39 protein-coding genes and 1 pseudogene (2 of these 40 running past the window's edge) are annotated in these 57671 nt (G+C 59.2%); 30 read left to right on the forward strand and 10 right to left on the reverse strand.

What is annotated here, in order from left to right; all coding sequences use genetic code 11:
* Positions 1–796 carry the beginning of a methyl-accepting chemotaxis protein gene (locus tag ACA060_RS02115; protein ID WP_497307309.1) on the reverse strand. Its footprint begins 830 nt before the window's first position, so the window shows 796 of its 1626 coding nt (coding positions 1–796); its start codon is at positions 794–796; the stop codon falls past the left edge of the window.
* A 274-nt stretch (positions 797–1070) separates the two neighbouring features.
* Between ACA060_RS02115 and ACA060_RS02120 the strand changes: the two genes are divergently transcribed.
* The 4 genes and pseudogenes from ACA060_RS02120 (at position 1071) to ACA060_RS02135 (ending at position 3638) form a co-directional block, all read left to right on the forward strand.
* Positions 1071–1301 carry a hypothetical protein gene (locus tag ACA060_RS02120; RefSeq protein ID WP_090176480.1) on the forward strand — a complete coding sequence of 77 codons (231 nt, stop codon included), beginning with the start codon at positions 1071–1073 and terminating at the stop codon, positions 1299–1301.
* Complete coding sequence (locus ACA060_RS02125; protein ID WP_008149648.1) at positions 1298–1600, forward strand: cell division protein ZapA; 303 nt, start codon at positions 1298–1300, stop codon at positions 1598–1600. Before ACA060_RS02120 ends, ACA060_RS02125 begins: the two co-directional genes overlap by 4 nt.
* 145 nt (positions 1601–1745) lie before the next feature.
* A pseudogene (locus tag ACA060_RS02130) lies at positions 1746–2774 on the forward strand (HAMP domain-containing protein); the annotation flags it as partial.
* A 132-nt stretch (positions 2775–2906) separates the two neighbouring features.
* A complete protein-coding gene (locus ACA060_RS02135) occupies positions 2907–3638 on the forward strand; it encodes a methyl-accepting chemotaxis protein (protein ID WP_371922071.1) in 732 nt (243 codons plus the stop codon).
* A gap of 144 nt (positions 3639–3782) precedes the next feature.
* Here the strand turns inward: ACA060_RS02135 and ACA060_RS02140 are convergent, their stop codons facing one another.
* Together ACA060_RS02140 and putA are read right to left on the reverse strand one after the other, a co-directional pair.
* The gene (locus ACA060_RS02140) at positions 3783–5585 is read right to left on the reverse strand and encodes an acyl-CoA dehydrogenase (RefSeq protein ID WP_497315111.1); all 1803 of its coding nucleotides are present in this window, start codon (positions 5583–5585) and stop codon (positions 3783–3785) included.
* Positions 5586–5831: 246 nt separating this feature from the next.
* The gene (putA, locus tag ACA060_RS02145) at positions 5832–9782 is read right to left on the reverse strand and encodes a trifunctional transcriptional regulator/proline dehydrogenase/L-glutamate gamma-semialdehyde dehydrogenase (RefSeq protein WP_497315113.1); all 3951 of its coding nucleotides are present in this window, start codon (positions 9780–9782) and stop codon (positions 5832–5834) included.
* A gap of 462 nt (positions 9783–10244) precedes the next feature.
* Between putA and putP the strand changes: the two genes are divergently transcribed.
* From putP to ACA060_RS02190, 9 genes are all read left to right on the forward strand, one after another.
* Positions 10245–11729, forward strand: coding sequence for a sodium/proline symporter PutP (putP, locus tag ACA060_RS02150; RefSeq protein ID WP_497315115.1), 1485 nt, complete (start codon positions 10245–10247; stop codon positions 11727–11729).
* Between the two features lie 364 nt (positions 11730–12093).
* Complete coding sequence (locus tag ACA060_RS02155; RefSeq protein ID WP_497315117.1) at positions 12094–14112, forward strand: type VI secretion system Vgr family protein; 2019 nt, start codon at positions 12094–12096, stop codon at positions 14110–14112.
* Positions 14102–14839, forward strand: a complete 738-nt coding sequence (locus tag ACA060_RS02160; RefSeq protein WP_497315119.1) for a DUF4123 domain-containing protein — start codon at positions 14102–14104, stop codon at positions 14837–14839. Before ACA060_RS02155 ends, ACA060_RS02160 begins: the two co-directional genes overlap by 11 nt.
* Positions 14839–19500: an RHS repeat-associated core domain-containing protein gene (locus tag ACA060_RS02165; RefSeq protein ID WP_497315121.1), complete on the forward strand. Its 4662-nt coding sequence runs from the start codon at positions 14839–14841 to the stop codon at positions 19498–19500. Before ACA060_RS02160 ends, ACA060_RS02165 begins: the two co-directional genes overlap by 1 nt.
* Positions 19493–19870 carry a UCP019853 family protein gene (locus ACA060_RS02170; protein ID WP_497315123.1) on the forward strand — a complete coding sequence of 126 codons (378 nt, stop codon included), beginning with the start codon at positions 19493–19495 and terminating at the stop codon, positions 19868–19870. Before ACA060_RS02165 ends, ACA060_RS02170 begins: the two co-directional genes overlap by 8 nt.
* Positions 19871–20189: 319 nt before the next feature.
* Complete coding sequence (locus ACA060_RS02175; protein WP_090176451.1) at positions 20190–20387, forward strand: hypothetical protein; 198 nt, start codon at positions 20190–20192, stop codon at positions 20385–20387.
* Positions 20387–20803, forward strand: a complete 417-nt coding sequence (locus ACA060_RS02180) for a hypothetical protein (RefSeq protein ID WP_497315125.1) — start codon at positions 20387–20389, stop codon at positions 20801–20803. Before ACA060_RS02175 ends, ACA060_RS02180 begins: the two co-directional genes overlap by 1 nt.
* Before the next feature lie 916 nt (positions 20804–21719).
* Positions 21720–22043: a hypothetical protein gene (locus tag ACA060_RS02185; protein WP_497315127.1), complete on the forward strand. Its 324-nt coding sequence runs from the start codon at positions 21720–21722 to the stop codon at positions 22041–22043.
* A 326-nt stretch (positions 22044–22369) separates the two neighbouring features.
* Positions 22370–23209 carry a 23S rRNA (adenine(2030)-N(6))-methyltransferase RlmJ gene (locus ACA060_RS02190; RefSeq protein WP_095127455.1) on the forward strand — a complete coding sequence of 280 codons (840 nt, stop codon included), beginning with the start codon at positions 22370–22372 and terminating at the stop codon, positions 23207–23209.
* Positions 23210–23357: 148 nt separating this feature from the next.
* On the opposite strand, the gene msrA is transcribed toward ACA060_RS02190, so the two are convergent.
* From msrA to aceE, 5 genes are all read right to left on the reverse strand, one after another.
* Positions 23358–24005, reverse strand: coding sequence for a peptide-methionine (S)-S-oxide reductase MsrA (gene msrA, locus ACA060_RS02195; RefSeq protein WP_109635931.1), 648 nt, complete (start codon positions 24003–24005; stop codon positions 23358–23360).
* Positions 24006–24248: 243 nt separating this feature from the next.
* Entirely contained in the window at positions 24249–26942 is a 2694-nt protein-coding gene (locus tag ACA060_RS02200) for a putative bifunctional diguanylate cyclase/phosphodiesterase (RefSeq protein ID WP_497315129.1), read from the reverse strand.
* A gap of 191 nt (positions 26943–27133) precedes the next feature.
* Positions 27134–28528 carry an alkaline phosphatase D family protein gene (locus ACA060_RS02205; RefSeq protein ID WP_497315131.1) on the reverse strand — a complete coding sequence of 465 codons (1395 nt, stop codon included), beginning with the start codon at positions 28526–28528 and terminating at the stop codon, positions 27134–27136.
* 269 nt (positions 28529–28797) lie between these two features.
* Positions 28798–30753 (reverse strand): dihydrolipoyllysine-residue acetyltransferase, encoded by a 1956-nt coding sequence (aceF, locus tag ACA060_RS02210; protein WP_497315133.1) that lies wholly within the window; start codon positions 30751–30753, stop codon positions 28798–28800.
* Positions 30754–30764: 11 nt separating this feature from the next.
* Positions 30765–33410: a pyruvate dehydrogenase (acetyl-transferring), homodimeric type gene (aceE, locus tag ACA060_RS02215; protein WP_109627652.1), complete on the reverse strand. Its 2646-nt coding sequence runs from the start codon at positions 33408–33410 to the stop codon at positions 30765–30767.
* Between the two features lie 384 nt (positions 33411–33794).
* Here aceE and glnE point away from each other — a divergent pair, with 384 nt between their 5' ends.
* The 16 genes from glnE to ACA060_RS02295 all read left to right on the forward strand — a co-directional run bounded on the left by glnE (position 33795) and on the right by ACA060_RS02295 (position 53069).
* On the forward strand, positions 33795–36734 hold the full coding sequence (glnE, locus tag ACA060_RS02220; RefSeq protein ID WP_497315135.1) for a bifunctional [glutamate--ammonia ligase]-adenylyl-L-tyrosine phosphorylase/[glutamate--ammonia-ligase] adenylyltransferase: 2940 nt from the start codon (positions 33795–33797) through the stop codon (positions 36732–36734).
* A gap of 307 nt (positions 36735–37041) precedes the next feature.
* The gene (waaF, locus tag ACA060_RS02225) at positions 37042–38076 is read left to right on the forward strand and encodes a lipopolysaccharide heptosyltransferase II (RefSeq protein ID WP_497315137.1); all 1035 of its coding nucleotides are present in this window, start codon (positions 37042–37044) and stop codon (positions 38074–38076) included.
* A 1-nt stretch (position 38077) separates the two neighbouring features.
* Positions 38078–39139, forward strand: coding sequence for a lipopolysaccharide heptosyltransferase I (waaC, locus tag ACA060_RS02230; protein WP_109627655.1), 1062 nt, complete (start codon positions 38078–38080; stop codon positions 39137–39139).
* Complete coding sequence (locus ACA060_RS02235; protein ID WP_497315139.1) at positions 39139–40260, forward strand: glycosyltransferase family 4 protein; 1122 nt, start codon at positions 39139–39141, stop codon at positions 40258–40260. Before waaC ends, ACA060_RS02235 begins: the two co-directional genes overlap by 1 nt.
* A complete protein-coding gene (rfaP, locus tag ACA060_RS02240; protein WP_497315141.1) occupies positions 40260–41066 on the forward strand; it encodes a lipopolysaccharide core heptose(I) kinase RfaP in 807 nt (268 codons plus the stop codon). Before ACA060_RS02235 ends, rfaP begins: the two co-directional genes overlap by 1 nt.
* Complete coding sequence (locus tag ACA060_RS02245; RefSeq protein WP_497315143.1) at positions 41066–41800, forward strand: lipopolysaccharide kinase InaA family protein; 735 nt, start codon at positions 41066–41068, stop codon at positions 41798–41800. Before rfaP ends, ACA060_RS02245 begins: the two co-directional genes overlap by 1 nt.
* Positions 41797–42549: a lipopolysaccharide kinase InaA family protein gene (locus ACA060_RS02250; RefSeq protein ID WP_109627659.1), complete on the forward strand. Its 753-nt coding sequence runs from the start codon at positions 41797–41799 to the stop codon at positions 42547–42549. Before ACA060_RS02245 ends, ACA060_RS02250 begins: the two co-directional genes overlap by 4 nt.
* On the forward strand, positions 42549–44000 hold the full coding sequence (locus ACA060_RS02255) for a lipopolysaccharide kinase InaA family protein (RefSeq protein WP_497315145.1): 1452 nt from the start codon (positions 42549–42551) through the stop codon (positions 43998–44000). Before ACA060_RS02250 ends, ACA060_RS02255 begins: the two co-directional genes overlap by 1 nt.
* Positions 44001–44240: 240 nt before the next feature.
* A complete protein-coding gene (locus ACA060_RS02260; protein ID WP_497315147.1) occupies positions 44241–44576 on the forward strand; it encodes a YceK/YidQ family lipoprotein in 336 nt (111 codons plus the stop codon).
* A gap of 313 nt (positions 44577–44889) precedes the next feature.
* Positions 44890–46647: a carbamoyltransferase family protein gene (locus tag ACA060_RS02265; protein WP_131058761.1), complete on the forward strand. Its 1758-nt coding sequence runs from the start codon at positions 44890–44892 to the stop codon at positions 46645–46647.
* The gene (locus ACA060_RS02270; RefSeq protein WP_077747654.1) at positions 46631–47761 is read left to right on the forward strand and encodes a glycosyltransferase; all 1131 of its coding nucleotides are present in this window, start codon (positions 46631–46633) and stop codon (positions 47759–47761) included. Before ACA060_RS02265 ends, ACA060_RS02270 begins: the two co-directional genes overlap by 17 nt.
* Positions 47761–48657: an antimicrobial resistance protein Mig-14 gene (locus tag ACA060_RS02275; protein WP_497315150.1), complete on the forward strand. Its 897-nt coding sequence runs from the start codon at positions 47761–47763 to the stop codon at positions 48655–48657. The genes ACA060_RS02270 and ACA060_RS02275 overlap by 1 nt, the downstream gene beginning before the upstream one ends.
* Before the next feature lie 8 nt (positions 48658–48665).
* Entirely contained in the window at positions 48666–50099 is a 1434-nt protein-coding gene (locus ACA060_RS02280) for a PIG-L deacetylase family protein (RefSeq protein ID WP_497315152.1), read from the forward strand.
* A gap of 53 nt (positions 50100–50152) precedes the next feature.
* Positions 50153–51037, forward strand: coding sequence for a DUF6625 family protein (locus ACA060_RS02285; RefSeq protein WP_497315154.1), 885 nt, complete (start codon positions 50153–50155; stop codon positions 51035–51037).
* Complete coding sequence (locus ACA060_RS02290; protein ID WP_497315156.1) at positions 51034–52188, forward strand: glycosyltransferase family 4 protein; 1155 nt, start codon at positions 51034–51036, stop codon at positions 52186–52188. The genes ACA060_RS02285 and ACA060_RS02290 overlap by 4 nt, the downstream gene beginning before the upstream one ends.
* On the forward strand, positions 52185–53069 hold the full coding sequence (locus ACA060_RS02295; RefSeq protein WP_497315158.1) for a glycosyltransferase: 885 nt from the start codon (positions 52185–52187) through the stop codon (positions 53067–53069). Before ACA060_RS02290 ends, ACA060_RS02295 begins: the two co-directional genes overlap by 4 nt.
* A gap of 170 nt (positions 53070–53239) precedes the next feature.
* Here ACA060_RS02295 and ACA060_RS02300 read toward each other — a convergent pair whose 3' ends face one another.
* Complete coding sequence (locus ACA060_RS02300; RefSeq protein WP_497315160.1) at positions 53240–54457, reverse strand: acyltransferase family protein; 1218 nt, start codon at positions 54455–54457, stop codon at positions 53240–53242.
* A complete protein-coding gene (locus ACA060_RS02305) occupies positions 54457–56319 on the reverse strand; it encodes an O-antigen ligase family protein (RefSeq protein WP_497315162.1) in 1863 nt (620 codons plus the stop codon). Before ACA060_RS02305 ends, ACA060_RS02300 begins: the two co-directional genes overlap by 1 nt.
* A gap of 156 nt (positions 56320–56475) precedes the next feature.
* On the opposite strand from ACA060_RS02305, the gene msbA reads away from it, so the two are divergent.
* Positions 56476–57671: the 5' portion of a lipid A export permease/ATP-binding protein MsbA gene (msbA, locus tag ACA060_RS02310; protein WP_109627670.1), read on the forward strand. Its footprint extends 607 nt past the window's final position; 1196 of the gene's 1803 nt are visible here — the first part of the coding sequence; it begins with the start codon at positions 56476–56478; its stop codon lies beyond the right edge, outside the window.

A 57671-nucleotide genomic window follows, 5' to 3' on the forward strand; every position in this document is an offset into this window, starting at 1 on the left:
TCCGCTGCAGGGTGTCACGCAGCTTTTCCTGCATCTTCGACATGGCCAGCAGCAAGCGGCCGGCTTCATCTTCGCCATCGACATGAATCGGGCGGGTCAGGTTGCCCTCGGCGATTTCTTCGGCCGCGCTCAAGGCGTTGGCTATCGGCTTGGTAATGCTGTTGGTCAGGAGCCAGGCGAACAGCAGTGTCAGGCCGGTGGCGATCACCAGCAGGGTGACGACCAGGGTGAACGCCGAGGAATACTGATCCGTTGCTTGCTGATTAAGGTCGACCGCCTGTTGGTTGTTGATCAGCATCAGGCGGTTGAGCACGGCGTTGACGGCTTCAGAGTTGTTCAACAGATCGGTGTTGAGCAAGGTGCGCAGTTCTTCCACCTGGTTGTTGCGCGACAGACTCTTCATCCGGTCTTCAAGCTGACGGTACTGGCCAAGCAACTGCACGTATTGGTCGTAAGCCGCACGCTCGTCAGGGCTGCTGATGAATTTTTCATACTCTGTCTGTGCGGCGCGGATCTGCTGGTTGCGCTGGTCGAACAGCTCGATGGTTTTTTGCTGCACGTCGGGTTCGCGGTTGGTCAACAAGCGATAGGACAGAACCCGAAGGCGCAGGGTCAGTTGGGTGAACTCATCCAGCGCTTTGATGCTCGGCACGCTGCTCTCGACGATGTTCTCGCCGGCGCCTCGAATCTTGCTCATCTGGTTCAAGGCAAACACCCCCAAAACCAGCATCAAACCGCCAATCAGGGCGAAACCGAGGAACGCCCGCGGTGCGATATTCATATTACGAAGGGACATGCTGTTTACCAAAGTGAGCGCACCCGTGCGGCGCTGAAGCTGACGTGTGAGTGACTTATCGGTCATACGACTAAAGTCTTGAGGGCCTGCGCGTTTTTGTCGCAGACAGGCCCCGGCGACGAAGTGCAGGAACCAGATCCGCCAATCACAGTCTTTAAAGCTCGCGAGGAAGGTCGCCCGCCAGGAAAATCAAGGCCTTGCGCCCGAATAACCCTGGCATCCGTGGTGACTTTTCTTTATCGTACGCGCCCCTTGAAATGCTTGGAAAATCAAAATGTTGGAAGCATCCCTAAGCCAATTGGAACAGCTGGTCAGCGACCTGGTGCAACAGAACCAGAGCCTGCTCGCCACCAATCAGACCCTGAGTGCAGAACTGGCCCAGGCCAAGGATGAAAACGAAAGCCTGCAACTGAACCTGATGGAACAGGAAGAGAAACAAGGCGCCACCGCGGCCCGCATCCAGGCCCTGGTTGAGCGCGTCAGCGCCGGCCCGGTCAGCGCATGAATCACGGCGCCGCAGGGGTAAAAGTCGTCTCGATCCTGGGGGAGGACTATTCGATCAAGGCGCCGGCCGGGGAAGAGCAAACCCTGCTGGACGCCGCGCTGATGTTGAAAGCTGCCTTGGCCGATACCAAAAGAAAGTACCCGACGCTGATCGGTGACCGCCTGCTGGTGTTGGCCGCGATGAATCTGTGCTCCCAGCAGATTGAAATGCAGAAGCAGCACAAGCAGGAACTCGACCGTTACCAAGAGCAAGTCAGCGCCACGGTTGAAGTGATCTCCAAGACGATCAATCAGGCCTGATCGGCTTTGCGCACAACCAAAGAATAGATTGTCCATTGTGTTGTATACAATCGGCACGGCTGTTGCAGTGTTTCAGCCTCTTATTCTTTGGGGGTGCTCCATGCAGTTCTGGCGACGCAGTATTCAATGGCAGTTGATCCTCAGCATGGGCACCGCCCTGCTGGTCAGCATCCTGATCGTGGTTGGCATTTATACCCTCGTGGTCAACCGTCTCGCCCAGAGCTATCTGGTCGAGCAGGCACTGCCGTCGAGCATCGAGGCGATGCGCAATGACATCGAACGAATCCTCGTTCAACCTCTTACCGCCGCCAAGGACATCGCCAGCAACAGCATGGTGCGCGACTGGCTGGCCGGGGGTGAAAACAGTGCCCAGACAGACGCGTTCGTCCAGTATCTGGAAGGCATTCGCGCCGAACACAAAGCCTTTACCGCGCTGATTGTCGGCACGGCTTCAAACCATTACTTCACTGAAAAAGGCCTGGACCGGACCCTCAGCCGTTCCAATCCCAAGGACGCCTGGTTCTACGCCTTCCTCGACAGCAACCAGCCGCGCACCCTCAATATCGACAATGACACCGCGACCGGAGAATTGGCGCTGTTCATCGACCTGAAGGTCGAGCAGGGCGGCAAAGTCGTTGGCGTTGCCGGGCTCGGGTTGAGCATGAAAGAGCTGTCGGAGCTGATCCACAATTTCAACTTCGGTGAGCGCGGCAAGGTCTATCTCGTGCGTTCCGACGGTTTGATCCAGGTTCATCCCGAGGCGCAATTCAGCGGCAAGCGCACACTGGCCGAGCAAATTGGCGCAACCGCCGCACAATCGGTCATGGGTCAAAAAGTTGCCACCAACAGCAGCTTCGTTCGCGACGGCGAAGATTATCTGGCGTTAAGCCTGCCATTACGGGACCTGGGCTGGACCCTGGTGGCCGAAGTGCCGCAGTCGCAGATTTACGCCGAAGCCCGTCGCGCCATGTGGATGAGCAGCGGCATTGGTCTGGCGGTGGCGCTGGTGTGCCTGTTACTGGTGGTGTTGCTGGCCCGTGGGTTGGTGCGGCCGATCCGTCAGGTAACAGCGGCGCTGGTAGCCATCGGTAGCGGCGGGGGAGATTTGACCCACCGGTTAGATTCCAGCCGCGCCGATGAACTGGGTGACCTGGCACGCGGCTTCAATCGATTCCTCGACAGTCAGCGCGAAATGATTGGCGAAGTGCTGACCACCAGCGAGCGTTTGCGCACGGCCGTTGGGCAGGTAGCACGAGTGGTGGATAACACCGCCGAACGTTCGGGTCGTCAGCAGGAAATGACCGACATGGTCGCCACCGCCGTCCACGAAATGGGCCTGACCGTGCAGGAAATCGCCCAGAACGCGGGTAATGCCGCCGTTGCTTCGCAGAACGCTCGCGATGAAGCGATGCAGGCGCGTGAGGTTGTGGGTGGGTCGATCCGCCATATAGAAAGCATGTCCGATGAAATCGGCCTTGCGGCGGGAGCTGTTGGTGAGCTGGCTAATCAAGTGGCGTCGATCGATCAGGTGCTGGCCGTGATTCGCGGAATCTCCGAGCAGACCAATTTGCTGGCACTGAACGCGGCTATCGAAGCCGCGCGGGCCGGGGACATGGGGCGTGGGTTTGCGGTGGTGGCGGATGAAGTACGGACGTTGGCGCGGCGCACGCAGTCGTCGACCGATGAGATCCAGCAGATGATCGGCAGCCTCAAGCAGGGCGCGGAGAATGCCGTTTCATCCATGCATTCCGGGCAAGCCGCGACGGGCACCGGCGTCGAATCGAGCCAGCGCACTGGCGCGTCGTTGACGGCGATTACCGGTCAGGTCGAGCGCATCAGCGACATGAACCATCAAGTGGCGACGGCCACGGAAGAGCAATCGGCGGTGACGGAGGAGATCAACCGCAACGTGCAGGGCATTTCCGATCTGGCCCGGGCGACGGCCGGAGAGGTCAGAGCTTGCCGTGAAGACTGTCAGACGTTGCAGCGGTTGGCGGATGATTTGGCGCGGCAGATGGGTGGGTTCAGGCTGAGCTGATAAATGTATCGCCAGACTGACGCCATCGCGGGCAAGCCCGCTCCCACAGGGTTATCGTGCGAACACAAATTATGTGTCCGACATAGAACTTGTGGGAGCGAGGCTTGCCCGCGATTGGATGTCAGCTTCACTACAAGGCTCTAATCAGAACCACTCATCCTGCATCGTCAGGCAAACATCATCCCGAGCCTCAAGAATCGCCAGCTCGTGGTGACAACCCGGTACTTCCCACGTCAGGAAATACCGCGCCGCCTGCAGCTTGCCCTTATAGAAGCTCACATCCGCCGCATTCCCCTTCGCCAACCCTTCCTCAGCCCGAATCGCCTGTTCGAGCCAGCGCCAGCCAATCACCGTGTGCCCGAACACCTTCAGGTACAACGCCGAGTTTGCCAGGCTGCTGTTGACCTTGCCTTGGCCCAGGTCTGTCAGCAAACCGATGGTCACCGTTTGCAGGTGCGCCACCAGTTTCTCCAGCGGCTCACGCAACGCGGTCAACGACTCATACGCTTGCGCCCGTTCGGCCGTGCCAGCGATCAGCCGAATCAATTGCTTGAGCCCCGCACCTCCGTTCTGCGCCAGTTTGCGTCCCAGCAAGTCCAGCGACTGAATGCCGTGGGTGCCTTCGTGGATCGGATTCAAACGGTTGTCGCGGTAGTACTGCTCCACCGGATATTCGCGTGTGTAACCGTGGCCGCCGAGAATCTGGATAGCCAGTTCGTTGGCCTTCAGGCAAAACTCCGACGGCCAGGATTTGACGATCGGCGTCAGCAAATCCAATAGCTCATGAGCCTGTTTACGCTGGTCTTCAGTCTCCAGGGTCGTGGTGTCATCGAACAGACGCGCCGCGTACAACCCAAGGTCGAACGAGCCTTCGACATAGGCTTTCTGTGTCAGCAGCATGCGTTTGACGTCGGCGTGCTGAATGATCGCCACCGGCGCGGTGTTCGGGTCCTTGCTGTCCGGCACGCGGCCTTGCGGACGCTCGCGGGCGTACTCCAGGGAGTACAGATACCCGGCGTAACCAAGCATCACCGCGCCCATGCCGACACCGATGCGCGCCTCGTTCATCATCTGGAACATGTAGCTCAAACCGTGGTGCGGCTTGCCCACCAAATAGCCTACACACTCGCCGTTATCGCCGAAGTTCAGCGCGGTGGACGTGGTGCCGCGCCAGCCCATCTTATGGAACAGACCCGCCAGCAAGACGTCGTTGCGCTTGCCGAGGCTGCCGTCATCGTTGACCAGGAACTTGGGCACGATAAACAGCGAAATGCCTTTTACGCCGGCCGGTGCATCCGGCAGTTTTGCCAGGACCATGTGCACGATGTTCTCCGACAGCGGATGGTCGCCACCGGAGATGAAAATCTTGTTGCCCTTGAGTCGATAGGTGCCGTCAGGCGCTGGCTCGGCGCGTGTACGAATATCCGACAGCGACGAACCGGCGTGGGGTTCGGTCAACGCCATGGTGCCGAAGAAGCGACCGTCGATCATCGGTTGCAGGAAGCGCTGCTTCTGCTCATCGGTGCCGAAGCTTTCAATCAGGTTCGCCGCGCCCATGGTCAGGAACGGGTACGAGGTCGACGCCGCGTTGGCTGACTGGAAATGCGCGAAGCAGGCCTGGGACAACAGCGTAGGAAGTTGCATGCCACCAGCGTCGAAACTGCGCGCCGCGTTGAGGAAACCGGCTTCGAGGAACGCATCCACCGCCGGTTTCACTTCCGGAATCAGAATCGCCTGACCGTTCTCGTAGCGCGGCTCGTTCTCGTCGTTCTTGCGGTTGTGCGGGGCGAAGAACTTCTCGGCGATGCTGCGGGCCGTACCTATGGCGGCATCGAAGGTTTCGCGATTGTGCTCGGCGAAACGCTCACGCTGGGTCAGGCCCTCGGCATCGAGGACTTCGTACAGCTCGAAAGCCAGATTGCGGGAACTGAGCAACGTCTCGGACATGTCGGCCTACCTTTTTTTGGAATGGACCGAGTCTAGGCGTGGGAATAAAGGCTGAACAGGATGATTGATGAGCGTGATGGTGTGTTGCGGGCACCGCTAATCAAATGTGGGAGCGGGCTTGCTCGCGAAGGCGGTGTAACAGTCAATATTGATGTCGACTGACACTCCGCCTTCGCGAGCAAGCCCGCTCCCACAAGGGATTTTGCATACCGGGCAGCCATTGCGGTTGCCCGGTTTTGTTGCGATTTAGCCGATCGTCATCAAGCTGGCATTACCACCCGCCGCAGCGGTGTTAACACTCAATGCCCGCTCAATCACCAGACGCTCCAGCGCAATGCTGGTCTCGCCCTGCGACAGACCATGAACCCCGACAATCGCACCGGCACGCTTGGCCACTTGCTGGCACACCGCACGCAGCTGGTCGGAATGGCCATGATGCAGAACCGCATCAAACACCACTTCGTCCTTGCTCCAGTCGGAAACCAGCTTGATCTTCGCCTGAATTTCCTTCGGCAGACGTGCGAACAGTGCCTTGGTCAATTCAGCTTCCGGCCACACCGCCGAACCGCCGACGGCCAGTACCGCTGCCAGTTGCGTCAGCAGATCGCCTTCGACTTCCGCCAGGCACAGCACGTGTTCACGCGGCAGGATGGCGTAGCTGTTGCGCTCGCCAGTCGGGCCAGCGAGTACACGGGTGATGCCGCTTTGCGATTGCGCCGCGAACTGCCCACACAGGGTGCTCAAATCAGCGAACTTGTTGCTATCGGCCCAAGTCTTCAGGGCGGTCAGCGGTTTGCTCATGGCATCACGCAGACGGACATCCGGGGCAGCGAAGGCGTCACCGCGAGCGAAGGATTGTTCGATGGCATCGGTAGGGCGCGTCGACAACAGGCGGTACAGGTACAGCGGACCACCGGCTTTCGGGCCGGTGCCCGACAGGCCTTCGCCGCCGAACGGTTGCACGCCGACCACAGCACCCACGATGTTGCGGTTCACATAGACGTTACCGGCGTTGACGTTGTCGATCACCTTGGCGATGGTCTCGTCGATCCGGGTGTGCACACCCAGCGTCAGGCCGTAGCCGGAAGCGTTGATCTGACCGATCAACTGGTCGATGTCTTTGCGCTTGTAGCGAACCACGTGCAGCACCGGGCCGAAGATTTCCCGTTGCAGTTCGTCGAAGCTTTCCAGTTCGATCAGCGTTGGCATCACGAAGGTGCCGCGTTTGACTTCTTCGCTGTTGGCGATGGCCACCTGATACACATTGCGGCCTTTGTCGCGCATGGCCTGGATGTGCTTCTCGATGCCAGCCTTGGCTTCGGCGTCGATCACCGGGCCAATGTCCACGGACAGGCGCTCAGGGTTGCCGAGACGGCATTCAGCCATCGCGCCCTTAAGCATTTCGATGACACGTTCAGCGGAATCTTCCTGCAAGCACAGCACGCGCAGTGCCGAGCAGCGTTGACCGGCGCTGTCGAAGGCCGACGATACGACGTCGATCACAACCTGTTCGGTCAGTGCCGAGGAGTCGACGATCATCGCGTTCTGGCCGCCGGTTTCGGCGATCAACGGAATCGGACGACCCTGTGCATCCAGGCGACCGGCGACGTTGCGTTGCAGCAGACGAGCAACTTCGGTGGAACCGGTAAACATCACGCCTTTGACCCGATCGTCGCCGACCAGACGGGCACCGACGGTTTCGCCACGGCCCGGCAGCAGTTGCAGCACGCCTTCCGGAATACCGGCTTCGATCATCAAACGCACGGCTTGAGCAGCGACCAGCGGAGTTTGTTCCGCAGGCTTGGCCAGTACCGGGTTACCGGCGGCCAATGCAGCAGCGACTTGACCACTGAAAATCGCCAGCGGGAAGTTCCACGGGCTGATGCACACCACCGGACCCAGTGGGCGGTGGGCGTCGTTGGTGAAATCGTTGCGCGCCTGCACCGCGTAATAACGCAGGAAGTCCACGGCTTCACGCACTTCGGCGATGGCGTTGGCGAAGGTTTTGCCGGCTTCGCGAGCCAGCAGGCCCATCAGCGGCTGGATCTCTCCTTCCATCAAGTCAGCGGCACGTTCCAGAATCGCAGCGCGTTCGGCGGGCGGGGTGGCCTGCCAGATCGGTGCAGCGTTCAGGGCGCACTGGATCGCGTTGTCGACGTCTTCGACGGTCGCTTCCTGCACATGGCCGACCACGTCACGCAGATCGGACGGGTTGAGCACTGGCGCAGGGGCTTCGGAGCTGGAGGCGCAACCGAGCATCGGCGCGGCTTTCCAGTGGTTGTGAGCGCTGGCCAGCAAAGCGCAGGACAGCGAAGCCAGACGATGTTCGTTGGCCATGTCGATGCCGCTGGAGTTGGCGCGCTCGGCACCATAAAGATCACGCGGCAGAGGGATACGCGGGTGCGGCAGGCCGAAGCCACCTTCCAGCGTCGCCATCTGCTCGATGCTGGCCACTGGATCGGCCACCAGCTCCTGAATCGAAATAGACTGGTCGGCGATGCGGTTGACGAACGAAGTGTTCGCACCGTTTTCCAGCAGACGACGCACCAGGTACGCCAACAGGGTTTCGTGAGTACCGACCGGTGCGTACACGCGGCACGGACGGTTCAACTTGCCTTCGGAAACTTTGCCTACAACCTGTTCGTACAACGGTTCGCCCATGCCGTGCAGGCACTGGAACTCGTACTGGCCGGGGTAATAGTTCTGACCGGCGATGTGGTAAATGGCCGAAAGGGTGTGGGCGTTGTGCGTGGCGAACTGCGGATAAATCACTTCCGGCACCGACAGCAGTTTGCGGGCGCAAGCGATGTAGGAAACGTCGGTGTACACCTTGCGGGTGTAGACCGGATAGCCTTCCAGGCCTTCAACCTGGGCGCGCTTGATTTCGCTGTCCCAGTACGCGCCTTTTACCAGGCGGATCATCAGGCGATGACGGCTGCGGCGAGCCAGGTCGATCACGTAGTCGATCACGTACGGGCAACGCTTCTGGTAAGCCTGGATCACGAAACCGATGCCGTTCCAGCCGGTCAGTTGTGGCTCGAAGCACAGGCGCTCCAGCAGATCCAGCGACAATTCGAGGCGGTCAGCTTCTTCTGCGTCGATGTTCAAGCCGATGTCGTACTGCTTGGCCAGCAAGGTCAGCGACAGCAGACGCGGGTACAACTCGTCCATCACACGCTCGTACTGCGCGCGGCTGTAACGCGGGTGCAGTGCCGAGAGCTTGATGGAAATGCCCGGGCCTTCATAAATCCCACGACCGTGGGACGCTTTGCCGATCGAGTGAATGGCTTGCTCGTACGAGGCCAGGTACTTCTGGGCGTCATGCTCGGTGAGTGCGGCTTCACCCAGCATGTCGTAGGAATAGCGGAAGCCTTTGGCTTCGAACTTGCTGGCGTTGGCCAGGGCTTCAGCGATGGTTTCGCCGGTGACGAACTGCTCGCCCATCAGGCGCATGGCCATGTCGACGCCCTTGCGGATCATCGGCTCGCCGCTCTTGCCGATGATGCGGCTCAAGGAGGAAGTCAGGCCCGCTTCGTTATGGGTGGCGACCAGTTTGCCGGTCAGCAACAAGCCCCAGGTCGCAGCGTTGACGAACAGCGACGGGCTGTTGCCCAAGTGAGGGTGCCAGTTGCCGGTGCTGATCTTGTCGCGGATCAGCGCGTCACGGGTGCCTTTGTCCGGGATGCGCAGCAGCGCTTCGGCGAGGCACATCAGCGCTACGCCTTCCTGGGACGACAGGGAAAATTCCTGCAACAGACCCTGAACAATCCCGGCACGGCCGCCGGCGCTTTTCTGATTGCGCAGTTTCTCGGCAATCGAGGAGGCGAGCTTGTTGGTGGCTTCGGCCATCGCCGCCGGCAGGCGCGCCTGCTCGATCAGCATCGGCACCACTTCAGGTTCCGGGCGACGGTAGGCGGCGGTGATCGAGGCGCGCAGTACCGATTGCGGCAGGATGCTTTCGGCGAACTCGAGGAAGCACTGGTGGGCGTGATCCAGGGGCGCGTCGACGGCTTCGTCGGAATCCTTGGTCAAACCGCTCAGCTCGGTCAGGGTTGCACCACCCTCGAGTTTTTCCAGGTAATTGAAAATTGCCTGCTTGATCAGCCAGTGCGGCGTGCGATCAATCGAGGTCGCGGCCGCCTTGAGGCGTTCGCGGGTCGGGTCGTCAAGTTTGACCCCAAGGGTGGTGGTAGCCATATTTTTATCCTCATGTTTGCCACGACCGCGTGGCATCAGCTGGCCGCAAGATTAGCTGGGCAACCTTTGAGGTGCAACCGGGTGCAACCCTTTTTTTGTCGGAATAATAAGCAGCTCGTCAGGAAATAAATTCCGGAACGAACGTACCGCGCCGGCTTGGTGCTTTTCATTCTAGTAAACCGTCAGGACTGCCCTAAAAGGGAGCAAAAACAGGGGTTTTTCAGGTAAATCCGACTAGGTGCAACTTATTCTCGAAAAATGGGTTGCACCTTATTTGCTTTGTTGAATAGCATTCGCGGCCAAGGTGCAACCGATCATAAAAGACAGGTGTACCGGCTGATGGCTTTCCTGGGGAAACATCAGTCATAAATGCGCGGGACCTGAAATCGTCTGTCAAACGTCGTCGTTTGCGCGCGGTTCACCAGCCGCCGCTACATAAAAACAAAGCCAGGGCGAAACTTAATGAGCGTTAGCAATCCAACTCTGATCACGTTCGTGATCTACATCGCAGCAATGGTGCTGATCGGCTTCATGGCCTATCGCTCCACCAACAACCTTTCTGACTACATTCTGGGCGGTCGCAGCCTGGGCAGCGTCGTGACTGCATTGTCCGCCGGCGCCTCCGACATGAGCGGTTGGTTGTTGATGGGCCTGCCGGGCGCCATCTACATGTCCGGTCTGTCCGAAAGCTGGATCGCCATCGGCCTGATCATCGGTGCTTACCTGAACTGGCTGTTTGTCGCTGGTCGTCTGCGTGTGCAAACCGAGCACAACGGCGATGCATTGACCCTGCCGGATTACTTCTCCAGCCGTTTTGAAGACAAAAGCGGTCTGCTGCGGATCATCTCTGCCGTCGTGATCCTGGTGTTCTTCACCATTTACTGCGCTTCCGGCATCGTGGCCGGCGCCCGTCTGTTCGAAAGCACCTTCGGCATGTCCTACGAGACAGCGCTGTGGGCCGGTGCTGCGGCGACGATTGCCTACACCTTCGTCGGCGGTTTCCTGGCAGTGAGCTGGACTGACACCGTACAAGCCACGCTGATGATCTTCGCCCTGTTGCTGACGCCGATCATCGTGCTGCTAGCCACCGGCGGCGTCGACACCACGTTCCTGGCCATCGAAGCGCAAGATCCAAGCAACTTCGACATGCTGAAAAACACCACCTTCATTGGCATCATCTCGCTGATGGGCTGGGGCCTGGGCTACTTCGGCCAGCCGCACATCCTCGCGCGTTTCATGGCGGCGGATTCGGTCAAGTCGATCGCCAACGCTCGCCGCATCTCCATGGCCTGGATGATCCTGTGCCTGGGCGGCACCGTCGCTGTAGGTTTCTTTGGTATCGCGTACTTCTCGGCGCACCCTGAACTGGCTGGTCCTGTGACCGAAAACCCAGAGCGCGTGTTCATCGAGCTGGCCAAAATCCTGTTCAATCCTTGGGTTGCCGGTGTACTGCTGTCGGCCATTCTGGCTGCCGTCATGAGCACCCTGAGCTGCCAACTGTTGGTGTGCTCGAGCGCCCTGACCGAAGACTTCTACAAAACCTTCCTGCGTAAAACCGCTTCCCAGGTTGAACTGGTCTGGGTCGGCCGCGCCATGGTGCTGCTGGTTGCCCTGATCGCCATCGCGTTGGCCGCTAACCCGGAAAACCGCGTACTGGGTCTGGTCAGCTACGCCTGGGCCGGTTTCGGTGCCGCATTCGGTCCGGTAGTCCTGATCTCCGTCATCTGGAAAGACATGACCCGCAACGGCGCACTGGCCGGCATCCTGGTCGGCGCGATCACCGTGATCGTGTGGAAACACTTCGAGCTGCTGGGCTTGTACGAAATCATCCCTGGTTTCATCTTCGCCAGCCTGGCGATCTACATCGTCAGCAAGCTTGGCGCGCCGACTCAGGGCATGCTTCAGCGCTTCGCCGCTGCCGAAGCTGATTTCCGCCTGAACAAGTGATCGGGATGAGCTGATGCTCTGACCTTTCGCCAAACATGAAAACGGCCCGCTTCCATTTGGAGGCGGGCCGTTTTTTTTGCCTACGCAAATCCCGAGATGTTGAAGATCCTTGTGGGAGCGAGCTTGCTCGCGATAGCGGTTGATCATTCAAGATTGATGTCGACTGACCGGACGCTATCGCGAGCAAGCTCGCTCCCACAGTGGTTAGGGGTGGTTTTGAGGGAGATGTCTGTAGCCAAACACACTGATTCTTGAAGGACAAATCTCTAAAAACGTAGGCCAAATCTGATTTTCCTGTCCCTCCCTCAACACCCCTTGTTGCTCATGCAGAATCGCCCGCCTTCATTCTGCAGAGACACATCGGATGTTCGCTCCTGCCAATCAACCGCGTTTCACGTTGACGATCGACGGCGTCCAGAATGAGCTCAAGGTGCTTGAGTTCACGGGCACGGAAGCCATCAGCCAACCCTACCGCTTTGACCTGGAACTGGTCAGCGAACGGCCAGACATCGAGCTTGAAAGCCTGCTGCATCGTCAGGCGTTTCTGAGTTTCGATGTACAAGGCTCCGGCATACACGGTCAGATCTTTCGCGTCGGTCAAAGCGACTCCGGGAAACGTCTGACCGGCTATCAAATCAGTCTCGTACCGCGATTGGCCTACCTCGGTCAGCGCATCAACCAGCGGATCTTCCAGCACAAAAGCGTGCCGGCGATCATCGCGCAGGTCCTCAAGGACCATGGCATCCAGCGCGATGCGTTCGAATTCCAACTCGGCAGCGACTACGCGCCTCGCGAGTACTGCGTGCAGTACGCCGAAAGCGACCTCGCATTTATCCAGCGCCTGTGTGCCGAGATCGGCATTCATTACCACTTCCAGCACAGCGCCGACGGGCATCTGCTGGTGTTCGGTGATGACCAGACTGTTTTCCCGCGCCTGCCCGAGCCGACCCTTTACCTGCCAGGCAGCGGCATGGCGGCGGATGCGCCGGCCATCAAGCGTTTCAACGTACGTCTGGAGACCCGGACAACGGCGGTCACCCGTCGCGATTACGACTTCCAGAAGCCGCATCTGCAACTTGAAAATCGGGTCGAAAGCGAACAGCGCCCGGTGCTGGAGGATTACCGCTTTCCCGGCCAATTCACCGATCGCGAATACGGCAAACAACTGACGCAACGAGCCTTAGAGCGCCACAACGCGGACTTCCGTCAGGCCGAAGGGCGTGGCGACGATTCCGCCTTGGTCAGCGGACATTTCCTGCACCTTGCCGAGCACCCGCGTCAGGCGTGGAACGATCTGTGGCTGATCACCGGCATAGAACACCGTGGCCGACAACCGCAAGTGCTGGAAGAGTCCGCCACCAGCGACGACCCGGATGATTTCCAGGGTTATCGCAATACCTTTCTGGCGACACCGTGGGACGTTTCGTTTCGCCCACCGTTGGGGCCGGAAAAGCCACGGATGCTCGGCTATCAACCTGCTGTGGTCACCGGTCCCGTCGACAGCGAAATCCATTGCGACGAGTACGGTCGGGTGAAGGTTCAGCTCGCCTGGGACCGCGACGGTCAGCTCGATGAACACGCCAGTTGCTGGCTGCGCGTCGCCACCGGTTGGGCCCACGACCATTACGGCAGTGTGCTGATCCCGCGCGTCGGCATGGAAGTGCTGGTGGGTTTCATCGACGCCGATGCCGACAAACCGCTGGTAATGGGTTGCCTGCCCAACGCCGCAACACCGGTGCCACTGGATCTGCCCGCCGACAAGACCCGCAGTATTTTCCGCAGCCAAAGTAGTCCGGGCGGCGGCGGTTACAACGAATTGCGCATCGAGGATCGCAAAGGCGCCGAGGAAATCTACCTGCGTGCCCAGCGAAACTGGACTCAGCATGTGTTGAATGATCAGCAGGTGCAGGTCGATAACCAGCGCAGCATTGTCGTCACGGGTACGGCTCGTCATGAGCTGAAGGCCGACGAGCAGCGCATCACCCACGGCCAGCGTCAGGCCGAAGTGAAGCTCGACGATCACTTGGTGGTGATCGGCGACCGGCACATTCGCGTGACCAGCCAGGCGCTCAATGCCAGCCAGCAATTCCACGTCAGCGCCGGTCAGCAAGTGGTGATCGATGGCGGCGCCAGCGCGACGATTCAGGCGGGCGGACAGTGGATCAACATCGGTCCCGGCGGGATTTTCAGCAGCGTGCCGATTCAGGTTGGCGGCGCACTGATGCCGTCGATGGCCGCTGCCCCAGTTTCGCCGAATACGCCGTTAAAACTCGTCGCCGCGCCCGCAGCGCTGCTAAGCGCCGCACAGATCATGAGCCTGCAAAGCGACGCGCCGTTCTGCGAAGAATGCGAGCGCTGCAAGGACGGTGTCTGTGCAGCCTGATTGCTTGTCACCTCGTGAATGGCTGGAACGGCAGCCACTGAAACCGTCGGAACAACTGTTCGCGATCTTCAGCAATGCCAGCACGGCTGAGCCGTTCAAAGCGTGGCGGCAGTCAGTCGCCGCTCAACCGCCTAATCCGATCTGGGCCGACACCGCTTACGCCGAGTGGGAGCCGGTCATGCCCTACGTCGGAATCGTCTCGGCTGAGGGTGAGTTTCTGGAGTGGGTTGCCACGACCGAGTCTCGCGACTGGGGTTGGCTGGCGGTTTCTTCTGCCTCTCAAGATGCATTGGTCGAGCATCTGCGCAGCCTAACTCAAGTGCTATTGCCCAACGGTAATGCGGTGTTTTTCCGCTTCTGGGATGGGCGTTATGTGTTGCCGATTCTTCAGTCTGCCGACGTAAACCCTACGCAATTAATGCCGGTGCTTGACCGCTGTTTGATCAATGGGCAACCGCTCGATATCGGTGGCAGGCCGTTGAAATCCTCCAGGGTTTTTCCGTGGTGGGAAGTTTCCGAGTCGCTACTCGAAGACCTCGCCACCGAGTCCGCGACAACCCGTATCAACAACTTGATGAAGTGGTTGAGCGAGGACCGTCCTGATCTTTTTGAAGCGTTTTCTGAGCATGTGTTGCGGCACAAAGTCGCGATCTTTCTGCAGGCGCCGGACCTGCCTCAAGCCCCGAAACAAGACTTGGCGGATTACCTGATGGCGGAGCTGAACTGATGGATCAGATTGTGCGCATCGAGCAGGAGCTCGACGGTTTTCCGAACACCCTTTCCCTCTACCGTGACCAGCTAAAGCATTGGTTTAGCCTGGCGGCAGACAAGGCCAGTCACGCGGCGGATTTACCTTCGCTGATGGGGATGGAACGGATCGTTCGGTTCGGTAATACCAGCACCGTTGTGAGCAGTGGTGATGACGATTTTCTCTCTACCGTCGTGCAGTGCCCGAAGGCTGGAAAGCTGGAGATCGAGAGCAAGTTCGAATCGGTTTATGACATTCCCGTGGGGAATATTCAGGTCGATGTGATTGCGGCTGAGAGCGGAGAGATAAAGCAGGTCACGCTCGACGAAAATGGCAAAGGGACCTTCGAGGGGAAAGAGGGCAAGTTCTACCGCATTCACGTTCACGACGAAGTCACACCGCAGCAAGTTGAAGATCTGTTCTCTTCCTACGATGGTCTGACGAAGGAGCTGGAAAAGTGGCTGCGTGATGAGTGGAAGACGTTTAAACCGAAGTGGTCGGAATCGTCTGCGGTTGCTGTAGGCAATGGAATGCTTGCGGGCAGTTGGGCCGCTATCGAGGGCGTGTGGGACGGTATCAGTCTGCTTTCAGAGATCCTCAAGGACCCCGGAAAGTTTGGTGAGCGGTTGGGCGAGAGTGCCTTAGAGCTGAAAAGGCTCGCGAACACCGCACCGAAGGTCATGGAGAAAGCCCAGCTGCTGGCCAGCGACGAAGCGGCGCTGTGTTTGCTGTTGCGCTCCGCCAGTCTCTGGTTGGACATGCTGCCGCCCAGCGAGATCGCCGGTAAAACCGCCGAAGCCGTTTCGACGGTGGTGGTGCAGCTATTGATCGACATCCTGATCGGTATCGTTCTGACCTTTGCCGGGGCGGGGGCTGGCATTGCCTATTTGACGATGCGTCTGGCTGATCGGGCCGCGCAGTTGCTCAGCGCTGTTCTGCGCCTCGTCAAAGCAATTTTCACGATCATCAATAACTTCATCAACTACGTCGACCGCTACAAAAAAGTGGCCGCGCGCGGCGTTGCGGCAGGCCTCAAAAAAGGTCGCATGCAACTGCGCTGGGATGCCAAGCGCAACACCACCCTCAAGCAAAACGAACCCCACGACAACGCCCCGGATCAAGCGAAAAACCCCAACGGCGACAGCGCCGATTCCGTCGATAAAACCGCCACCAACAAATGCCCGGTCTCGATGGTCACCGGCGAAGAACTGCTGACCCTCACCGACGGTTCGCTGGACGGCATCCTGCCGTTCGACTTCACCCGGCTCTACCGCACCAGCGCCGCCGAGATCGATGTCGGCCTCGGATTTGGCTGGAGCCATTCGTTATCCCATCGGCTGGAAATCGACGGCGAAACGGTCATCTGGATCGACCACGAAAACCGACGCACCACGTTCCCGCTGCCGAGCAGCGCACGCCCGGCAATCCACAACAGCCTCTCGCGCGCTGCGATTTACCTCGGCAGTGAACCCGAAGAGTTGATCCTCGCCCAGGCCGGCGACGAGGCACGTTTCTTCCATTTCCATAATGGTTTTCTGACAGCGATCAGCGACGGATACGATAACCGTCTACGCATCACCCGCGACCGCCATGACCGCATCCAGCGCCTCGACAACGGTGCCGGCCGCGCCTTGCTGCTGCGTTATGAGCGCAGCCATCTGGTCGCCGTCGACTATCAGGTTTTTGTCCCGGCCCAAACCCTCGATGAAGCCTGGAAGACCGAGCAAACACTGGTCGGTTACCGCTACGACGAACGCAATCGACTCATCGAAGCCACCAACGCCGTCGATGAAAGCGAGCGCTACGATTACGACGATCAGCACGTCATTCTCCAGCGGCAACTGGCCGGTGGGGCGAGTTTCTTCTGGGAGTGGGAAAGGTCCGGCAAGGCCGCCAGATGCATCCGCCACTGGGCGTCGTTTGCGCAGATGGATGCGCGGTATGCCTGGGATGACGAGGGCAGCGTCACCGTCCACAACATTGATGGCAGCGAAGAGGTTTACGTCCACGACGAGCGGGCGCGGCTGGTGCGCAAGGTCGAGCTGGACGGCGGCGAACACCTAAAGGCTTACGACGACCAGGGTCGTCTGGTTGCTGAGCAAGACCCGCTCGGTGCCGTCACCGAATACCGCTACGACGAAGTTGGACGGCTGGTTGCGCTGATTCCGCCGGAAGACGAACCGACGTCCTACGAGTACCGCAACGGTTTCCCGCACGCGCGCTATCGCGGCAAAGCGGTGTGGAAATACCAGCGCAATGCTCAGGGCGACATCACCGAAGCGAGCGACCCCGACGGCCACGTCACCCATTATCACTACGACGAAAAAGGTCAGCTGCTGTCGATCCGCTACCCGGACACCAGTCGGCATGTCTTCGTCTGGAATGGCTTGGGGCAACTGGTCGAAGAGACGCTGCCGGACGGTGGTGTACGGCGGTTTTCCTACGATGCGTTGGGGCGGCAGGTTACCCGTCAGGACGAACACGGCGCGGTCACGAAGTCGCAATGGGATGCCGTTGGCCGACTGATCCAGACGACGCTGCCTACCGGTGCCAGCCGCACTTTCAGCTACAACGCCTACGGAAAGATCACCGCCGAACGCGATGAACTGGGCCGGGTCACGCGCTACGAATACCTCGACGATCTGCATCTGGTCAGCCGCCGCCGCAATGCCGACGGCACCCAGCTGAGATATCGCTACGACAACGCGCAGCTGCTTCTTACCGAGATCGAAAACGAATCTGGCGAAAAATATCACCTGGACTACACACCTGGCGGATTGATCCGACAGGAAACCGGTTTCGACGGCCAACGCACCGCGTACGCCTACGACCTCAACGGCCACCTGCTGGAAAAAACCGAGTTTGGAGACGATGGCTCGCAACTCGTCACCGCTTATGAACGAGACTCGGCAGGGCGGTTGCTGGTCAAAACGCTGCCCGACGGCATCAAGGTCGAATACCGCTATGACAGCCTCGGCCGGCTGATCGGCGTCGACGACGGCCACGACCATCCGCTGGAATTCGAATACGACCAACAGGACCGGCTGATCACCGAGCATCAAGGTTGGGGCACGCTGCGGTATGGCTACGACGCCTGCGGCCAGCTCAACCGCCTGCGCCTGCCGGACGGCAGCAAACTCGATTACCACCACGCCAAGGGCGGCGCGCTGACCGCCATCGACCTCAATGGCGCGCGGCTCACCAGCCACCAATTTACCTACGGCCGCGAGCAGCAGCGCCAGCAAGGTCAACTGCTCAGCGACTTTGCCTACGACGATCAGGGGCGCCTGAAAGCCCACGCTGTCAGCCAACAGCAGCAACCGTTGTATCGCCGGGATTATGCCTACAGCGCCAACGGCAATCTCGACAGCATCGCCGACACCCGCCACGGCCAACGCAACTACCACTACGACCCGCTCAACCGCCTGACTCGTGTGCGCCACACCCGCGACGACCCACCGGAATCCTTCGCCCACGACCCCGCCGGCAACCTGCTGATGCAGGACCGCCCCGGTTTGGCGACCGTTAAAGGCAATCGCCTGCTGATGCAGGGCGACCGCCATTACGACTACGACGCCTTCGGCAATCTGATCCGCGAACGCCGCGGCACCGCGCAAAAACTCGTCACCGAATACCGCTACGACTGCCAGCACCGATTGGTCGGCGTCACAACCCCGGACGGCCGCTGCACAAGCTATCGCTACGACGCCTTCGGCCGCCGCATCGCCAAAACCGTCGACGGCAAAACCACCGAGTTCTTCTGGCAAGGCGACAACCTCATCGCCGAAAGCAGCGGCGAACACTACCGCAGCTACGTCTACGAACCCGGCACCTTCCGCCCGCTGGCCATGCTCGACGGCAAGGGCCCGCGAAAAGCCTGCCCGTTCTACTACCAACTCGACCACCTGGGTACGCCGCAGGAACTGACCGATTTTGGTGGCGAGATTGTTTGGTCAGCGAAGTACAACGCCTACGGAAAAGTCACTGGGTTGGCCTTCGGCGGGGGCGAGCAGCTTGAGCAACCGTTGCGGTTTCAGGGGCAGTACTTTGATGTTGAGAGTGGTCTGCATTACAACCGGCATCGGTACTATGATCCGGAGGTTGGCCGGTATCTGACGCCGGACCCGGTCAAGTTGGCAGGTGGGCTGAACCAGTACCAGTACACGCCGAATCCGACGGGGTGGGTTGATCCGTTGGGGTTGAGCGGGAATTGCCCGCCGCCGAATAAGCCTGGGTGTGGGGCGCCGGATGATACGGCTGGGGTTAAGGTTGATGAAGGTGAGCGGAAGGTTCCTAAACCAAAAACACGCCCTCAAAATTTTGCTGATGAAGAAAAGCTGATTAGGCACTATAAAAAGCACGGCGCAGAATTTAAGGCTATGAGCAAAGAAGAGTATTTACTGATAACCCGCGATGTTGTGAATCATGGCACGCGTGTGGAGTACGAATACAAAAATGAAATTCGCACGGGTTATTTGCAGTTGATAGGTAATAATCGGAAAGGTGAAGCAAAGTTCGCTTTTGTAGGCACAAACGATAAGCAGGAAATTACGACGATGCACACAAAAAGCGGAAAAGAATTCTGGAAAACTATAAATGGTAATGGACGCGATAAAGTAGTGAGGCCAGCGAATGACTAATAGATATGAAGTAGTAGTGCTGGCAGTAGATCCGGTGGACGAGGACGAAGTCTTGTTGCTCGTTAAAGGTTTGGAAATTAAATGCTTCACAAGCTACTGCCCATCAAAAATTGAAGTGGGAGAAACCTATGACGTTGAGTTTGATTTGGTGCTTCCCGACAACGATGTTATTGCTGCGGCAGAGGAGCCCGTCACTACACTGATAGAAATGAAAGATGCCGGATTTTCATGCGCGCTTTATGGGTATTTAGATGGGGGTGTGTTTCGATCTTTTGTTGATTTTTCGGATCAGGATATTCACTATGACTATCCTCATCTGAACGGGCGATTTGTAAAAATTCAGGTAGATCGAATAGACGTGTCTTTCTGACAGAGGTTGCGCAACTTGCGGGCATGAAATAAATCTCCCCGCTTCTCTCTTTTTGCTTTTTTGTATTTTATTGTGTTTCATCATGGTCGGTTTTTGAAAAATGACGTTATTAATACCTATTAAAAAATTGATTTCTATATTGCGAGCTACGTGTAAGAGTTTGGCGAAGAGCTCGGGTTCTGCTGTTCAGCAACAAACCACTAGCTGCGAACTTAATGGTGAAAACAAGAGGTGGAGAGGCGTTCCAAGTTCTAGGTTTATAAGCCATAGAGCGCAGTTGAATGCTTATAATGAAGCGATGACAAGGGAGACTAGAAAAATGTCTCGTTTTACTGGGGAGGATAGTAAAGGAAATTTGTTAGTAAGAGTGGAGGCTGAAAATGTAGGTGAGGGATATGAGCCTAATCCTTTAGATCCAGCCAATCCGCGTTTCATTCCTCAGATGAATGCCTTTGAAATGAAATTCGACTTTGAGACGCTGCAGCCTATAGCGCTTTATCCGATAGAGAAAATCTAATGCTGATGCATCCGTATCTGAATGTTCCGTATAATCCAAGCGTAGAGCATTTTCTCGGTGGGTTCGATATATATGATCGCGAGGAGAGTCTTGGGGTTGAGTTGTCGGCGTACGATCCTGAGTGTCCTTCAGATAGAGAATTTTTAATATCCCGGTTTATTGTCAAGCGCTTCGATGCGTTGAGTTATCGGCACAAGTTTGTTTTGTTCTTTGTGTTGGGAGAGGCTCTTGATGGTGATTCGAGTGTGTTTGCTGAAATTTTGGAACATGATTCGAGGTCTCATTCCTCGCTTCCTCTTGGGTGGAATGAAATGAAAGATCCAAAGGCGTTTTTTGAGCACGTGTACGTCAAATTGTCCGAAGCGTGGGTTGATGATCTGTATAAAGCGAGTCAGGAGGACGTTTCAACTTGGTGAGGGCTAGTGCTTAAACTAAGGCTCAGGTTGCGGAATAATGAGCACTAGATTTTCCGCGTTATTCCAACTCCTTGCTCAATAAATAAATCCGTACCATTTATGTTGATGAGTGATATTTGACGGACTGCTGCTTTGAAGATAGTGAAATCTAGTCGCTTTGATGATGTCGACCACGATATTGGATATGCGTATCGTGGTTATAACTACGTTGTGCAGAACGAAGAGGATGTGTTTCTGATTAGAATGTATGATGACGAACCCGGACAGGCAACGGTAATACGTCCGACTGCGATGTCTAAAAACGGTAACCTTAGAAAGCTTGTTGAGTTCTTACAATCCGAGTTAGGAGTTTCCAAGATCTGTCTCTACAAGGGCGATTTGGGGATCTACGCCGAGATCGATCTTGATAGCTTGGTATTCTGCTCCGCCTGAATTTAACGGTAAGAGAGTGGCAGGCTTATTACACACTCTGGGCCAAATTCTGTCGTTGCTGAGCGGCAGCTATAGGTTGTGGATTCAACAGATGGCGAAATCAAGCCAAGCTTCAGTGAAGCCTTTCGCCACGTTTGCTTTTTTGAGCGAAATTTCTGGGCAAGGTCGTCGGAAGTTTCCTTCAAACCGTATCGGTTTCCATGAACTGGTGCGAAGTGAGATCCATGGATAGTCTTTGGCTGTCGCTGCAAATGCAGTGGCAGGGTGTAGGAACCCTGGACAACTCACCGCGCATCAGCGCTGTCGTTTGATTGCGGCACTTAACTTGTGTCCGTAACATCGTTCGCGGCGGCTGTGCGCGGGGCACGCTACGGCGTGGCTGAGTTTGGTGAGTTGCTCAGTTTCCTACTCCCGCGCACGGCTGCCACCCAAGCCCGTAGGAAAGGCCGGTGGTAGCTTTAATTCAATCACCAAGGTCTAAAAAATGAAAAATCTTCACCCCGATCCACCCTACGAAAAACCAATTTCCCACCCCAAAAGCCGCTTCATGGCCCTCACCAGCAACTGCACCGACATGCCCACACTGTTCGTCGATACACACGCGCCGCTTGATGTTCTATATGACGCTGCCAGCTATCGAATTCGCGCTGTCACGCAGGTGCTTGAGAACCTGTCGATGCGCGGTTCGGTTGAGTGTGAGTCGTTCATTCTTAGTGATTTTGCGTTGCTGTGTGCCATTCCGTTGCGGGATGGATGTGATGTATTGGATGTGGTTGGACGGCGGTTGAAGGCTCGGCCTACGGACTAAGGGCTGGATGGCTTTTGTGGCGAGGGAGCTTGCTCCCGTTCGGCTGCGTAGCAGTCGCCAAACCACGCGCTGTGGTGTGTCTGACAAATCAGCGGTGCTGGGTTTGGGGCTGCTTCGCAGCCCAGCGGGAGCAAGCTCCCTCGCCACAGGGTTTGTGGGTGGCTGGGATGTTTTGGGGCTGCTTCGCAGCCCAACGGGGGCAAGCCCCCTCGCCAAAGGTTTTGTGTCCGGCGGAGATTGTGGCTGTTGCGACCGGCCGCTTAGCCGCGAACCCCTGACGTTCGCCTCGGTACAAGGTAAACTTCCCGCCCTTCGCAGGAGCAGCCATGAATTATCGTCACGCCTTCCATGCCGGCAATCACGCCGATGTGTTCAAACACCTGACTTTGACCCGCATCATCGCTTTGATGTCGCGCAAGGAGCAGCCGTTTGCCTATCTCGACACTCACGCCGGCATTGGTCTGTATGACCTGCAGGGTGATCAGGCGAGCCGTACCGGTGAGTACCTGGAAGGTATTGCGCGTTTGTGGGATCAGCCGGATCTGCCGGCGTTGACCGCTGATTACATGAAGGTGCTGCACGACATGAACCCGGATGGCCAGTTGCGCTATTACCCGGGGTCACCGGAGTTGGCGCGGCGCCTGACGCGGCCGCAGGATCGGGTGATGCTCAACGAGAAGCACCCGGAAGACGGTGTGTTGCTCAAGGACAATATGGCGGGTGACCGTCGGGTGAAGGTGCATTTGGGCGAAGGCTGGCATGTGCCGCGGGCGATGTTGCCGGTGCAGGAGAAGCGGGCGGTAATGTTGATTGATCCGCCGTTTGAACAGCTCGATGAAATGCAGCGGTGTGCGGCGTCGTTGAAAGAGGCGATTGGCCGGATGCGCCAAACCGTGGCGGCGATCTGGTACCCGGTGAAGGATCAGCGCATGTTGCGGCGGTTTTATCAGGATCTGGCCGGGACGGGCGCGCCGAAGTTGTTGCGCGTGGAGTTGCTGGTGCATCCGCTGGATACGCCGAACAGTCTGAACGGGTCTGGGTTGGCGATTGCGAATCCGCCGTGGGGGCTGGAAGAGGAATTGCGTGAGTTGCTGCCGTGGTTGTCGAAGAAGCTTGGGCAGACCCAAGGTGGGTGGCAGATGGATTGGTTGATTGCTGAGAGTTGATGGCTGATCAGATGGATTGATGGCGTCTGATCGGACGCCTTCGCGGGCAAGCCCGCTCCCACAGGGTTTCATGTCGATCACAAGAGTGTGGTGAGACATGGATCCTGTGGGAGCGGGCTTGCCCGCGATGCTTTTAGGGCCTGAAAGATCAGATCGGGCAGGTCACGCCTGTACCGCCAATCCCGCAATACCCTTCAGGGTTCTTCGCCAGGTACTGCTGGTGATACGCCTCGGCGAAGTAGACCGTCGGCGCTTCGTCGATTTCAGTGGTGATTTCGCCTTTCCCAGCCTTGGTCAACTCAGCCTGGAACACGTCCTTGCTGTGCCTGGCGGCGTCCAGCTGCGTCGGGTTGGTCGCATAGATCACCGAGCGATACTGCGTGCCGATGTCGTTGCCCTGGCGCATGCCTTGCGTCGGGTTGTGCAATTCCCAGAACATTTTCAGCAGTTCTTCGTAGCTGACTTTTGCCGGCTCGTAGACCACCAGCACCACTTCGCTGTGGCCGGTCAGGCCCGAGCAGACTTCTTCGTACGTCGGGTTCGGCGTAAAACCGCCGGCGTAACCCACTACCGTGCTGACCACGCCTTCACGTTGCCAGAACTTGCGTTCCGCACCCCAGAAGCAGCCCAGGCCGAAGATCGCGAAATCCACGTCCATCGCGAACGGGCCCAGCAGCGGGGCGTCGTGCACGAAGTGTTTTTCGGGCAGGTTCATTGGGGTTTCGCGGCCAGGCAGAGCTTGTTCTTTGGTAGGGAGCACGTTTTTGTTCACCAGTATTTCCGAGCGCAAGACCATCATCAGTCCCCTCAGTCAGGTTGAATGTGAATTGTCAGACACGCAGTTTGCCCAATGCCGGCCGGTTACGCACTACCCCTGTGGGAGCGAACCTGTGGCGAGGGGGCTTGCCCCCGTTGGGCGGCGAAGCTGCCCCAAAATCTCTGAGGTACCAAAGATTTTGTGAGTGCTGCGCACTCAAACGGGGGCAAGCCCCCTCGCCACAGGGATTGCGGGTATTTCACAGGGGATTTTGCGGTGTGCTCAGATGAGCGGGCCGCGCGGGTAGCGCTTGAGCTTTTCGATCAGCTCGGATCCCGGGATAGGGCGGTCGAACAGATAGCCCTGGCCAACGTCGCAGCGGTGACGACGCAAGAACGCAAGCTGCTCGGCCGTCTCGATGCCTTCCGCCACGACCTTGAGTTTCAGGTTGTGGGCCATGGCGATCACTGCGGAGGTGATTTCCATGTCGTCCTGGTTGTCCGGGATTTCGTGGATGAAGCTGCGATCGATCTTGATGATGTCGATCGGGAATTTTTTCAGGTAACTGAGCGACGAATAACCGGTGCCGAAGTCGTCCATGGCCAGGGTCAGGCCCAGGCGCTTGAGCTGGTCGAGCTGCAAGTGGGTGTCTTCGGTGGCTTCGAGCAACAGGCCTTCGGTCAGCTCCAGCTCCAGCAGGTTCCCCGGCAGCGCTTCTTCCTTGAGGATGTTGGCGATGGAGGCCACCAGGTCCGGGTCGGAGAACTGCTTGGGCGACAAGTTGATCGCCACCTGAAGATTGCCCAGGCCGGCGGCGGTCAGGTCTTTGCTCATGCGGCAGGCCTGGCGGGCGATCCATTTGCCGATGGGGATGATCAAGCCGGTTTCTTCGGCAACGCTGATGAACTGGTCCGGGCGGATCATGCCTTTTTCCGGATGGTTCCAGCGCAGCAGCGCTTCCATGCCCAGCAGGCGACCGCTGCGCAGGCACAGCTTGGGCTGGTAGAACACGTCCAGCTCGTTCTGGGTCAGGGCGCGGCGCAGGTTGTTCTCGACGAACAGCTTGTAACTGGCCTCGGCGTTCAGCGCTTCGGTGAACACCTGGACCTGGTGTTTGCCGTTGGCCTTGGCCTTGTGCAGCGCCAGGCCGGCGTTGCGCATCAGGGTCTGTGGATCGCGACCGTGCAGCGGCGCGCAGGCCAGGCCGACGGAGCCGGTGACGCTGATCAACTGGTTGTCGACGAACATCGGCTTGTCGAGGGTCGCCAGCAATTGGTTGGCGACGTGCTGGCCCATTGCGAGGTCGGTGTTGTCCAGCAACACGGCGAATTCGTTACTGGCGAACCGCGCCAGGCTGCCGCTCGGGCTCAGGCTGTTGCGCAGGCGCCGGGCCAGGCTGATCAGCAGTTTGTCGCCGGTCTGGTGGCCGAGGCTGTCGTTGATGCGCTTGAAGTTGTCGATGTCCACCAGCAACAGGCTGATCGGCGTATCGCTGTCTCGGGCGAAGCGCTCGTCGAGGTTGCGGATGAACGCCGGGCGGTTGCCAAGGTTGGTCAGGTTGTCGGTGTAGGCCAGGCGCTCGATGCGCTGCTGGGCGAGCTTGGTCTGGGTGATGTCTTCGTAGATGCCGATGTAATGCGTCAGCTCACGGTTGTCGCCGTAGACCTTGGAAATCGACAACTGGCCCCAGTAGGGTTCGAGGTTTTTACGGCGGCTCTTGAACTCGCCCTGCCAACTGTTGCTCTTGGCCAGCGCCGAGGGCGCGTCGAACAGCAGCTCGCTGAGGTTTTCCAGTGCCGGCAGTTCCGACAGGCGCTGGCCGTGGACTTCTTCGGTGGTGTACTGGGTGATCGCCGTGAAGCTCGGGTTGACGTATTCCACCACGCCATCGCAATTGACCAGCAAAAAGGCGTTGGCGCTTTGCTCGACCGCACGCTGGAACAAATGCAGGGCACTGGTGGCGGTGCGGCGGTTGTGATTGTTGATGACCTGAGCGAACTGATCGGCCAACTCGCCAGCGAAGGCGATTTCATCCGACTGCCAGGCGCGAGTCGCGCCGGTCTGTTCCAGGCACAGCACGCCGACCACCTGGCCGTCGACACGAATACTGGCGTCGAGCATCGCGTTCACATCGCGCGGGCGCAGGCTCTCGGCCATTTCCCGGGTGCGTGGGTCGCGCATGGCGTTGTGGGCGTCGATGGCGCGGCTGCTGTGCAAGGCGTCGAGGTAATCGGGGAAGCCGCTGACGTCGATCGGGTCCGGCAGTTGGTAATCCCCGGAGGCGCGGTGATAGGCCGAGATCGGCACCAGCAGCGAGCCTTCGAGGTTCCACAGGCTGGCGCAATCGATTTCGTAGATATCGCACGCGCTACGGGTGATCAGTTCGGCGGCTTCTTGCAGGGAATTGTTGGTGCTGTAGCGCTGGCGGGTCAGCAGCAGAATCAAGTCTTGCTGGGCGCGCACCCGGTCCAGGTGCTGCAGTTGTTCCAGCTGGGCGCGCTGATTGAGCTCCAAGGCGATTTGCAGGCGCGAGTTCTGCGTTTCCAGGTCCAGCGACGGCAGCAGCGGTTCACCCTCGAACAAGCCGTCCACGACCATCAGGTAGCCGCGCAGCAGGTGTCGATTGTGTTGGCGGTAGGCTTCGCCGAGCTCGAGCAGGCTCAGGGAGCCCTTGGCGGTGTGCAGCTTGTAGCGGATCAGGTAATGCGGGCCGTCGCTGAGTTGCTGCTGAATCGCGTCGTGCAGCTGATAGCGCGCTTCGGGCTCCATCAGGCTGGCGTAAGGTGAGTCGACCAGGGCACAAAGCTCCACGGCCGGCAGACCAAACTGTCGTTCGCAATTGGGATCGAGAAACAGCAGTGCCCAGCTAGCTTCATTCAGCCGTTCGAAACGCAGCATGCCGAGCCGCGAGGGCACAGGCAATTGCGTCACTACCTCGGCCACCATACGGCTGGCGGCATCGGGTTGGCTTTTCATTGAGGGAAACTCGCTTCGAATGTGCTGATCGCGCCGGGCTCTCGCCCTCTTTACTGTTGCCTGCGGCAAGGTTGCATCATTGCGACACTGACTGACAAGAGACATGAAGGCCAAGTGCTATAAGAATATGTCGGCAGGGGCGAAGATTTCTCCAGCAAGAGCCGAAAACTAATGCATTTGGCCTCAGTGCCTTAGCGCAACGGGATGCTGATCGATTGCAGGCGCTTTCCATTGCGGTCGTGGTAATTGACCTGAATCTGCTCCCGATCCACCACCAGATGGGCGAAGTTGTCTTCGCTGACCACCTCGCTGGTCAATTCATGTCGATAGTCTCCCGCAGCGGTTCGTGCCAGTGCCTGATCGAGAATGAAGGCTGATGCGGAGGCATACGGCAGCAGTTTGCTGTTGCACAGGGGTGACGACACGATGGTGTGTACTTCGAAGTCCGGATCCTCGCTGTGGGTCAGTCGGCTGGTCAGAGAGCCGTGGACATCGCCGGAAACGAAGATGACGTTCTTGATGCGATGCGTACGAATCGTCTCCAGCAGCCGTAGGCGTTGTTCCGGGAAGGCTTTCCAGGCGTCATCCCCGTTGAGTTTGCGGTCGGGGTAGAACATCACGCTGGTAACCACGAACTTGACCCGGGCCGGGCTGTGGATCAGCCATTTACACAGCGCCTGTTCCTGATCTTCGTCGAGGATGCGTCGATCATCGGGCGACAGATTGCGACGGGTCCGGCTGTCGGTGACAAACCATTCAATATCGCCCTCGGCGAACTGATACCAATACCGTTCAAGCTTTGGGCTTAATTGTCCATTGGCTAATAAGGTATGCGCCGGGCTGTGGCTGGCCTGATATATCTCATAGGCTGCCATGGCGTTCTTATATAAATAAGCATCGGCCTTGCTCTCGTTGGCAGGCCAGTTGTCTTCTATTTCATGGTCGTCGAGGATCATATAAGTCGAAATATTGGACATTAATCTGGTGATATTCGGCTGAGAAAAGGCCGCGCGATACTTGCTGAGTATTTCCTTGTATTCCCGGTCGGGCGCAATGACGTTCAAGTCATCCACGTAGATTTGATCGCCCGTCATCAGCATCGCGCTGATGGGTGGTTCCGCCCGCTGCGCGAGTTCGGTGATCGCGGCAAAAATCCGGTCGCCGGCCTGGGGGGCGATGGCCACACCCGCTGTCAGGCGCAGATAGCGGCATGAACCGACAATGTACGCTCGCGCAATGCCGGCTTTGCTGGACCGGGTGCGAAAGCGATAAGTCTCTCGTGGCCATTGCAGCGGCAGTTCCTGGACGGTTTCCACGGTATGCACCGGGCTCATGGGACTGAACCATCCGGCCTGGTATTCGTACACGGTGTCGGTGGCGAGGTTTTTCAGTGCAATCACATCGGACATGTCACGCAAGATAGACAGTTTGGTAAAGACGCCTTGCGACCAACGCTCTTCTCCAATGTGCCGATAACGAACGCCGGCAAATACCAATGAATTTTCTTGAAGTTCGCCGCGCAGGAAAATACGTACGTGGTTAGTTGTAGTGTGGCCAATAATAGGGCCGACAGTCGGTTTAAACATGTTCGAATCCGTTCGAAATAACGCTAACTAAGCAATGAGGTTTTCAGTGTGTATAAGAAAACTCCGTCGAACTAAGCCTAGTTATTAAATAGCAAAAAATATCGAGCGAAAGTCGCCGTGAGTTGTGGGTGATGTAAGCCACGACTGTAGGAAATTACTTTATTCAAGGCAAAAAAAGCCCCGCCAAATTGGCGGGGTTGAGGTACGAGCGTGGCGCTCGGAAAACGAGGAACGCGACAGGCCCTCCGGTGAAGGAGGGCCGGCCGGTGTTACAGCAAGATGGTGCGGATGTCCGCCAGCAGGCTGCTCAGACGCTGGGTGAAGCGTGCAGCAGCGGCGCCGTTGATCACGCGGTGATCGTAGGACAGCGACAGCGGCAGCATCAGTTTCGGCTGGAAGGCTTTGCCATCCCAGACTGGCTGGATGGTTGCCTTGGAAACACCGAGGATCGCCACTTCCGGCGCGTTGACGATCGGCGTGAAGCCGGTGCCGCCAATGTGGCCGAGGCTGGAAATGGTGAAGCAGGCGCCTTGCATGTCGTCAGCGGTGAGCTTCTTGTCGCGGGCCTTGGCGGCCAGCGCAGCGGCTTCGGCTGCCAGTTGCAACAGGCTCTTCTGGTCGACGTTCTTGATGACCGGTACCAGCAGGCCTTCAGGGGTGTCGACGGCGAAGCCGATGTTCACGTACTTCTTGCGAATGATCGCCTTGCCGCTGGGTGCCAGCGAACTGTTGAAGTCCGGCAGTTCCTTGAGCAGGTGCGCGCAGGACTTGAGCAGCAGCGGCAGGATGGTCAGCTTGACGCCGGCCTTCTCTGCAACGGCTTTCTGAGCAACACGGAACGCTTCCAGGTCGGTGATATCAGCCGAATCGAACTGAGTCACGTGCGGAATGTTCAGCCAACTGCGATGCAGGCTCGACGCGCCGATCTGCATCAGGCGAGTCATCGGCACTTCTTCGGTTTCACCGAAGCGGCTGAAGTCCACGACCGGAATCGGCGGAATGCCGGCGCCGCCGGTTACGCCAGCTGCGGCGGCCGGTGCTTCCTTGGCCTTCTGCATCATGGCTTTGACGTAAACCTGCACGTCTTCTTTCAGGATGCGACCGTGCGGGCCACTGGCGCCGACGGCGTTCAGCTCGACGCCGAACTCGCGAGCCAGTTGGCGTACAGCCGGGCCAGCGTGAACCTTGGCGCCCGGCTTGGCCGGTGCAGCGGCAGGTGCGGCAGGTGCCGGAGCAGCAGGCGCCGCGGCGGCCGGAGCAGGAGCGCTCGGTGCAGCAGCAGCGGCTGGAGCTGGAGCAGCGGCCGGAGCAGCCCCTTTGACTTTCAGCTTCAGGATCAGGTCGCCGGTACCGACTTCGTCATCCAGCTTGATGGAAACGCTTTCCACCACGCCAGCGGCAGGCGATGGAATTTCCATGCTCGCCTTGTCGGATTCCAGGGTGATCAGCGACTGGTCGGCAGTGACGGTGTCGCCTGCCTTGACCAGCACTTCGATGATCTTGGCCTTGCCCGACGAACCGATGTCCGGGACATGAATGTCTTGAACACTGTCGGCAACCGGTGCAGCCGGGGCTGCAGCGGCAGGTGCCGGAGCAGCAACAGGCGCAGCGGCTTGAGCTGGCGCGGCCGCAGCAGGGGCCGCAGCACCCGCCACTTCCAGGTCCAGGATCAGGTCGCCGGTGCCGACTTCGTCGTTGAGCTTGACGCTGATGGCCTTGACCACGCCAGCGGCAGGCGATGGGATTTCCATGCTCGCCTTGTCGGATTCCAGGGTGATCAGCGACTGATCAGCCTCGACGGTGTCGCCGACCTTGACCTGGATCTCGATGATCTGGGCCTTGCCCGCCGAACCGATATCCGGCACGTGCACTTGCTGAACCGAAGCGGCAGCAGGTGCGGCGGCTGGCGCTGGAGCAGCGGCGGCAGGAGCGGCAGCCGGTTTCTCTTCAGCTTTGGCAGCCGGTGCAGCCGCAGGGGCCGCATCAGCGGCTCCTTCGACTTCCAGCTCCAGCAGTTCGTCGCCTTCTTTCAGGCGATCGCCCAGCTTCACTTTCAGGCTTTTGACGATGCCGGCCTTGGGAGCAGGGACTTCCATGCTCGCCTTGTCCGATTCCAGCGTCAGGATGCTCTGTTCGGCTTCGATACGGTCGCCGACCTTCACAAACAGTTCAATTACTTCACCTTCACCGCTGCCGATGTCAGGTACGCGAATGAGTTCGCTCACAGAGTGTCTCCTCAGCAGTCCAGTGGGTTGCGTTTTTCCGGGTTGATCCCGAACTTGGCGATGGCTTCAGACACCACCTTAGGTTCGATATCACCACGGTCAGCCAAGGCTTCCAGGGCTGCCAACACCACGAAATGACGGTCGACTTCGAAGAAGTGACGCAGCTTCTTGCGGCTGTCACTGCGGCCGAAACCGTCGGTGCCCAGGACTTTGAATTCCTTGGACGGGACCCACTGACGAATTTGCTCAGCGAACAGCTTCATGTAGTCGGTAGACGCGATGACCGGACCTTTACGGCCGTTCAGGCACTCTTCGACATAGCTCAGTTTAGGCTTCTGGCCCGGGTGCAGACGGTTGGTGCGCTCGACGGCCAGGCCATCGCGACGCAGTTCGTTGAAGCTGGTAACGCTCCAGACGTCGGCGGCAACGTTGAACTCTTCACGCAGAATCTTCGCCGCTTCACGGACTTCACGCAGGATGGTGCCGGAGCCCATCAGCTGTACGTGGTGCGCCGCTTCGCGGGTGTCTTCCTCGAGCAGGTACATGCCCTTGACGATGCCTTCCTCGACACCGGCCGGCATGGCTGGCTGCTGATAGGACTCGTTCATCACGGTGATGTAATAGAAGATGTCCTGCTGTTCTTCGGTCATCTTCTTCATGCCGTCCTGAATGATCACCGCCAGCTCGTAGCCGTAGGTTGGATCAAAGGTGCGGCAGTTCGGGATGGTACCAGCCAGGATGTGGCTGTGACCGTCTTCGTGTTGCAGGCCTTCGCCGTTCAGCGTGGTCCGGCCTGCGGTGCCGCCGATCAGGAAGCCACGGGTACGGCTGTCGCCGGCAGCCCAGGCCAGGTCGCCGATACGCTGGAAGCCGAACATCGAGTAGAAAATGTAGAACGGCAGCATTGGCTGGTTGTGGCTGGAGTACGAAGTACCGGCAGCGATGAAGGAGCTCATGGCGCCCGCTTCGTTGATGCCTTCTTCGAGGATCTGGCCCTTCTTGTCTTCCTTGTAGAACATCACCTGGTCTTTATCGACTGGCTCGTAGAGCTGGCCGACGGACGAGTAGATGCCCAACTGGCGGAACATGCCTTCCATACCGAAAGTACGGGCTTCGTCCGGGATGATCGGAACGATGCGCGGGCCGATTTCCTTGTCCTTGACCAGCTGCGCGAGGATCCGCACGAAGGCCATGGTGGTGGAGATTTCACGGTCGCCCGAACCATCAAGAATGGCCTTGAGGGTATCGAGGGACGGAGTCGGCACGCTGAAACTTTGCGCGCGGCGCTGTGGCACGAAACCGCCCAGTGCAGTGCGGCGCTCGCTCAGGTAGCGGGCTTCGGCGCTGTTTGGTTCTGGCTTGAAGAACGGCAGGTTTTCCAGCTCTTCGTCGCGCACAGGAATATCGAAACGGTCGCGGAACAGCTTCAGGCTTTCAACATCAACCTTCTTGGTGTTGTGCGCGGTGTTCTTCGCTTCGCCGGCACCGGTGCCATAACCCTTGATGGTCTTGGCCAGGATGACGGTTGGTTGTTCTTTGTGGTTGACCGCTTCGTGGTACGCCGCGTAGACCTTGTACGGGTCGTGGCCGCCACGGTTGAGTTTCCAGATCTCGTCGTCGGACAGATCAGCAACCATCGCCTTGAGTTCTGGCGAGTTGAAGAAGTGTTCACGCACGAACGCGCCGTCTTTGGCTTTGTAGTTCTGGTACTCGCCGTCGATGACTTCGTCCATGCGACGTTGCAGGATACCGTCGACGTCTTTGGCCAGCAGTGGGTCCCAGAAACGGCCCCAGATGACTTTGGTCACGTTCCACTGAGCACCGCGGAACACGCCTTCGAGTTCCTGGATGATCTTGCCATTGCCGCGAACCGGGCCGTCGAGGCGCTGCAGGTTGCAGTTGATGACGAAGATCAGGTTGTCGAGCTTCTCGCGGCCAGCCAGCGAGATCGCGCCCAGGGATTCCGGCTCGTCGCACTCGCCGTCGCCCAGGAAGCACCAGACTTTCTGCTTGCCTTCAGGGATGAAGCCACGGGCTTCCAGGTACTTCATGAAGCGTGCCTGGTAGATCGCCTGGATCGGGCCCAGACCCATGGATACGGTCGGGAACTGCCAGAAATCAGGCATCAGCCAAGGGTGCGGATAGGACGAGAGGCCCTGACCGTCGACTTCCTGGCGGAAGTTGTTCATCTGGTCTTCGGTGATGCGGCCTTCCATGAACGCGCGGGCATAAACGCCTGGCGAGGTGTGGCCCTGGAAGTAGATCAGGTCGCCGCCGTGTTCGTCGGTCGGGGCCTGGAAGAAATAGTTGAAGCCGATGTCGTACAGGGTGGCGCTGGAGGCGAAGCTGGAGATGTGACCGCCCAGGTCAGAATCTTTCAGGTTCGTACGCATCACCATGGCCATCGCGTTCCAGCGCACCAACGAGCGAATGCGGCGTTCCATGAACAGGTCGCCAGGCATGCGTGCTTCGTGGGTTACGGGAATGGTGTTGCGGTATGGCGTTGTGATGGCATAAGGCAACTGCGAACCGCTGCGGGTTGCGAGTTCACCCATACGGGTCATCAGATAGTGAGCGCGGTCTTCGCCTTCTTTGTCGAGAACCGATTCCAGGGCGTCCAGCCATTCCTGGGTTTCGACGGGATCGAGGTCTTGCATGGCTTGCTCCAGGGCGGAAAGGCTTCCAGAATCGGTTGCCTGAGTTTGCGACTGGCCTTGTGGGCAGACGATATAAATTCTTGGATTGCCGAGTGGTAGGTTCCGGCGGCGTGTAGTTTTACTACAAATCATCGGGCATTTCAGCTATCTGGATGTATATACGAGTAGTAAAACTACAGATGAGCGGCTTGTGGCCTCCGGCTGCGTTGTGAGAATAATCGTTAAGGTTGGTCTTTTGCCAACCGAAAAAGGTGAAAGCTTGATGCTGTCTGCCAAAAACAAAGAAATTTCAGCTATTTCTAACCTTTGTTCGACAGTCGATCACGTAGTGCGATTTGAAAATTCACTACATGCCGCCCTCTACACGCCGATCAAGGATAGACCATGAGCCTCCCTGTGCTTGCCGAACTGCCCGGCATTCTCCTGCCGTTTGTCACCCGTGCCGAGCAGTCGTTCCGCACCGCCGTGGCCGAACTGGAAAACGACCATGGCCTGTCTGCCTGGACGCCTGAGCGCTGGGCGCAATTCGCCCGCGTCACCGCCGCCAGCGACTTCGTGACCGAACAGTGTGTGCGTGACCCTTTGATGTTGCTGACGCTGGTGCAGTCCGGCGAACTGGACCGCAGCTTTGCGCCCGGCGAGCTGTGCGGACAGATCGCGGCGGCGGTGAATGCGGCTGAAACCGAAGACGAGCTAGGTCGTGTCCTGCGCCGTCAGCGCACCCGTCATCAAGTGCGGATCATCTGGCGTGACCTGACTCGCCAGGCCGACCTGATCCAGACCTGCCGCGACCTCTCGGACATGGCCGATGCGAGCATCGATCAGGCCTATCAGTGGTTGTACGCGCGGCATTGCCAGCAGTTCGGTGTGCCGACCGGCCGGCGCAGTGGCGAGCCGCAGCAAATGGTCATCCTCGGCATGGGCAAACTCGGCGCCGTGGAACTCAACCTGTCGTCGGACATCGACCTGATCTTCGCCTACCCCGAGGGCGGCGAAACCGTCGGGGTGAAACGCTCGCTGGATAACCAGGAATTTTTCATTCGCCTCGGCCAGCGCCTGATCAAGGCACTGGACCCGATGACCGTCGACGGTTTTGTGTTCCGCGTCGACATGCGCCTGCGGCCTTACGGCTCTGCCGGCGCGCTGGTGCTGAGCTTCAACGCGCTTGAACAGTATTACCAGGACCAGGGCCGCGACTGGGAGCGCTACGCGATGATCAAGTCGCGGGTGGTGGCCGGCGATCAAGTGGCCGGCGCGCAACTGCAAGAAATGCTGCGCCCGTTCGTTTACCGACGTTACCTCGATTTCTCGGCGATCGAAGCGCTGCGCACCATGAAGCAACTGATCCAGCAGGAAGTGCGGCGCAAGGGCATGGCCGACAACATCAAGCTTGGGTCGGGCGGCATTCGCGAAGTTGAATTTATCGCCCAGGCGTTTCAGCTGATCCACGGCGGTCGCGACTTGAGCCTGCAGCAACGTCCTCTATTAAAAGTGCTGAGCACCCTGGAAGGTCAGGGGTATTTGCCGCCGGCGGTGGTCAGCGAACTGCGCGAAGGCTACGAATTCCTGCGTTACACCGAGCACGCGATCCAGGCGATTGCCGACCGCCAGACCCAGATGCTGCCGGACGGCGCCCAGGATCAGGCGCGCATTGCCTTTATGTTGGGCTTCGCTGACTGGGAGGCTTTCCATGAGCAGCTGATGTATTGGCGCGGCCGCGTGGCCTGGCACTTTGGTCAGGTGATCGCCGACCCCGATGAAGAGGAAGGCACCGAAAGCGAAGTGGTGGTCGGCGGTGAATGGCTGCCGCTTTGGGAAGAAGCCCAGGATGAAGAGGCCGCTTGCCGCCAGTTGGAGGAGGGCGGTTTTGCCGATGCCACCAAGGCCTTGAAGGCGTTGGCCGGTTTGCGCAACAGCCCGCAATTGCGCGCGATGCAACGCTTGGGGCGCGAGCGCCTCGATGCGTTCATTCCGCGGTTGCTGGCTCAGGCGGTCGAGCATGCCAATCCGGATCTGGTGCTGGAACGCGTGCTACCGCTGGTGGAAGCGGTGGCCCGTCGCTCGGCGTATCTGGTGTTGCTGACCGAGAACCCCGGCGCGCTGCGGCGTTTACTGACGTTATGCGCGGCAAGTCCGTGGATCGCTGAGCAAATCACCCGCTTCCCGCTGCTGCTCGACGAATTGCTCAACGAAGGCCGGTTGTTCAAGCCGCCCATGGCGCCGGAGTTGGCCGCCGAGTTGCGCGAGCGCCTGACGCGGATTCCCGAAGACGACCTCGAACAGCAAATGGAAGCCCTGCGTCACTTCAAACTGGCGCACCGGTTGCGGGTCGCTGCCTCGGAAATCGCCGGCAGCCTGCCGTTGATGAAAGTCAGCGATTACCTGACCTGGCTCGCTGAAGCGATCCTCGAACAAGTGCTGGCGCTGGCCTGGCGCCAAACCGTGGCCAAATACGGCACGCCACTGCGCACCGACGGCACCTTGTGCGATCCGGGCTTCATCATTGTCGGTTATGGGAAAGTCGGCGGGCTGGAATTGGGGCATGGTTCGGACCTGGACCTGGTTTTCATCCATGACGGCGATCCGCAGGCCGAGACTGACGGGGCGAAACCCATCGACGGCGCGCAATTTTTCACCCGGTTGGGGCAGCGGATCATTCATTTGATTACCACCCAGACCAACTCCGGTCAGTTGTATGAAGTCGATATGCGTCTGCGACCTTCCGGTGCCTCGGGGTTGCTGGTGAGCTCGGTCGGGGCGTTTGCCCGGTATCAGGAGAACGAAGCCTGGACCTGGGAACATCAGGCGCTGGTACGGGCGCGGGTGCTGGTGGGCAGCAAAGATGTTGGCCTGGCGTTCGAGAAGGTCCGCGCGGCGATATTGGGCAAACCACGGGACCTGGCGACTTTGCGCCAGGAGGTGAGCGAGATGCGCGCCAAGATGCGCGATAACCTTGGCAGCAAGAGCACCGCGGCCGGCACCGCGGCAAATGCCTTCGAGGCCACGGCGCCGTTCGATCTCAAGCAGGACGCCGGAGGTATCGTCGATATTGAATTTATGGTGCAATACGCGGCCCTGGCGTGGTCCGAAACACACCCGCCATTGCTGCGCTGGACAGACAACATCCGCATTCTGGAAGAGCTGGAACACGAAGGGCTGATGCCCGCCGAAGACGCCAGCCTGTTGCGCGAGGCCTACAAAGCCTACCGCTCCGCCGCGCACCGGCAGGCCTTGCAGAAGGACGCCGGGGTGATACCGGGTGACCAGTTTGTAGATGAGCGCCGGCAGGTATTGCGGATCTGGAAAGAGTTGGGGCTAAGCTGAAGCTGACTCGGGACGTGGCGGGCTTTTGTGGCGAGGGAGCTTGCTCCCGCTCGGCTGCGAAGCAGTCGTAACCCAGTCGGCGCGGTTTGCCAGATGAAATTCAGTAGCAGGTTTTGGGGCTGCTTCGCAGCCCGGCGGGAGCAAGCTCCCTCGCCACAGAGTTTTATGCTGATTGATATTGATGTGTATGAAATTGATCCGATGAGCCCCAACCGGCTCGTCCAAATGACCTGACAGCCAAGGCTGCGGGTGCTGGATTCTCGAGGCGGGGAGGCGTATGCCTCCCCGGTTCGTTTATGGAAACCACATGAAAATTCTGATCGTTGGGCCCAGTTGGGTCGGTGACATGGTGATGGCGCAGACACTGTTTCAGTGTCTCAAGCAACGCCACCCGCAATGCGAAATCGACGTCCTGGCCCCCGAGTGGAGCCGGCCGATCCTGGAGCGCATGCCCGAAGTCCGTCAGGCCTTGAGCTTTCCGCTCGGTCACGGCGCCCTCGAGCTGGCGACGCGTCGGCGCATCGGCAAATCCCTGGCCGGCCAGTACGACCAGGCGATCCTGCTGCCAAACTCCTTGAAGTCGGCGCTGGTGCCGTTCTTCGCCGGTATCCCGAAACGCACCGGCTGGCGTGGCGAGTTCCGCTACGGCCTGCTCAATGACGTGCGCACGCTGGATAAAGATCGTTATCCGCTGATGATCGAGCGCTTCATGGCGCTGGCTTATGAGCGCGATGCCGAACTGCCAAAGCCGTATCCACGACCGAGCCTGCAGATCGATCCGGTCACCCGCGAGGCGGCACTGGCCAAGTTCGGCCTGACCCTCGACCGTCCGGTGTTGGCCCTGTGCCCCGGTGCCGAGTTCGGCGAATCCAAGCGCTGGCCGTCCGAGCATTACGCCAAGGTCGCCGAAGCGAAGATCCGCGAGGGCTGGCAAGTCTGGTTGTTCGGCTCGAAAAACGATCACGCGGTCGGCGAAGACATCCGCGCGCGGCTGATTCCCGGTTTGCGTGAAGAGTCGGTGAACCTCAGCGGTGGCACTTCCCTGGCGGAAGCCATCGACTTGATGTCCTGCGCCGATTCGGTGGTGTCCAACGACTCCGGCCTGATGCACGTCGCCGCGGCGTTGAACCGTCCGTTGGTAGCGGTCTACGGCTCGACATCTCCGGGGTTCACGCCACCTCTGGCCGAGCACGTCGAAATCGTACGCCTGGGCCTCGACTGCAGCCCGTGCTTCGATCGCACTTGCCGTTTCGGTCATTACAACTGCCTGCGCCAGCTCATGCCGCAAGCGGTGAACGAAGCCTTGCAGCGGTTGCAGGGCACTGTGGTCGAGGTCAAATAGTTTGCGCGTTCTGCTGATCAAGACTTCTTCGCTGGGCGACGTGATTCACGCGTTGCCGGCGTTGACCGACGCGGCGCGGGCGATCCCCGGCATCACGTTCGACTGGGTGGTGGAAGAAGGCTTTGCCGAAATCCCGACCTGGCACCCGGCCGTGGGCAAGGTGATTCCGGTGGCCATCCGTCGCTGGCGCAAGAACCTTTGGCAAACGATCAAGAGTGGCGAGTGGAAGCGCTTCAAGCAAAGCGTTCGCGCCACCCCATACGATCTGGTGATCGACGCTCAGGGCCTGCTGAAAAGCGCCTGGCTGACGCGCTATGTCAAAGCACCGGTCGCAGGACTCGACAAGGACTCGGCGCGCGAACCCATCGCCGCACGTTTCTATTCCCGTCGCCTGGCCGTGGGCCGTGGACAACACGCGGTCGAGCGAGTACGTCAATTGTTCGCCCTGGCGCTGGGCTATGACCTGCCCAAAGGCCTGGGCGATTACGGCCTGAACGTCGAACGCCTGGTGGAACTGCCGCGCAAGAATCCTTACGTGCTGTTTCTGCACGGCACCACATGGGACACCAAACACTGGCCGGAAGCCTATTGGCGCGAACTGGCCGAGCGCGTTGGCTATCTCGGCGTCGCCGTGAAGCTGCCGTGGGGCAATCCGGTCGAGAAGGCCCGGGCCGAACGCATCGCTGCCGGGTTCCGGCATGTCGAAGTGCTGCCCAAACTGAACCTGGCCGGTGTTGGCAAAGTATTGGCCGGCGCTCAGGCCTGCGTGGCAGTCGACACAGGCCTCGGTCACTTGGCCGCCGCGCTCGACGTACCGACCCTGTCGCTGTTCGGCCCGACCAATCCAGGCCTGACCGGTGCCTACGGCAAGGCGCAGATTCACATCGCCAGCGATTTCCCCTGCGCACCGTGCCTGCAAAAGAAATGCACCTATCAACCGACGGCCGAAGATGCCCGTCAGTTCGACCTGAAACGCGAGTGGCCCCTGTGCTTCACGCGTCTGAATCCCGAGCGTGTCGCGACCCGACTGAGCACGTTGTTACTGGCTGAGGAGCTGCGCTGATGCAATTGGCATTCGTCTTGTACAAGTACTTTCCGTTCGGGGGCTTGCAGCGCGATTTCATGCGCATCGCCCTGGAATGTCAGCAGCGCGGCCATCAGATTCGCGTCTACACGCTGATCTGGGAAGGCGATGTCCCGCCGGGTTTCGAAGTGCTGGTGGCGCCGGTCAAGGCGTTCTTCAACCATCGGCGCAACGAGAAGCTCAGCGAGTGGATGGAAGCGGACCTGGCCAAGCGTCCCGTGGACCGTCTGATCGGTTTCAACAAGATGCCGGGCCTCGACGTTTACTACGCCGCCGACGGCTGTTTCGAAGACAAGGCGCAGAACCTGCGCAACTCGCTGTACCGTCGCTGGGGCCGCTACCGGCACTTCGCCGAGTACGAGCGCGCGGTGTTCGCCAAGGACGCCAAGACTGAAATACTGATGATCTCCGAAGTCCAGCAGCCGCTGTTCATCAAGCATTACGACACGCCGCTGGAACGCTTTCATTTGCTCCCGCCGGGTATTTCCCAAGACCGTCGCGCGCCGGCCAATGCTGCCGGGATTCGCGCTGAATTCCGTCGCGAGTTCAACCTTAAAGACGATGAATTGCTGCTGGTGCAGATCGGCTCCGGGTTCAAGACCAAGGGTGTCGATCGCAGCCTCAAGGCGCTGGCCGCATTGCCCGCTGATCTGAAGAAACGCACCAGGCTGTTTGTAATTGGCCAGGATGACCCCAAATTATTCCAGATGCAGAGCGTCACTTTAGGGCTCGGCGACAACGTGACGTTCCTCAAGGGCCGCAGCGATATCCCGCGTTTCCTGCTCGGTGCCGACCTGTTGATCCACCCGGCGTACAACGAAAACACCGGGACCGTATTGCTCGAAGCCCTGGTGGCCGGGTTGCCGGTGCTGGTGAGCGCGGTCTGTGGTTACGCCCATTACATCGCCGAGGCCGACGCCGGGCTGGTGCTGGACGAGCCATTCGATCAGGCGCAACTGACCCAGTACCTGACCGGCATGTTGAACGACACTCAAGCACGGGCGGCCTGGAGCCGCAACGGTCTGGCCTTCGCTGAGACGGCCGACCTCTACAGCATGCCGCAGCACGCGGCCGATGTGATTCTGGCGGAGCACGCTTAATGAAGTTGATGCTGGCTGAACCGTTCAAGAGCCTTTGGGCCGGACGCGATGCGTTCACCGAAGTCGAAGGCTTGCAGGGCGAGGTTTACCGTGAGCTGGAAGCGCGCCGGACCTTGCGCACTGAAGTGAACGGCAATGGTTTTTTTGTGAAAATCCACCGCGGCATCGGCTGGGGTGAGATTTTCAAGAATCTGCTGACCGCCAAACTGCCGGTGCTCGGCGCGGGGCAGGAATGGAAAGCCATTCAACGCTTGAAAGAAGTCGGCGTGCCCACCATGACCGCCGTGGCTTATGGCGAGAAGGGCAGCAACCCGGCGGATCAGCACTCGTTTATCGTCACCGAAGAACTGGCGCCCACCGTCAGCCTCGAAGACTTCAGCATCGACTGGATCAAGAACCCGCCCGAGCCCAGACTCAAGCGCGCGCTGATCGCCGAAGTCGCACGCATGACCGGCATGATGCACCGCGCGGGGGTCAACCACCGCGACTGCTACATCTGCCACTTCCTGCTGCACACCGACAAACCGGTGACGGCTGATGACTTCAAGCTCTCGGTGATCGACCTGCACCGCGCCCAGACCCGCCCGGCGATCACTCAGCGCTGGCGCAACAAGGATCTGGCGGCGCTGTACTTTTCGGCACTGGACATCGGCCTGACCAGGCGCGACAAGCTGCGCTTCCTGAAGGGCTACTTCCAGCAGCCGCTGCGCCAGATTCTGGGCGAGGAAGCTGGATTGCTTGCCTGGCTCGAAGGCAAGGCCAACAAACTCTACGACCGTAAACAGCGATACGGGGATGCGCTCTGATGCCCGGTTGGAAGCTGGAACCTGATTACAGCGATCTGGCGGAAGATTTTGGCAGCCTGGAAGCGGTGTTTGCGCTTCAGGGCGAACGCCTGACCCGTGACCCGCTGTCCGAGGTTATCCGGGTCAATCGCAACGGCGTCAATTACTACGTCAAGCGCTACAGCGGCGCCGGCAAAGGTCTGCGCCGTTACTTGGGCAAACCACGGGTCAAGGCTGAATGGCAGAACCTCAAGCGCTTCGCCAAGTGGGGCATTCCGACCGCTGAAGTGGTTGCCTGGGGCCTGGAGCGGCGTGGCGCGGCGTATGCCCGTGGCGCGATGATCACCCGTGAACTGCCCAACACCGAAGACTTGTCGGCCCTCGCCGACCGTCACGATCCGAAGCTGGCGGACCGCGTCTGGGTCGATACCGTCAGTCGTCAGCTGGCCGGTTACACCCGGACCATGCACGACAACCGGTTCACCCATAACGATTTGAAGTGGCGCAACCTGCTGATCGACGATGACGCCAAGCTGTTCCTGATCGATTGCCCCAACGGCGATTTCTGGCGCGGCTTCTGGCTCAAGTACAGGATTACGAAGGACCTGGCCTGCCTCGACAAAGTGGCGAAATATCACCTGTCGGCGACCCAGCGCCTGCGCTTTTACCTGCAATACCGCCAGCGTGACCGGCTGAATGCCGACGACAAGAAACGCATCCGGCACGTGGTGAGATTTTTCGAGGGACGCGAATGACTGATTTCCTGGCCGCTGAAGACCGTGCGCTGCTTGAGCGTCATGGCCTCGGCACGTTCGACGCACTGTGGGCCAAGCAGCTCGACGCAGTGGATGAGCCCAACACCGTCGGTGGTGGCTGGAGCAGCGTGTTTCGGCTGGATCTGGAAGGTCATGGCTACTACCTCAAGCGCCAGAGCAACTACCTGACGCGCACCTTCCATGCGCCGTTCGGCGAGCCGAGTTTTGCCCGCGAGTTTCGTAACATCAGTCGTTATCAGAAGCTGGGCATACCGGCGCTGCAGGCGGCGTTTTTTGGTGAGCGCAAAGTCGACGGGGAAGTGCGGGCGGTTCTGCTGACCCGTGCGCTGGACGGTTGGGATGACCTGGATTCGCTGTTGCAGCGCTGGTCGGACCTGAGCGAAGCGCAGCACGTGGCCATTATGAAAGCCTGTGGCGAACTGGCGCGGCGCCTGCACGGCGTGCGCCAGCTTCACGGGTGTTTCTACCCCAAACACATTTTTCTGCAGGCCACGGGCGACGGTTATCAGGCGCAGTTGATCGACCTGGAAAAAACCCGGCCGTTGCTGTTCGGTCAGCGTGACCGGATCAAGGATCTGGAACCGTTGCTGCGTCGTGCGCCGGAGTGGACCGAAGCGCAGTTGCGCGAATTGCTGGCGGTCTACGTGGATCAGCCACGGGACAGTTCGCTGGTGGACAGTTGGGTTTCGCGCCTGACCGCGCGACGCAGTCGCAAGGAGACGCGCTGATGCGCTTGTCTGAACTGAAAAACGCCGGTCGCAGCCCGAGCCTGCCGCTGAGCATTTCGCTGGCCGATGCCGCCGGTCCCGCCGAGTTGCAGCTGCTGAGTCTGCTGCGCGTGTTGCCGGGGCAGCGTTACGTTGGTGCAGGCGTATGGCGCGGCCGTCCGGTGCTGGCCAAGTTGTTGGTCGGCAGCAAAGCGGCGCGGCATTTTCAGCGTGAGCGGTACGGCGTGCGTTTGCTCGCCGATCAAGGCCTGACCACGCCACAGCTGCTGGCGGACGGTTTGAACGAGGGCGAGGGCGGCTGGCTGCTGTTCGATTTCCTCGAAGGCGCCGAGAGCCTGGGGGATACCTGGAAAAAAGTCGAACATCTGCCGGTGCTGGCGGATATGCAAGGTGCCGTGCTGGCCGAGGCGTTAGGCGCCATTGGCCAAATGCATCGCAAGGGGCTCTGGCAGGAAGACCTGCATCTGGACAATCTCTTGCGTCAGCGAGGCCGGTTGTACCTGATCGATGGCGGCGGCGTCTGTGCTGAAACCCCGGGCCAGCCGCTGTCACGGCAGAAAGTCCTGGAAAACCTCGGCGTATTTTTCGCCCAGTTGCCCAAGTCGCTGGAGCCGTTCACCGAAGAGTTGCTGGTGTATTACCTGCTGAGCAATGGTGAACACGCGTTGCCGATGGAAGCGTTGCAGAAGCAGATCGACAAGGTTCGCAGCTGGCGCTTGAAGGACTACCTGATCAAGGCGGGCCGTGAATGCACGTTGTTCAGCGTTCAGCGCGGGGCGTTTGGCCTGCGGGCTATTCGTCGCGAGGAAGAAGCAGCGATGCTGCCGGTGCTGGAACAGGCCGATGCCTTGCTCGACCAGGGCCATCTGTATAAGACCGGCGGCGCGGCGAGCGTAGGAAAAGTCGAGGTTGATGGTCGGACGCTGGTGATCAAGCGCTACAACATCAAAGGCTTTGCGCACTGGCTCAAACGCTTCTGGCGCCCGAGTCGTGCCTGGCACTCGTGGCGCGAAGGCAATCGCCTGGAATTTCTCGGTATCGCCACGCCAAAACCGCTGGCGTTGCTGGAGAAGCGCTTTCTCTGGTTGCGCAGCCGGGCGTACTTGATCACCGAGTATCTGCCGGGGCCGGACATCATCGAACGCTTTGCGCCGTACGTTGAAAGGGGGGATGCGCCCGAGGCCGAGCTGGTGGCGCTGGATCATTTGTTTGCCGAGCTGATTCGCGAGCGCATCAGTCATGGGGATTTCAAGGGCCATAACCTGTTCTGGCAGCAGGATCGCTGGGCGCTGATCGATCTGGATTCGATGTGCCAGCATGGCACTGTGGGCAGCTTTGCCCCGGCGTATGCACGGGATCGGGCGCGGTTCATGCGTAACTGGCCTGAGAGCAGCGCGCTGTATCAGGTCATTGACCAGCGTCTGCCCAAAGACATCTCTGGCGCTGGCTGAATCGGGTCTTCGACCCTATCGCGAGCAGGCTCGCTCCCACAGTGGTTCTCCGTCGTACACAAAATATGTGTTCAACACAGGCCCCTGTAGGAGCGAGCCTGCTCGCGATGGGGCCAGAGCAGACACCCGAGATTAAGAGGACAAGTTCTTGTGAACCGTCCTACATGATCCACAGACCCCATGAACTGTGCCCTGAATAGCCACGATGCTAGTTTGCCTGACGTTCACGGAGGGCAAATCTTGACCATAAAAACGGCTGTTGCGATCAGTACTTTTTCACTGGCTCTATCCGGCTGCGGGACCGCTCTGACGGTGCTGCAGGATGACGAAGACGCCACTCGCGGGCTGCGAAAACAAAAAACCTACTGCCAGTCCATTCCCCGCATCTACAGCGGCCTGGCCTACGACTTCTGCATCCTCAATGCCCCGCCTGATCCCACCGGCGTCCTCGTCCCCTTCGTATTGCTGGACCTGACCTTATCGGGTGTCATGGACACCGTTTCCTTGCCCTATACGATTTACCGCCAGGCTATCGACGGCAATCTGAGTATTTACTGGCGAGCAGGCCGCGGGTAGCGCTTTTGTAATCCGGCGGGTGATGTGTCTAGTCCTGAAACAGGTTTTCCCTGTTTCAGAAAGCGAAAAGCCCCGATGAACTCACCGAGGCTATAGCGCCGACCGGGATCTCCCAGTCCATTTGAGCAGGAGCCTATGTCGACGTCTTTCTGCTGTCAACGCGTGAGCTTGCTGCTTGCCACTTCCCGCTAGAGGCTTGCCGCCGCTTTTACGCTATAATCCCGCCCTTTAGCTGTCTCTCGCCCCTTGCGAGGGGCACATCAATTTTTGAGGCGCTTGTCGCCTGCATGCAGACTAAAGAGGCTAGACCCCTGTGGCATTGACGATTCTTGGCCTGTCCGGCGCCCTTAGCCATGATCCTTCCGCAGCCTTGTACATCGACGGCAAGCTGGTCGCGGCGGCTGAGGAAGAGCGCTTCGTACGCGATAAACATGCAAAGAACCGCATGCCCTACGAATCGGCGAAGTTCTGCCTTGAACAGGCAGGCATCAAGCCGTCCGACGTAGACGTGGTCGCGATTCCCTTCGCGCCGATCAGCCTGTTCGGCAAGGCGCGCTGGCACTACGCCAAGCGTTACTGGTACGCCCCGGACCGCGCCCTCGATGCGATCCTGATGGGCAACCGTCGCTACAAGCGCTATCGCAACAAGATTGTCTGGTGCCTCGAGCAACTGGGCTTCGATCCGAAGAAAATCAAGATCGAACCGGTCGAGCATCACCTGGCCCACGCCTCCAGCGCTTACCACTGCTCCGGTTTCAAAGAGAAAACCGCGATCCTCGGGATCGACGGCAAGGGTGAGTACGCCACGACCTTCTTCGGTTACGGCGAAAACGGCAAGATTCACAAGATCAAGGAATTCTTCGATCCGGACTCCCTCGGCGGCCTGTACGGCGCGATCACCGAGTTCCTCGGTTTCGAGATGCTCGACGGCGAGTTCAAGGTCATGGGTATGGCGCCGTACGGCGACGCCAGCAAATACGATTTCTCGCGGCTGGCTTCGTTCGAGAACGGCGAGCTGGTGATCAACACCGACTACGCCAACGTCATCGGCCTGCGTCGTTATAAAGAGAAGGGCAAGGGTTTCTACTTCTCGCCGAAGCTGATCGAGTGGCTGGGTCCGAAGCGCGAAGGCGATATCGCCGACGAGCCGTACATCCACTACGCCGCGAGCATGCAAGCGCTGTTCGAAAAGATTGCGCTGCAGATGATCGACTTCTATCTGGGCGACGTGCTCAAGGAAACTGGCAAGCTGGCCTACGCCGGCGGCTGTGCCTTGAACGTCAAGCTCAACCAGAAAATCATCGCTCGCGATGACGTGAAAGAATTGTTCGTGCAGCCTGCTTCCGGTGATGCCGGGACTGCGGTCGGTGCAGCAGCCTATGTGTCTCACGCCCGTGGCGTGCCGGTCGAGAAGATGGAACACGTCTACCTCGGCCCGTCCTACAGCAACGAAGACGTGGTCGCTGCCTGCGCCCGTCACCCGAGCAAGCCAGTTTGGCGCAAACTCGAGAACATGCCGGAAAACATCGCCAAGATCATGGTCGACGGCAACCCGGTGGCCTGGTTCCAGGGCCGCATGGAGTTCGGTCCGCGGGCCTTGGGCGGTCGTTCGATCATCGGTTGCCCGAGCGCTGTCGGCGTGGCTGACCGGATCAACCACCAGATCAAGTTCCGCGAGCGCTGGAGGCCTTTCTGCCCGTCGATGCTCGACACCGTCGCACCGCAGATGATCAAGATCGATCACCCGGCGCCGTTCATGACCTTCACCTTCGAAGTGGCGGAAGAGTGGAAGACCCGCGTGCCGGAAGTCGTTCACGAAGACGGCACGTCCCGGGCCCAGGTGCTCAAGCGCGAATACAACCCGCGCTACTACGACATGATGAAGGCGCTGGAAGTGCTGACCGGCAACGGCGTGTCGCTGAACACCTCGCTCAACCGTCGTGGCGAGCCGATGATCTGCTCGCCGACCGACGCACTGAACATGTTCTTCGGATCGGATCTACAGTATCTGATCATGGAAGACATCCTGGTGGTCAAAGAGGGCGCCAACGCTTATGACACGCTCGGCTGAACGCCATGTGTTGCAGTTCTGCCACGGCTATGACGGGCCGTTCCTGGACTGCGCCCGGCAGTACGCCAGCCTGTTCGCGGGGACCGGTTATCGGGTGACCACGGTCTTTTTGACCGGGGCCGCCGATAGCGAAGTGGCCGCGAACTGCGCTTCCGATGAAGTGCTGTTCATGGAATACAGCTCCAAGGCCATTCGTGGCCTGAAGCTGGGCGCAATCAGCGATCTGCGCAAGATCGCCGCCTCGCGCAACTTCAGTTTCTGCATTGCTCATCGCTTCAAGCCGATCTACATCGCCTTGCTCGGCACTTCGCTGCCGGTGATCGGTGTGCATCACGCCTTTGGCGATTACAAGCGCGGCACCCGCAAACTGTTCGCGCATATTTTCCGCAAGCGCCTGAGCCTGCTCGGGGTCTCCGATGCGGTGCGTGACGACATGCGCCGCTGCCTGCCGAAATGGCCGGCCGGGCGGATTCAGACGCTGTATAACCGTGTCGATGTGCCGGCGTTGCAAACCAGCCAGGTGTCGGTGCGCGAAGCCCGGGAAACCCTCGGTCTGTCGGCGGATGCGTGGATTGTCGGCAACGTCGGACGGCTGCACCCAGACAAAGACCAGACCACGCTGCTGCACGGATTTGCCGAGGCATTGCCGGGCTTGCCGGGCAACAGTCAACTGGTGATCCTCGGTAGTGGTCGCCTGGAGGAGGACCTCAAGGCCCTGGCCCGGGAGCTCGGTATCGGCGATCGCGTGCTGTTTCTCGGTCAAGTACCGGATGCCCGTCGTTACTTCCGAGCCTTCGATGTGTTTGCCTTGAGTTCTGATCATGAACCGTTCGGCATGGTGCTGCTCGAAGCCATGGCCGCTGGCGTCCCGTTGCTCGCCACCGCGTGCGGTGGGGCCAAGGAGGTCGTCGAAGGCGTGGGCATTCTGTTCCCGTTGGGCGATGCCGAACACCTGGCCCAAGGGCTGCAACACCTGGCCGCGATGGACGACCAGCAACGTCACCAATGTGCGGAGCTGATGCTCGATCGCCTGCGTGAGCGTTTCTCCGACCGCGCGGTACGCGATGCTTTCTGGCATTTGCCGCACGTCACCGAACTGGCACCGAGGGGCTGATGCTCAACCGATTTCAAGGCTGGCGCGAACGGGGCTGGGCGGTGGTCGATGCCTCGACTTATGCACAGGCCTGGCAGCGTTTCGGCGGCAGCGTCGCGACCCATCCCCTGGTAGTTGAACGCCTGGCACAGTTGGCCGAGATCCCGGTGCGTTACCTGGCCTGGGAGCAAAACGGTGAAGTGAAAGCCGCCATCCCGACCTGGGGGCGCGACCTGGCACTGTCCAAAGACGTGCTCAAATGCCGCGGTAAAAAGGGCTTGTTCGACCTCGGCAATGCCGAGTTGATCCTGCCCGCCGCCGCTGATGCCCAGGCGCCTCTGCGCCATCGCGGACGTTATTTGTCGGCGCTCAGTGAAGGCCGTTTCACCGACATCAAGTTGCAGACCGAACAACTGGCCATGGCTCGCACACCCGAAGAGTTGTCGAAGAAGTTTCGCTACAACCAGCGCCGTGAGTTGCGTCTGCTGGAAGAGGCGGGCGGCGTGGTCCGACCGGTCGCCGAGTTCTCCAGCACTGAGCTGGCCGCGATCTACTGCGACCTGTTCCAGCGTCGCTGGGGCTTCCCGGCCACCGGTGCCGAACGCATGGCGGAGGTGATCGAGCTGCTGCAAGACTTGTTGATCGGCTCGGTGATTTTCCTCAACGATGCGCCGATTGCGATTCAACTGGTGTACCGCGTCGAGGCGCCAGAATGGATCAGCGTCGAGTACATCAACGGCGGCGTCGATCCTGAAACGCGCGAATTCAGTCCCGGCAGCGTGCTGAGTTTCCTCAACACCCAAAGTGCCTGGGAACACGCCCGTGCCCTGGGTAAACCCTTGCGGTTTTCCTTCGGCCGCGCCGACCGGGAATATAAGGACCGCTGGTGCAATCCTGTGCCGGTCTTCACTGTGTGAGTGAACCCATGAGCCGCAAACAGCAACTGCTCAAGCGCCATCGGCGCAACAAACGCATCGGCTTGTTGATCGCGCTGGTGCTGTTGATTGCCATCGGCCTGCTGGTGGCCTGGTGGTTGCCGCTGGTGCTGGCGGTGCTGGGCTGGATTGCCCACGAAGCCTGGTTCGCCGATCACCTGTTCTACTCGCCCAAAGACGATTACCAATACAGTTTCCCGCCGTACACCCCGCAGCCCAAGGTGCATCTGGACGGGGAGCGTTTGCGCCTGGACGAAGGCGTGATGCTGGTCGACGACGCAACGCTGGTGTTGGCGCTGCGGGTAAAAAGCACGTGGCTGGGGCGCTTTATCGATCCGGTGGTCGAATTGCTGGGTGGCGAAAATCCGGATCAACAGACGTTTGAGCGCGGTGTGAATGGCCTGCGTTATTTGAACCTCAGCGGTCAGGCGCAAGTGTTGTCGCGGGGCGAGTTGCGGTTGCACGGACGTTTCTGCCGCTTGCTCGGCGAGCCGGTGTTGTGGGCGCTGGAGCAACCGGATTATCGCCGCCAGCGAGTGATGGTGATCGCACCCCATGCCGACGACGCCGAACTGGCCGCCTATGGGTTGTACAGTCAGGCCGATGAGGCCTGGATCGTGACCCTCACCGCCGGTGAAATCGAAGCCGAACATTATCAGCAGATCGGTTTGAGCAAGGTCGAGGCGGCCCGACTCAAGGGCCGTTTGCGCGCCTGGGACAGCATCGCTGTGCCGCGCTGGGCGGGCGTGCCTGAAGCGCATTGCGTGCAGCTGGGATATTTCTGCCTGCAGCTGGCGGCGATGCAGGCTGCACCGACGAAGCCGATGGGTTCCCGTGAAGCCGAGTTGAGCGACACCCGCGTGTATCGCCAGTTGAATCCATTTGCCCTGCCGGGCGACGTCGACGGTGCGCCGACCTGGAACAATCTGCTGGCCGATCTGCGTGAGCTTTTGTTGCGCGCGCGTCCCGAAGTGATCGTGCTGCCACACCCGACGCTCGATCCGCATCCCGATCATCTCTGCGCCCAGCAAGCGGTCCTCGAAGCCTTGAGCGGTCTTGAGTGGCAGCCGACCACCTTGCTCGGCTACGCCAATCATCTGCACGATAACGATCGCTGGCCGATGGGCGATGCGGGGCATGGCATCGCGCTGCCGCCGGCCTTCGACCCGGCGACGCCAATGCAGCCTTGCTGCCTGCCGCTGTCGCTGGACCTTCAACGTGACAAAGCCATGGCGCTGGGCATGATGCACGACCTGCAACCGCCGATGCCGTTCAAGCGACGTTTGCGTCGGTTGATACAACGGTTGCTGGCCCGTAGAGTGCCGCCCCTTTATGGCGAGAACGAATTTTTTCGAAAAGCGGTCAGACGCCATGAATTGTTATGGCTTTTGAAGCATGGAGAAGCACCTCGACAGCAGAAATGAAGCACTTCGCGGCCTAGCATGGCCGCGTCTTTAGCTTCAGCAGTGATACTTCTGTGATCGACCCGTGCCCGCGTATTGTTTTTCTGATTCCATATTTCGGCCAATGGCCGTTCTGGATGCCGTTTTTCCTGGAGAGTTGCCGTCGCAACGCCGATATCGACTGGTTGCTGTTCAGCGATTGCGGCAGGCCTGAGAATCTGCCACCCAACGTCACCGTCGAGTGCATGACGTTCAAAGATTACTGCGGGTTGGTCTCACAACGGCTGGATATCGACTTTGCACCGGATGCGGCTTACAAGCTCTGCGACATCAAGCCGGCGTTGGGGCATATTCATGCCGACCGGTTGCAAGGCTATGATTTCTGGGGGTTCGGCGATATTGATCTGGTGTATGGTGACCTGCGAAGTTATTTCACCCCTGATCGGCTGGCCGGTTATGACCTGTTCTCGACTCACGAGCGACGAGTAGCAGGGCATCTCTGCCTGATGCGCAACAACGCCCGCAAGCGTGAGTTGTTCATGCAGATGAAGAATTGGCGAAAGCGCTTCACCGATCAGGAGCATCATGCGCTGGACGAGGGCGCATTCAGCCGGATCTTCCTCTGGCGCAAGAATTTCCCCGAGCCGTTGTTCACCTTGGTGGGCAAGCTCAATCCGTGGCGTCGGCGCAGCGAGTTCACCGAAGCGTTCAGCACGCCGGGTGGCTGCATCAAGTGGCACGACGGCACGGATGATTTTCCGCATCACTGGTATTGGCGTAATGGCTGTTTGAGTAATGATCGCGATGGCGATCGCCGGTTTCCGTACTTCCACTTCGTTTGCTGGAAACGCAACGAGTGGTCACGGTTGCCTCCACCCGATCCAGCCGAGGTCAGGCGTATCGCCGCCGAACCGGCCTGGGTCATCGATGCGACAGGTTTTCACCGAGGAGCGTTATGAGTCAACGGTCAAAGGTTCTGCAATTGCAGCCTGACTACAATGTCAAAGCCCATGATTTTGCCGACCTCGCGGAGCAGATCGTCAAGGCGCTGCCAAATGATCGCTACGAAGTCACTGCAGCGTTCCTGCGGGGCAAGCCCGGGCCGGGCGAGGCTGTGAGCCGGGCCGACCGTTCGGTGTATTTCGAGTTTTCCGACAAGTCTCTCAAGGGCATGCGCCTGCGCGCGATGTGGACGTTGTACAAGTTTTGCCGTGCGGAAAAGTTCGATGTGGTGATTTGTAATCGCTTCAAGCCAGTGAACATGATGCTGACGCTCAACCGCTGGTTGAAGGTGCCGCTGTGCATCGGCATTTCCCACGGTTTTGGCGAGTACGACCGGTTTTACCGGCGCCGCCAGACCCAGCGTCTGATCGATCGTCACTGGCGCTTCGTCGGCGTGTCGCCGGCGGTCAAACAGTACCTGCTGGATTGCGACTGCGGTTTCACTGACCAGAATACCTACGCCATTACCAATGCCATCGACATCGAGCAGGCGGAAGGCTTGCAGCACAGCCGCGAGCGCGCCCGCGAATTGTTGGGTATCGATCCGTCGGTGCGCTTGATCGGGGCGCTGGGTCGCCTGGTGCCGGTCAAGGGCCACACCTATCTGTTGCAGGCGTTTGCCGCCCTCAAGGACAAATACCCGAACACCCAGTTGGCGATCATCGGTGCCGGTCGCGAAGAGTCGCGCCTGAAAGCCGAGATCGAAAGCCTGGGGCTGACCGGTCGCGCACACCTGCTGGGCTTCAAGGAAATTGCCTTGCAGTACATCCGCGCGTTCGACGTCTGGACCATGCCGTCCCTGGCTGAAGGCCTGGGACTGGCGCTGCTCGAAGGCATGAGCGGTCATCTGCCGGTGATCGCCTCCAACGTGCCGGCCATGCTGCCGCTGATCGAAGGTGCGGGCGGGCTGGCGATTACGCCGAAGGATGTGCCGAGCCTGGTCGCGGCGCTGGATAATTACCTCGGGCTGTCGGATGACGAGCTCAAGGCCAAGGGCGAGCAGTCCTTCCGTTATCTCCAGAAAGAACATGACATCGAGGTGTTCCGTCAGGAATACCTGAACCTGATCGACTCCGGCCTGGAACAGGCCCGCAAGGAACAACCATGAGCGACGCGCAACCTCTCGTCACTGTCATCATCGCGTCGTATAACCACGCACCCTACATTGAGGAAAGCATTCTCAGCGTCCTCGACCAGACCTATCCGAACATCGAGTTGCTGGTGGTCGATGATGGTTCAAAGGACGACAGCGTTGAGCGCATCAAGGCATTGCAGGAGAAGCACGGTTTTGATTTCCGGGTTCAACAGAACCAGGGGCTGACCAACACTCTCAATGCTGCCATTGCCCGTTCAAAGGGCAGCCTGATCGCTCCATTCGGTTCTGACGACATCATGCTGCCGGAGCGCATTGCGACGCAGGTGGCGTACATGGATGGCAAGCCCGAGGTCGGTATCTGCGCCGGCAACATCGAGCTGATCGACGCCGACGGCAATCTGTATCCCGAGAAGCGTCAACGCCGTGATGTGCCGTTCCGTCGTCTGGATTTCGATGACATGTTCCTGGAGCGCAAACCCTATCCACCTGCGCCAACCCTGATGATCCGCCGGGAAGCGCTGGACAAGGTGGGTGGATTCGATCCGAACATTCGCCTGGAAGACTTGCTGATCGAGCTGAAGGTGACGCGTGCCGGTTACTTTATCGATGGCCTGAATGTGCTGATGGCGCGCTATCGCAAGCACGCCACCAACTCTTACAAGAACCACCGTTTCATGGTCGATAACATCCTGCGCTCCTACGCGCTGTTCAGCGATCATCCGCTGTACGACGAGGTGCGTTACAAGTTCCTCAGTTCGATGTTCCTCAAGACCGCCAACCGTGATCGCAAGCTGGCCCGCGAGCTGCTGGCGCAGATCCCGTTCAAGGCCTGGAACAAAAAGACCTGGCGTGGTCTGGGGCGACTGTACTTCTCGCCGCTGGAAAAAGACTAAGGCCTAACGCGATCGGTGTAGCAGCTGGCGCAGCCTGCGTTCGGCTGCGCAGCAGTCGTAAACCCTGAGTGCACGGTCTTCCTGATACACCGCGTGCTCTGGTTTTACGACTGCTGCGCAGCCGAACGCAGGCTGCGCCAGCTGCTACATAGGGCGTTATCAGCTTCAGTTCAGCGAGCGATCTTCTCCGCCAGGCCCTTGTCGGCCTTTTTGCCCTGGCGCAGCCGCTGCAAGACTTTCTGGCCCGCCGCCATGCCCGGTTTCTCTATGTACAAGAACGTCAGGCTGCTGATGACGATCAGCAGGCACGTGCACACGGCAATGAGCGACAGATAGGTCCAGGTGTCACGAGCGTCCAGGTGCAGCACCAGCGGCAGGCGTTGCACCATCACCCAAAGCACGAAACCGTGCAGTAAATAGGTGCTGTAGCTGATTTCCCCAAGCCAGCGGATGCTGCGCGGTTTGAGTGCGCCGAACAGGGTGTTTCCGGAGGCCACGATGACAAAAAACAAGGAAAGCAGCAGCAGTGGCAACAGGTTGAACGCGCGGTTGAATGCCGTAAATGCAATCGCCACCGCCAGCAACGCGATAATCCCCGCCAGTCGCGTCTGACCCCAGGTCTTCAAGTGTGGCCGGCGTATCCAGTACGCCGCACCAATGCCGCCCAGGAAGCTCGCCAGAAAGTGCTTCTTCAGCGAGTGTTCCCAGCCGACCAATTGGTACAGAGCGTAAATGCCGATCAGGCACAGCACCACTTGCAGCCAGCTGCCGCGATAGATGAAGACCATGCCGGCCAATGGCAACGCCAGATAGAAAAACACCTCGTAGCCCAACGTCCAGGTGACGTTGGAGATCAGCATGCCGGTCTGGTGGTACTGGTTGACGTCCGGCCGGTCGAAGGTCAGCCATGCCAGAATCTGCCCGGCCAGGCGGATGCCGGGCTCCTTGAGTTCCCAGTTCTGCAGATAGAACACCGTGACAAATACAATCAGCATCAACGGCAAGTACAAAGGATAGAGGCGGAACACCCGGGAAACGGCGAAGGCCAGCCAGTCGTGTTGACGTCCCTGGGTGAGCAATCGGTTCCAGAACAGGAAGCCGGTGATCATGAAAAACAGCGCGACGCTGCCTTGACCAAGCTGTGAGTAGAAATTGCTCGGCGGAAATTCGATAACGCCGGTGCGCAGGAAGATCCAGGTAATGACCGAATGGTGCACGAACACACCAAACGCCAGATAGCCACGCAGCCCATCAATGCTGGCATAGCGGCTTTCGCCGGAATGCTCCAGGTGCCGGGCGATTTTCGGAACGGCGCGCAACAACAGGGCGGCGGTCACGATGGCCAGCAGGTAGGCTGCCAGCGCAATGAACGGGTTGGTTTCAGTCATCAATGAGCCCGGGCCGGGGAACTCCCGGCCAGTACTTGCCTGTGCAGGTTATCGACAGCGGATTTCGACGCCGTCATGGCGTATCCCTGGAGCAGCGCTTCGAAATGGTCTTCGAACAACCAGCGCTTATCCACCGTGTAGCGCTGCATATGGCGCAGATTACGCTTACGCAGGGACAGACTCAGCGAGGAAGGATAGATGCGCAAGTCGGCCACATCGATCAGGCCGAACTCGCCATCCTCCAACACCAGCACGTTACCCAGATGCAGCGAGCGGAAATAGACACCTTGCTCATGCAGTTGAGCCATGAACTTGCCGAAACGCTCCACCAGCGCCTGACGCACTGCTGGCGCGGTAATGCCTTGCAGCACCTGGCGCAGCGTGTTGCCTGGCAGTGGAGAATAGTGCACGGCGCTGCTGCCATCGTCGAGCCGGTACAGGTCAAGGATCTGCGGCGTTGGAATACCCAGGTCGCGCAGTTGAATGCTGTTAGTGGCGAAACGCTCGGAATACGGATTGAAGCTGCCCGAGGTGTACCAGCGACGGCGGCGGAACAGCTTGAGGAAGCTGCCATCGACCAGACGCAGCACTTTGGGGCCCAGGCCATCCTCTTCAATCACCTGCGCATTGGCAGTCATCGTGTGCATGACGGTCGAGTTCAGTGACTTGACCGGCATTGCCAATAAACGTTTGGCACGCTGGTTAATGCTTAGCGCGGCGATCAGCGCCAGCGGAATCCACAGCAGGAACCAGTGTTCTTTCGGTCGGGAAATGATCCCGCCACCTTCGGTCAAACCTGCGCCGATGCCGAATATCAGCCAGGTGGACGCAATGATGAACAGCGGTTGCACGCGATTGCGCCAGCTGCTCAACAATCCCCAAGCCTGGAAAAACAACCACGGCAACAAACCGAAAATACCGACGTAATAGAGCACGCCCAAGGCAAAACTGTGCGGCTCCTGCAAAGAGTAGCCAATGCCGGGGTCGAGGGTCAGATCGGCGTTGTAGCCATGACCGATCCATGGGTGGTCGGCAATTTTTTGCAGGGCCAATTGCCAGATTTCGATGCGATAGGAATCGCCGCGTTCGATGATCATATGTGAAAACAGTACCGCCACGGCCGCACTGCTGACGATCAGGGCACCCAACAACACAACGGAGCGTCGGTTCCAGCAGATGAAACCCAGCCATAGCGCAGCCAGTGTCAGGGCAACCAGAGGGGTTCTGGAGCCGGTGGCGATCACGGCAGCGAACATGATGGCCATTGCGGGGATGCTCAGCCAGAGCATCTGCCGGCGCTTGCAGCTCATGCTCAGGCTCAGCCAGTAAGCACAGAAAAAGCCGTACATGTGGGAGGCAAGCAGCGGGTTATCGAACGCACCGCCGCCGATGAGCCGTAAGTTTGGCTCGTAAATGCGGGCGTACATGAACAGGTTAACGACCGTACCGATCAGCCCGACCATCGCTGCGCTGAACAGCAAAGGCTGGACGATTTCGCTGCGATAACGCACCAGCAAGTAACAGCCGGCGAACAGCAACAGCGTATGGAGCGGTGGTTTGAACTGGGCGGCAATGCGGTCGCTGCCAGGCCCCCAGCACAAACTGAGCAGCGCCCAGGCGGCAAACAGTAGCACCGCAATGAAGATCGGCTCTCGGAGCAACTCCTTGAGCTCGCGAGGGCGCAGGCAAAGTGCAATCAGCGACGGAATGCTGAACAGGCCATAAAAAAGCTTGTGATGCAGACTTCGACCCGGCAGGAAAAACAACGCGCACAGGAGCAAGAGATAGCCGAGTGGAAGAATCCAGAGGCAAATGAAATCGAAGACTCGATTGGACACGCTATTGAAACCGCTGAGTTGCATGCTGAGAGATTCAATCCTGAAGTTGGTCGGCCATTTTGGGGTGATGGCTATTTGATGCTTAATCTGACGCGTAACAATAACAGCCTTTATGCGATTGCCAGAACCCTGAGGAAGCTGTGCTAAAGTCAGCGTCCTTTTTATCGACATTCGCGTGATATGACCGACTCCAGTCTCTCCGCAAGCCCTTCGAGCTTGAAAATCTACTTCCGCCTGCTCGGCTATGTCCGGCCCTACATCAGTCTGTTTCTGATCAGCATCGTCGGATTTCTGATTTTCGCTTCGACGCAGCCAATGCTCGGCTACATCCTCAAGTACTTCGTCGACGGCTTGTCCAACCCCGAGGCGGTGCTGTTTCCAACCGTGCCTTACCTGCGTGACCTGCAACTGCTGCAGGCGGTGCCGCTGCTGATCATCCTGATCGCCGCGTGGCAGGGGCTGGGATCTTATCTGGGCAACTACTTTCTGGCCAAGGTTTCCCTCGGGCTGGTGCATGATTTGCGTGTGCAGTTGTTCAACAACCTGCTGGTTTTGCCTAATCGGTATTTCGACAAGCATAACTCGGGTCATCTGATTTCGCGTATCACCTTCAACGTGACGATGGTCACCGGGGCGGCCACAGATGCGATCAAGGTCGTAATCCGTGAAGGCATGACAGTGATCTTCCTGTTCGCCTCGCTGCTGTTCATGAACTGGAAGCTGACCCTGGTGATGGTTGCGATCCTGCCGTTGATCGCCGTGATGGTACGTACCGCCAGCAAGAAATTCCGCAAGCAGAGCAAGAAAATCCAGCTGGCCATGGGCGATGTGACGCATGTGGCGTCGGAAACCATCCAGGGTTATCGCGTGGTGCGCAGCTTCGGCGGCGAAGTCTACGAAGAAAAACGCTTCTACGATGCCAGTCAGGGCAACACCGACAAACAACTGCGCATGACCCGTACCGGCGCCATCTACACGCCGTTGCTGCAACTGGTGATCTACAGCGCCATGGCGGTGCTGATGTTCCTGGTGTTGTACCTGCGCGGCGATGCGTCGGCCGGTGACATGGTCGCCTACATCACCCTGGCCGGCCTGCTGCCCAAGCCGATCCGTCAATTGTCCGAAGTCAGCTCGACCATCCAGAAAGGTGTGGCCGGTGCCGAGAGCATCTTCGAGCAACTGGACGTCGCGCCTGAAATCGATACGGGCACCGTCGAGCGCGATGCCGTCAGTGGTCGTCTGGACGTGCGCAACTTGAGCTTCACCTACCCCGACACCGATCGCCAGGTCCTCGACGACATCAGTTTCTCGGTCGAGCCGGGGCAAATGGTCGCGCTGGTCGGGCGTTCGGGCAGCGGCAAGTCGACGCTGGCCAA

The sequence above is a fragment of the Pseudomonas sp. LBUM1671 genome (genome assembly GCF_059695685.1).

Excerpts from the sequence above, each read along its gene's own strand:
- msrA (WP_109635931.1), bottom strand. The coding sequence starts at position 24,005 with ATGGTCTTGCGCTCGGAAATACTGGTGAACAAAAACGTGCTCCCTACC.
- putP (WP_497315115.1), top strand. The coding sequence starts at position 10,245 with ATGAGCGTTAGCAATCCAACTCTGATCACGTTCGTGATCTACATCGCA.
- ACA060_RS02135 (WP_371922071.1), top strand. The coding sequence starts at position 2,907 with ATGGTCGCCACCGCCGTCCACGAAATGGGCCTGACCGTGCAGGAAATC.
- ACA060_RS02245 (WP_497315143.1), top strand. The coding sequence starts at position 41,066 with ATGCCCGGTTGGAAGCTGGAACCTGATTACAGCGATCTGGCGGAAGAT.
- ACA060_RS02140 (WP_497315111.1), bottom strand. The coding sequence starts at position 5,585 with ATGTCCGAGACGTTGCTCAGTTCCCGCAATCTGGCTTTCGAGCTGTAC.
- glnE (WP_497315135.1), top strand. The coding sequence starts at position 33,795 with ATGAGCCTCCCTGTGCTTGCCGAACTGCCCGGCATTCTCCTGCCGTTT.
- ACA060_RS02235 (WP_497315139.1), top strand. The coding sequence starts at position 39,139 with ATGCAATTGGCATTCGTCTTGTACAAGTACTTTCCGTTCGGGGGCTTG.
- ACA060_RS02300 (WP_497315160.1), bottom strand. The coding sequence starts at position 54,457 with ATGACTGAAACCAACCCGTTCATTGCGCTGGCAGCCTACCTGCTGGCC.
- aceE (WP_109627652.1), bottom strand. The coding sequence starts at position 33,410 with ATGCAAGACCTCGATCCCGTCGAAACCCAGGAATGGCTGGACGCCCTG.
- ACA060_RS02200 (WP_497315129.1), bottom strand. The coding sequence starts at position 26,942 with ATGAAAAGCCAACCCGATGCCGCCAGCCGTATGGTGGCCGAGGTAGTG.
- putA (WP_497315113.1), bottom strand. The coding sequence starts at position 9,782 with ATGGCTACCACCACCCTTGGGGTCAAACTTGACGACCCGACCCGCGAA.
- rfaP (WP_497315141.1), top strand. The coding sequence starts at position 40,260 with ATGAAGTTGATGCTGGCTGAACCGTTCAAGAGCCTTTGGGCCGGACGC.
- ACA060_RS02250 (WP_109627659.1), top strand. The coding sequence starts at position 41,797 with ATGACTGATTTCCTGGCCGCTGAAGACCGTGCGCTGCTTGAGCGTCAT.
- ACA060_RS02170 (WP_497315123.1), top strand. The coding sequence starts at position 19,493 with ATGACTAATAGATATGAAGTAGTAGTGCTGGCAGTAGATCCGGTGGAC.
- ACA060_RS02180 (WP_497315125.1), top strand. The coding sequence starts at position 20,387 with ATGCTGATGCATCCGTATCTGAATGTTCCGTATAATCCAAGCGTAGAG.
- ACA060_RS02190 (WP_095127455.1), top strand. The coding sequence starts at position 22,370 with ATGAATTATCGTCACGCCTTCCATGCCGGCAATCACGCCGATGTGTTC.
- ACA060_RS02165 (WP_497315121.1), top strand. The coding sequence starts at position 14,839 with ATGGATCAGATTGTGCGCATCGAGCAGGAGCTCGACGGTTTTCCGAAC.
- ACA060_RS02270 (WP_077747654.1), top strand. The coding sequence starts at position 46,631 with ATGACACGCTCGGCTGAACGCCATGTGTTGCAGTTCTGCCACGGCTAT.
- ACA060_RS02120 (WP_090176480.1), top strand. The coding sequence starts at position 1,071 with ATGTTGGAAGCATCCCTAAGCCAATTGGAACAGCTGGTCAGCGACCTG.
- ACA060_RS02155 (WP_497315117.1), top strand. The coding sequence starts at position 12,094 with ATGTTCGCTCCTGCCAATCAACCGCGTTTCACGTTGACGATCGACGGC.
- ACA060_RS02280 (WP_497315152.1), top strand. The coding sequence starts at position 48,666 with ATGAGCCGCAAACAGCAACTGCTCAAGCGCCATCGGCGCAACAAACGC.
- ACA060_RS02255 (WP_497315145.1), top strand. The coding sequence starts at position 42,549 with ATGCGCTTGTCTGAACTGAAAAACGCCGGTCGCAGCCCGAGCCTGCCG.
- waaF (WP_497315137.1), top strand. The coding sequence starts at position 37,042 with ATGAAAATTCTGATCGTTGGGCCCAGTTGGGTCGGTGACATGGTGATG.
- ACA060_RS02305 (WP_497315162.1), bottom strand. The coding sequence starts at position 56,319 with ATGCAACTCAGCGGTTTCAATAGCGTGTCCAATCGAGTCTTCGATTTC.
- ACA060_RS02275 (WP_497315150.1), top strand. The coding sequence starts at position 47,761 with ATGCTCAACCGATTTCAAGGCTGGCGCGAACGGGGCTGGGCGGTGGTC.
- ACA060_RS02205 (WP_497315131.1), bottom strand. The coding sequence starts at position 28,528 with ATGTTTAAACCGACTGTCGGCCCTATTATTGGCCACACTACAACTAAC.
- ACA060_RS02295 (WP_497315158.1), top strand. The coding sequence starts at position 52,185 with ATGAGCGACGCGCAACCTCTCGTCACTGTCATCATCGCGTCGTATAAC.
- ACA060_RS02290 (WP_497315156.1), top strand. The coding sequence starts at position 51,034 with ATGAGTCAACGGTCAAAGGTTCTGCAATTGCAGCCTGACTACAATGTC.
- ACA060_RS02175 (WP_090176451.1), top strand. The coding sequence starts at position 20,190 with ATGTCTCGTTTTACTGGGGAGGATAGTAAAGGAAATTTGTTAGTAAGA.
- ACA060_RS02125 (WP_008149648.1), top strand. The coding sequence starts at position 1,298 with ATGAATCACGGCGCCGCAGGGGTAAAAGTCGTCTCGATCCTGGGGGAG.
- ACA060_RS02185 (WP_497315127.1), top strand. The coding sequence starts at position 21,720 with ATGAAAAATCTTCACCCCGATCCACCCTACGAAAAACCAATTTCCCAC.